The 57,671-nt window shown below is 67.1% G+C and carries 50 protein-coding genes (1 of these 50 running past the window's edge); 17 read left to right on the top strand and 33 right to left on the bottom strand.

Annotated features, from left to right (window positions below):
• From DK368_RS10015 to mepA, 3 genes are all read left to right on the top strand, one after another.
• A protein-coding gene (locus DK368_RS10015) for a hypothetical protein (protein WP_114393814.1) crosses the window boundary here: on the top strand, positions 1–88 show its end. It extends 1,478 nt beyond the left edge of the window; only the last 88 of its 1,566 coding nucleotides appear in the window; its start codon lies off the left edge, out of view; its stop codon occupies positions 86–88.
• Positions 89–149: 61 nt separating this feature from the next.
• Positions 150–959, top strand: a complete 810-nt coding sequence (locus DK368_RS21630; protein WP_162305964.1) for a hypothetical protein — start codon at positions 150–152, stop codon at positions 957–959.
• Positions 960–1,071: 112 nt separating this feature from the next.
• Positions 1,072–1,908, top strand: a complete 837-nt coding sequence (gene mepA, locus DK368_RS10010; RefSeq protein WP_162305963.1) for a penicillin-insensitive murein endopeptidase — start codon at positions 1,072–1,074, stop codon at positions 1,906–1,908.
• A gap of 33 nt (positions 1,909–1,941) precedes the next feature.
• Here mepA and DK368_RS10005 read toward each other — a convergent pair whose 3' ends face one another.
• Together DK368_RS10005 and DK368_RS10000 are read right to left on the bottom strand one after the other, a co-directional pair.
• Positions 1,942–3,336, bottom strand: coding sequence for an amidase family protein (locus DK368_RS10005; protein ID WP_162305962.1), 1,395 nt, complete (start codon positions 3,334–3,336; stop codon positions 1,942–1,944).
• Between the two features lie 128 nt (positions 3,337–3,464).
• On the bottom strand, positions 3,465–4,037 hold the full coding sequence (locus tag DK368_RS10000; protein WP_114393811.1) for a TetR/AcrR family transcriptional regulator: 573 nt from the start codon (positions 4,035–4,037) through the stop codon (positions 3,465–3,467).
• A 101-nt stretch (positions 4,038–4,138) separates the two neighbouring features.
• Between DK368_RS10000 and DK368_RS09995 the strand changes: the two genes are divergently transcribed.
• Together DK368_RS09995 and DK368_RS09990 are read left to right on the top strand one after the other, a co-directional pair.
• Positions 4,139–4,804 carry a glutathione S-transferase family protein gene (locus DK368_RS09995; RefSeq protein WP_114393810.1) on the top strand — a complete coding sequence of 222 codons (666 nt, stop codon included), beginning with the start codon at positions 4,139–4,141 and terminating at the stop codon, positions 4,802–4,804.
• Between the two features lie 384 nt (positions 4,805–5,188).
• Positions 5,189–5,584, top strand: coding sequence for a VOC family protein (locus DK368_RS09990; protein ID WP_114393809.1), 396 nt, complete (start codon positions 5,189–5,191; stop codon positions 5,582–5,584).
• 141 nt (positions 5,585–5,725) lie between these two features.
• Here DK368_RS09990 and DK368_RS22390 read toward each other — a convergent pair whose 3' ends face one another.
• The 12 genes from DK368_RS22390 to DK368_RS09930 all read right to left on the bottom strand — a co-directional run bounded on the left by DK368_RS22390 (position 5,726) and on the right by DK368_RS09930 (position 19,492).
• On the bottom strand, positions 5,726–9,403 hold the full coding sequence (locus DK368_RS22390; protein ID WP_114393808.1) for a PAS domain S-box protein: 3,678 nt from the start codon (positions 9,401–9,403) through the stop codon (positions 5,726–5,728).
• Between the two features lie 526 nt (positions 9,404–9,929).
• Positions 9,930–10,265 carry a hypothetical protein gene (locus tag DK368_RS09980; protein ID WP_114393807.1) on the bottom strand — a complete coding sequence of 112 codons (336 nt, stop codon included), beginning with the start codon at positions 10,263–10,265 and terminating at the stop codon, positions 9,930–9,932.
• On the bottom strand, positions 10,255–10,902 hold the full coding sequence (locus DK368_RS09975) for a sigma-70 family RNA polymerase sigma factor (protein ID WP_162305961.1): 648 nt from the start codon (positions 10,900–10,902) through the stop codon (positions 10,255–10,257). The genes DK368_RS09980 and DK368_RS09975 overlap by 11 nt, the downstream gene beginning before the upstream one ends.
• Positions 10,895–11,350 (bottom strand): flagellar export chaperone FliS, encoded by a 456-nt coding sequence (gene fliS / locus DK368_RS09970; protein WP_114393805.1) that lies wholly within the window; start codon positions 11,348–11,350, stop codon positions 10,895–10,897. The genes DK368_RS09975 and fliS overlap by 8 nt, the downstream gene beginning before the upstream one ends.
• A 51-nt stretch (positions 11,351–11,401) precedes the next feature.
• Entirely contained in the window at positions 11,402–13,063 is a 1,662-nt protein-coding gene (fliD, locus tag DK368_RS09965) for a flagellar filament capping protein FliD (RefSeq protein ID WP_114393804.1), read from the bottom strand.
• Between the two features lie 73 nt (positions 13,064–13,136).
• The gene (locus tag DK368_RS09960) at positions 13,137–13,976 is read right to left on the bottom strand and encodes a flagellin (protein WP_114393803.1); all 840 of its coding nucleotides are present in this window, start codon (positions 13,974–13,976) and stop codon (positions 13,137–13,139) included.
• 153 nt (positions 13,977–14,129) lie between these two features.
• The gene (locus DK368_RS09955) at positions 14,130–15,029 is read right to left on the bottom strand and encodes a flagellin (protein ID WP_162305960.1); all 900 of its coding nucleotides are present in this window, start codon (positions 15,027–15,029) and stop codon (positions 14,130–14,132) included.
• A gap of 10 nt (positions 15,030–15,039) precedes the next feature.
• Entirely contained in the window at positions 15,040–16,782 is a 1,743-nt protein-coding gene (flgK, locus tag DK368_RS09950) for a flagellar hook-associated protein FlgK (protein WP_114393801.1), read from the bottom strand.
• A gap of 17 nt (positions 16,783–16,799) precedes the next feature.
• Entirely contained in the window at positions 16,800–17,231 is a 432-nt protein-coding gene (locus DK368_RS09945; protein ID WP_114393800.1) for a hypothetical protein, read from the bottom strand.
• A 5-nt stretch (positions 17,232–17,236) separates the two neighbouring features.
• Complete coding sequence (locus tag DK368_RS09940; RefSeq protein ID WP_114393799.1) at positions 17,237–17,518, bottom strand: hypothetical protein; 282 nt, start codon at positions 17,516–17,518, stop codon at positions 17,237–17,239.
• 6 nt (positions 17,519–17,524) lie between these two features.
• Positions 17,525–18,802 (bottom strand): flagellar hook protein FlgE, encoded by a 1,278-nt coding sequence (gene flgE / locus DK368_RS09935; RefSeq protein ID WP_114393798.1) that lies wholly within the window; start codon positions 18,800–18,802, stop codon positions 17,525–17,527.
• 27 nt (positions 18,803–18,829) lie between these two features.
• Entirely contained in the window at positions 18,830–19,492 is a 663-nt protein-coding gene (locus tag DK368_RS09930; protein WP_114393797.1) for a flagellar hook assembly protein FlgD, read from the bottom strand.
• Between the two features lie 442 nt (positions 19,493–19,934).
• On the opposite strand from DK368_RS09930, the gene DK368_RS09925 reads away from it, so the two are divergent.
• From DK368_RS09925 to DK368_RS09910, 4 genes are all read left to right on the top strand, one after another.
• A complete protein-coding gene (locus DK368_RS09925) occupies positions 19,935–20,906 on the top strand; it encodes a hypothetical protein (protein ID WP_114393796.1) in 972 nt (323 codons plus the stop codon).
• A gap of 257 nt (positions 20,907–21,163) precedes the next feature.
• Positions 21,164–24,109 (top strand): TonB-dependent receptor domain-containing protein, encoded by a 2,946-nt coding sequence (locus DK368_RS09920; RefSeq protein WP_114393795.1) that lies wholly within the window; start codon positions 21,164–21,166, stop codon positions 24,107–24,109.
• Positions 24,110–24,337: 228 nt separating this feature from the next.
• Positions 24,338–24,790 carry a lasso peptide biosynthesis B2 protein gene (locus DK368_RS09915; RefSeq protein WP_114393794.1) on the top strand — a complete coding sequence of 151 codons (453 nt, stop codon included), beginning with the start codon at positions 24,338–24,340 and terminating at the stop codon, positions 24,788–24,790.
• 281 nt (positions 24,791–25,071) lie between these two features.
• Positions 25,072–25,251 carry a hypothetical protein gene (locus tag DK368_RS09910; RefSeq protein WP_114393793.1) on the top strand — a complete coding sequence of 60 codons (180 nt, stop codon included), beginning with the start codon at positions 25,072–25,074 and terminating at the stop codon, positions 25,249–25,251.
• A 146-nt stretch (positions 25,252–25,397) separates the two neighbouring features.
• Here DK368_RS09910 and DK368_RS09905 read toward each other — a convergent pair whose 3' ends face one another.
• Together DK368_RS09905 and pyk are read right to left on the bottom strand one after the other, a co-directional pair.
• Positions 25,398–26,480, bottom strand: a complete 1,083-nt coding sequence (locus tag DK368_RS09905) for a LacI family DNA-binding transcriptional regulator (RefSeq protein ID WP_114393792.1) — start codon at positions 26,478–26,480, stop codon at positions 25,398–25,400.
• Positions 26,481–26,634: 154 nt separating this feature from the next.
• Positions 26,635–28,122: a pyruvate kinase gene (gene pyk, locus DK368_RS09900; RefSeq protein ID WP_114393791.1), complete on the bottom strand. Its 1,488-nt coding sequence runs from the start codon at positions 28,120–28,122 to the stop codon at positions 26,635–26,637.
• A 327-nt stretch (positions 28,123–28,449) separates the two neighbouring features.
• Between pyk and DK368_RS09895 the strand changes: the two genes are divergently transcribed.
• The gene (locus DK368_RS09895; RefSeq protein ID WP_205028133.1) at positions 28,450–29,532 is read left to right on the top strand and encodes a LacI family DNA-binding transcriptional regulator; all 1,083 of its coding nucleotides are present in this window, start codon (positions 28,450–28,452) and stop codon (positions 29,530–29,532) included.
• Positions 29,533–29,594: 62 nt separating this feature from the next.
• On the opposite strand, the gene DK368_RS09890 is transcribed toward DK368_RS09895, so the two are convergent.
• The 7 genes from DK368_RS09890 to DK368_RS09860 all read right to left on the bottom strand — a co-directional run bounded on the left by DK368_RS09890 (position 29,595) and on the right by DK368_RS09860 (position 37,773).
• On the bottom strand, positions 29,595–29,975 hold the full coding sequence (locus DK368_RS09890; protein ID WP_114393789.1) for a hypothetical protein: 381 nt from the start codon (positions 29,973–29,975) through the stop codon (positions 29,595–29,597).
• A gap of 389 nt (positions 29,976–30,364) precedes the next feature.
• On the bottom strand, positions 30,365–31,888 hold the full coding sequence (gene garD, locus DK368_RS09885) for a galactarate dehydratase (protein ID WP_114393788.1): 1,524 nt from the start codon (positions 31,886–31,888) through the stop codon (positions 30,365–30,367).
• Positions 31,889–31,965: 77 nt separating this feature from the next.
• Positions 31,966–32,739, bottom strand: coding sequence for an aldolase/citrate lyase family protein (locus tag DK368_RS09880; protein WP_114393787.1), 774 nt, complete (start codon positions 32,737–32,739; stop codon positions 31,966–31,968).
• A 60-nt stretch (positions 32,740–32,799) separates the two neighbouring features.
• Positions 32,800–34,068, bottom strand: coding sequence for a glycerate kinase type-2 family protein (locus DK368_RS09875; protein ID WP_114393786.1), 1,269 nt, complete (start codon positions 34,066–34,068; stop codon positions 32,800–32,802).
• 26 nt (positions 34,069–34,094) lie between these two features.
• Positions 34,095–35,006: a 2-hydroxy-3-oxopropionate reductase gene (gene glxR / locus DK368_RS09870; protein ID WP_338045700.1), complete on the bottom strand. Its 912-nt coding sequence runs from the start codon at positions 35,004–35,006 to the stop codon at positions 34,095–34,097.
• 81 nt (positions 35,007–35,087) lie between these two features.
• A complete protein-coding gene (gene gudD / locus DK368_RS09865; protein ID WP_114393784.1) occupies positions 35,088–36,425 on the bottom strand; it encodes a glucarate dehydratase in 1,338 nt (445 codons plus the stop codon).
• Positions 36,426–36,498: 73 nt separating this feature from the next.
• On the bottom strand, positions 36,499–37,773 hold the full coding sequence (locus DK368_RS09860) for an MFS transporter (RefSeq protein WP_275668500.1): 1,275 nt from the start codon (positions 37,771–37,773) through the stop codon (positions 36,499–36,501).
• A 706-nt stretch (positions 37,774–38,479) separates the two neighbouring features.
• Between DK368_RS09860 and DK368_RS09855 the strand changes: the two genes are divergently transcribed.
• The 5 genes from DK368_RS09855 (at position 38,480) to gnd (ending at position 42,867) form a co-directional block, all read left to right on the top strand.
• On the top strand, positions 38,480–39,094 hold the full coding sequence (locus tag DK368_RS09855) for a ZrgA family zinc uptake protein (protein ID WP_162305959.1): 615 nt from the start codon (positions 38,480–38,482) through the stop codon (positions 39,092–39,094).
• 54 nt (positions 39,095–39,148) lie between these two features.
• Entirely contained in the window at positions 39,149–39,712 is a 564-nt protein-coding gene (locus DK368_RS09850) for a DUF3299 domain-containing protein (RefSeq protein WP_114393781.1), read from the top strand.
• A gap of 6 nt (positions 39,713–39,718) precedes the next feature.
• Positions 39,719–40,465: an ATP-binding cassette domain-containing protein gene (locus DK368_RS09845; protein ID WP_114393780.1), complete on the top strand. Its 747-nt coding sequence runs from the start codon at positions 39,719–39,721 to the stop codon at positions 40,463–40,465.
• Positions 40,462–41,724 carry an ABC transporter permease gene (locus tag DK368_RS09840; protein WP_114393779.1) on the top strand — a complete coding sequence of 421 codons (1,263 nt, stop codon included), beginning with the start codon at positions 40,462–40,464 and terminating at the stop codon, positions 41,722–41,724. The genes DK368_RS09845 and DK368_RS09840 overlap by 4 nt, the downstream gene beginning before the upstream one ends.
• 144 nt (positions 41,725–41,868) lie before the next feature.
• On the top strand, positions 41,869–42,867 hold the full coding sequence (gnd, locus tag DK368_RS09835) for a phosphogluconate dehydrogenase (NAD(+)-dependent, decarboxylating) (RefSeq protein ID WP_114393778.1): 999 nt from the start codon (positions 41,869–41,871) through the stop codon (positions 42,865–42,867).
• Positions 42,868–42,909: 42 nt separating this feature from the next.
• On the opposite strand, the gene DK368_RS09830 is transcribed toward gnd, so the two are convergent.
• The gene (locus DK368_RS09830; RefSeq protein ID WP_162305958.1) at positions 42,910–44,766 is read right to left on the bottom strand and encodes an alpha/beta hydrolase family protein; all 1,857 of its coding nucleotides are present in this window, start codon (positions 44,764–44,766) and stop codon (positions 42,910–42,912) included.
• A gap of 536 nt (positions 44,767–45,302) precedes the next feature.
• On the opposite strand from DK368_RS09830, the gene DK368_RS09825 reads away from it, so the two are divergent.
• The gene (locus DK368_RS09825; RefSeq protein ID WP_162305957.1) at positions 45,303–48,170 is read left to right on the top strand and encodes a TonB-dependent receptor plug domain-containing protein; all 2,868 of its coding nucleotides are present in this window, start codon (positions 45,303–45,305) and stop codon (positions 48,168–48,170) included.
• 71 nt (positions 48,171–48,241) lie between these two features.
• On the opposite strand, the gene DK368_RS09820 is transcribed toward DK368_RS09825, so the two are convergent.
• The gene (locus DK368_RS09820; RefSeq protein ID WP_114393775.1) at positions 48,242–49,267 is read right to left on the bottom strand and encodes a Gfo/Idh/MocA family protein; all 1,026 of its coding nucleotides are present in this window, start codon (positions 49,265–49,267) and stop codon (positions 48,242–48,244) included.
• Positions 49,268–49,281: 14 nt separating this feature from the next.
• The gene (locus DK368_RS09815) at positions 49,282–50,277 is read right to left on the bottom strand and encodes an MDR/zinc-dependent alcohol dehydrogenase-like family protein (protein WP_240002425.1); all 996 of its coding nucleotides are present in this window, start codon (positions 50,275–50,277) and stop codon (positions 49,282–49,284) included.
• A 222-nt stretch (positions 50,278–50,499) separates the two neighbouring features.
• Here DK368_RS09815 and DK368_RS09810 point away from each other — a divergent pair, with 222 nt between their 5' ends.
• Positions 50,500–51,447 carry an alpha/beta hydrolase gene (locus DK368_RS09810; protein WP_114393773.1) on the top strand — a complete coding sequence of 316 codons (948 nt, stop codon included), beginning with the start codon at positions 50,500–50,502 and terminating at the stop codon, positions 51,445–51,447.
• A gap of 24 nt (positions 51,448–51,471) precedes the next feature.
• On the opposite strand, the gene DK368_RS09805 is transcribed toward DK368_RS09810, so the two are convergent.
• The 7 genes from DK368_RS09805 to DK368_RS21625 all read right to left on the bottom strand — a co-directional run.
• A complete protein-coding gene (locus DK368_RS09805; RefSeq protein ID WP_114393772.1) occupies positions 51,472–52,767 on the bottom strand; it encodes a solute carrier family 23 protein in 1,296 nt (431 codons plus the stop codon).
• Between the two features lie 142 nt (positions 52,768–52,909).
• Complete coding sequence (locus tag DK368_RS09800) at positions 52,910–53,236, bottom strand: branched-chain amino acid transporter permease (protein WP_114393771.1); 327 nt, start codon at positions 53,234–53,236, stop codon at positions 52,910–52,912.
• Complete coding sequence (locus DK368_RS09795; RefSeq protein ID WP_162305956.1) at positions 53,233–53,910, bottom strand: AzlC family ABC transporter permease; 678 nt, start codon at positions 53,908–53,910, stop codon at positions 53,233–53,235. Before DK368_RS09795 ends, DK368_RS09800 begins: the two co-directional genes overlap by 4 nt.
• A 182-nt stretch (positions 53,911–54,092) precedes the next feature.
• Entirely contained in the window at positions 54,093–54,329 is a 237-nt protein-coding gene (locus tag DK368_RS09790; protein WP_114393769.1) for a hypothetical protein, read from the bottom strand.
• Positions 54,330–54,361: 32 nt separating this feature from the next.
• A complete protein-coding gene (locus DK368_RS09785; protein WP_114393768.1) occupies positions 54,362–54,787 on the bottom strand; it encodes a hypothetical protein in 426 nt (141 codons plus the stop codon).
• Between the two features lie 236 nt (positions 54,788–55,023).
• A complete protein-coding gene (locus tag DK368_RS09780; protein WP_114393767.1) occupies positions 55,024–56,763 on the bottom strand; it encodes a tetratricopeptide repeat protein in 1,740 nt (579 codons plus the stop codon).
• Positions 56,747–57,671, bottom strand: a 925-nt coding sequence (locus DK368_RS21625; protein ID WP_275668499.1) for an MBG domain-containing protein, incomplete at its 5' end; no start/stop codon positions are given. The genes DK368_RS21625 and DK368_RS09780, both read right to left, overlap by 17 nt.

Below are 57,671 nucleotides of genomic sequence, written 5' to 3'. Positions count from 1 at the left end.
GCGGGATGGTCCGCCGGGCGCCACACTGGTGGCCGCCATCGGTCCCTGGCGCCTGTGGCGGCTGCCCGACCGGCCATCCCGCCCATGACCCCGTCCTTCCGTCGCCACCTCCTCTGCCCCTTCCTTTGCCCGGCCCCGCTGGTGAGATGATGAACCTGTTCCTCCGCCCCCCGCTGCTGGCTCTGCTGCTGACCCTGTCCCCCCTGGCGGCCGGCCCGGTCTGCGCCGGAGCCTGGCCCCTGGCCGAAGGCACGGGGCAGATGATCCTGACCCTCGGCGCCTCCCGCTCCGACGCCGGCTTCGACGGGCGGGACAGCGGCCGCGGGCTGGAGTTCCGCAAATGGGAGCTGTCGCCCCTGCTGACCTGGGGCCTGGACGCCGAAACCAGCCTGTTCCTGAAGCCGACGCTGCAACGTCTGTCGGCCGATCGCAGCGGCGGCGGCACCGACCGCACCACTGGCCTGACCGATACGGAACTGGGCTTCACCCGGGCGGTCTGGCGCGGCACGGATTCGGTGCTGTCGTTCCAGCCCATGCTGCGCCTGCCGCTGTTCTATGACAGCGATGACAGTCCGGCGCTCGGCTCCGGCCATGCCGATGCCGAAATGCGGGTCCTGTACGGCCGCAACCTGACTCTGGCCGGGCTTCCCGGTTTCTTCGACGGGCAGCTGGCCTGGCGCCAGCGTACCGGCGCACCGGCCAACGAGGCCAATCTCGACCTGACCCTCGGGCTCCGGCCGCAGGCCGACCTCATGCTGCTGCTGCAATCCTTCAACACCGTCACCCTGGGCCATGCCGGCAACGGCTATGACCAGACCCGCCGCTATAAGCTCCAGCTCTCGGCGGTGCAGCAGCTCACCCCCACCGTCTCAGTGCAGATCGGCGCCAACAAGGCCGTCGGCGGCCGCAACGACGGCAACGAGCTGGGCGGGCTGCTGGCCCTCTGGGTCGGATTCTGATCCCGGCCCGCCCGCGGCACCCCAGCAAGGATCAGGATCGCCGGGGCTTGATCGCCCGGCCCGTCCGACGGAGACTGCGGGCACCCGGCATCGGGCCGGAAGGGAAAGCCGCATGTCCGTCCGCCACCTGTTTCCGGCCCTGGTCCTGGCCGCAAGCCTGCCCCTGCTGACGACGACGGGCGCCGCGGCCGCGGGGGCAGCGGATCTGCTGCCCTCGGGCGGGCCGCCGCATCCCATCGGCAGCTATGCCAATGGCTGCATCGGCGGCGCGGCCCCGCTGCCGCCCGACGGCCCCGGCTATCAGGCGGTGAACCTGTCGCGCCACCGCACCTTCGGCCATCCCGAGCTGGTGGCCTATGTCCAGGTGCTGGCGGCCCAGGTGGCGACGGAAAGGCTGGGCCTGCTGCTGGTGGGCGATCTGGCCGGCGCCCGCGGCGGTCGCCTGCCCGGCATGCATGCCAGCCATCAGACCGGCCTCGATGTGGATCTGTGGTTCGACCTGTCGCAACCGCGCCTGCCCGCCGCCGCGCGGGAACGGGACGACTTTCCCAGCATGGTCGACAGCACGACACGGCGGGTCGATCCGCGCCGCTTCGGCCCGGCCCAGATCGCCCTGCTGAAACTGGCCGCCACCGACACGCGGGTGGCCCGCATCTTCGTCAATCCCGCCATCAAGCTGGCCCTGTGCGAACAGGTGAACGGCGACCGGCGCTGGCTGCACAAGATCCGCCCCTGGTTCGGCCATGCCGCCCATTTCCATGTGCGGCTGGACTGCCCGCGCGACGCGGCAGACTGCGTGCGCCAGGACCCGGTGCCAGCGGGCGAAGGCTGCGATGCCGAGCTGATGAGCTGGTTCGAGCCGCCGAAGCCGCCGGCGACCCCGCCCCGTCCGGTGGAGCCGCCGCCCCCGCCCGCGGCCTGCCGCGCCATCCTGGGCCTGCCGGGCTGACACTGCCCTTCCGTCCGGGGACGGAAACCGGCGTCAGACGGCGACGGAGACGGGCGGCCAGCGCCCGGCCCAGGGCTGGGCCGCCTCCAGCTCGAAGGCCAGCCGCAGCAGGGTCTCCTCCGCCCCGCGGTCGCCGGCCAGCATGACTCCGATGGGCAGGCCGTCGGCATTCCAGTGCAGCGGCAGGGTGATGGCCGGCGTGCCGGAGACATTCTGCAGCGGGGTATAGCCCAGCCAGCCGAACATCCGCTCCATCAGCAGTTCACCCGGCACATCCGGTGCCATGAAGCCCAGCACCGGCGGCGGGCCGGCCAGGGTCGGCGTCAGCAGCACATCGACGTCGCGGTAGAAGGCGGCCAGCTGCCGGGGCAGTGTGCCGATCTGGTCATAGGCGCGCTCCAGCGCCGCTGGCGGCAGCGCCTCGGCAAAGCGGCCCAGGGCGTTGGTCCAGGGCTCCAGCACCTGATCCGGGTCGGCACCCGCCGCCCGCACCGCATCCACGCAATCGGCCCCGATATGGCACCACAGGGTGCGCTCCGCCGCATCCACGGCCGGTCCGTCCACGGGCCAGTCCCGCTCCACCACGCTGTGTCCCAGGGCGCGGCACAGCGTGGCGGTGTGCTCCACCGCCTCCACCAGATCAGGATGGGGCGGGATGCCGGCCAGGGTCGGCAGCACCAGAGCGATACGCAGGCGCCGGCGGTCGGGGCCGGTGACCGGCGGCGGCCGGTCGGGATGGGCGATGGCGAAGCCCCAGGCCACGTCGCGCACGCTGCGCGCCATCAGCCCGTCGCCCACCAGCAGATCCTCGATGACATGGCGGGCGCGCACCCGCACCGTGGCCCCCCGCCCCGGCTTCAGCCCAACCAGACCGCAGCAGGACGCCGGAATGCGGATGGAGCCGGCGCCGTCGCTGCCATGGGCCAGTGGCACCAGACCGGCGGCCAGCGCCGCCCCTGCCCCGCCGCTGGAACCGCCGGGGGAATGGGCGGGCGACCAGGGATTGCGCGTGGGGGCCGCGATGACCGGCTCGGTCACGCCCAGCAGGCCGAACTCCGGCATCGCGCTCTTGCCCAGGGGGATCAGCCCCTCCGCCTCCAGCCGCCGCACATAGGGGAAGGCGCGCTGCACCGGCGCCAGCGACCGGCTGGCCGACCCGCCGCGGCTGGGCATGCCGGGATAATCCAGGGAATCCTTCAGCAGACAGGGCACGCCGGCCAGCGGACGCGCCGGCAGCGGCCCCACGGCCTGGCCCCGTGCCATCTCGAAGGCCCGCCAGCTGACGGCGTTCAGCTGTGGGTCCAGCGCCTCGATGCGCAGGATGGCCGCCTCCACCAGTTCGGCCGGCGACAGCGCCCCGGTCCGCAGCAGCGCCGCCTGGGCGTGGGCGTCCAACCGGCCCAGGGCCAGGGCGTCCGTCTTCGTCATCGTGCCGGTCATTGCGCCTCATACTCCCTGTCTCTGGTTGGCCGGAGGCACCCGTGGGACCTGTCCCGCCGCACCCGGAACCCGCGGACAGGGAACACCGCCTTCTTCACAGACCGGGCCATGCGACGTCATCCGATTACCTGGTCGATGATCGCATCGCTGGCCGGGATCTGACCATCCAGCATCAGCATGGCCAGCCCATGGGCGCGCGACCACACCCGCAGAGCCAGAACCGACACATCGGGGTGATCCGGCGGCAGGCCGAGATGGGCGGCCGCATTGGCCCGCAGCAGGGCGCCGGGTTCGGTGTCCGGCGCCGCGGCATCGCCCGGCGCGGCAACCGCCAGACGGAACAGGGCGGGATTGGCCAGGGCGAAGCGGACATAGGCCCGACCCGTGGCAATGAAGCCGGCCAGGCCGCCACCGGCCGCCTCAGCGGCCTGCCGTTGCGCCTCGCCCAGCCGGACAAGGCCTTCCGCGGCCAGGGCCGCCAGCAGCGCCGCCTTGTCGGGGAAATGGCGGTAAACCGCCGTGGCGCTGACACCGGCTGCACGCGCCATCCCACGCAGGGACAATGCGTCCGCAGGTCCCGACGCCAGCAGCGACAGGCCCGCGTCGATCAGAGCCGTCCGCAGATCGCCGTGGTGATAGGATTGGCGAAGGCGCGCATTGATGTTGACATTGTTATCATCGCTGATCATGCTGACAGTGTAAACATCAGCCCCCAGCGCGGAAAGCGGCAAATCGTCCCGCGCGGGTCGACCGCAGGGGTGCAGCAGCCCTCACGTCACGGATTCCCGGCATGATCACCGTCCACCATCTCAACAATTCCCGCTCGCACCGCATCCTTTGGCTGCTGGAGGAGCTGGATCTGCCCTACGAGTTCGTGCAGCATCAGCGGGACCCGCACACCATGTTGGCGCCGGCGGCGCTGCGGCAGGTGCATCCGCTGGGCAAGGCCCCGGTGCTGACCGACGGGGAGCGGGTTGTCGCCGAATCCGGGGCCATCATCGACTATGTGATCGAGCGCTACGGCAACGGCCGGCTGGTCCCGGCGCCCGACACGGCGGAACGGCTGCGCTACCGCTACTGGCTGCATTATGCCGAGGGGTCGGCCATGCCGCCGCTGCTGCTGAAACTGCTTTTCACCACATTGCCGTCACGGGTGCCCTTCCCCATCCGCCCCATTGCCCGCGGCATAGCCCAGGCAACCCTGCGCCAGTTCGTCGATCCGCAGCTGTGCCTGCATGCGGATTTCTGGGAGGCGGAACTGGACCGGACCCCCTGGTTCGCCGGCGCCGCCTTCTCGGCAGCCGACATCCAGATGAGTTTTCCGCTGGAGGTCTTCCTGGCCCGCTCCGGCATGGCCGGCCGCTATCCCCGCATCGCCGCCCTGATACAGGCACTGCGCGCCCGCCCCGCCTATCGCCGCGCCAGCGACCGCGGCGGCGAGATGATCCCGCTGTGACGAACGGGGGGCGTGACCCAGACGATGCCCTGCCAGCCATGTCCTCAAGGCAACCGCCGGCGATCTCTCGCAGCGTCCGCCTGGTCGACCTGCGGAATGTCGTCGAGGGCGCGGAAAACGACAAATGACACCAGGCGCTTCACGACTCTGCTGCGGCCACATCGGCTGAGCGTGAAGGCAGTCGGCCAGTCACTTGGAATGAGCAATAGGTCCCCGACAGACTTTCGCCTAGATTGTCATCGCAGATGGAAGGAGCCATGAGGCGGAGGACAGATCGGAAAGGATCCGGGAGTCCAGATCAAAAACCGCACCCCCATAGGCCCAACCCATTGATTTTGCTCGGACCGGCAGCGGTTTTTCCTGCACTCTTGGAATGGAGCGGGTATGAGCGACTGGAAACCTTCTGCTTACCCCTCGATCAGTCCGTATCTCATATGTCATGAGCCCGAACGGGTCATCGATTTCATGATGGCTGTATTCGACGCGTCGCTGCTTCGTCGCTTCGATCGGCCGGACGGCTCTCTGATGCATGCCGAGATTCGTATCGACGACAGCATCGTGATGATCGGAGGTGGCGCGACGGCGTATCTGTCTGCAGAAGTTCATATTCATGTTTACGTTGCCGACGCCCAGGCGATCTATGATCGAGCCCTTGCTTCGGGCGCTGAGTCGGTCCAGCCACCCGTGCAAAAAGCCGCAGGCGATGATCTGAGAGGTGGGTTTCGTGATCCGGCTGGCCACCTCTGGTGGGTCGCGACACAGGGAGTTGATCCCCTGTGACCGGACAGTTCTCTGATCGGCGGTAGCATCGCAGCTGCGCCTTGCACCTGTAAACCGCCCCAGCGCGGCGTGGCTGACCGGCATGGACCGCCAAACCCGGCGCGATGCTATGGTGCGCACCATCGGCCTGAGCCGCCGCGCTCAGGCCAGGACCAGATTTTCCCGCGCCACGGTCAACAGGCAACGCAGGCCGGCAGGGTCCCAGACGAAGTGGGCCGGCCCCCCCAGCTGGCCGGCGGCGGCGGCCAGCATCTCCGACCCGAAGCCGCGCCGTGTCGGCGGTCCGTCCAGCGGCGGCCCCCCTTCCTCATGCCAGCGTATATCCAGCCCCTGGCGGTCATCGCGGCGCCAGGACAGGACCAGCCAGCCCGTCGGCCGCGACAGGGCGCCATATTTGGCGGCGTTGGTGGCCAGTTCGTGCAGGATCATGGCCATGGGCTGGACGGCATCGGGCGCCAGCATCACCGGCGGTCCCTCGATCCGGGTCCGCTCCCGGTCGGCGCCGGTGAACGGGTCCAGCTCATCGGCAACCAGGGAGGCCAGATCGGCGCCGGTCCAGCCGGCATTGGCCAGCAGCCGGTGCGCCCGCGCCAGGGCGGAGATGCGGCCCTCCACCGCTTCGACAAAGGCCGCCTGATCCTCGGCCCGGGTCGCTCGCACCACGGTGGCGACCACGGCCAGGGCGTTCTTGGCCCGGTGGTCCACCTCGCGCGCCAGCAGACGCTGCTTCTCCTCGGCGCGTTTGCGCTCGGCAATGTCCAGCAGAACGCCGGGAAAGCGCAGGGGAACCCCGTCGGCGTCCATCTCCACCCGGCCGTTGGCCTCGATCCAGCGGTAGCCGTCACCCTGCTGGCGCACCCGGTACTGATGGGCATAGGCGCCGCCGCGGCGGACCACGGCATCGATGGCGCGGACCAGCCCCGGCAGATCCTCCGGATGCACCGACGGCAGCACATCGGCGATGGCGACGCCGTCATGACAGGCGCGGGCATCCAGATCGAAGACACGGGCGAAGCGTTCGTCCGCCGTGAAGCGGTCGGCCCGCAGGTCCCAGATCCAGGTGCCCAGGATGGCCCCGGCCTCCAGCGCCAGGTCCAGCCGTTCGGAGGCTTCGCGCAGCGCCTGTTCGGTGGCATAGCGCTCGGTCACGTCCAGTTCCGCCACCACGCCGCCGACGATGGCGCCGGTCTCGTCACGCACCGGCGCCGCATTGTTGAGATAGAGCCGGCGCGGGCCGCCGCTGAAAGGCTGGTATTCCACCAGCTCGTCCTGGACCACCTCGCCCCGCAGCAGCGCACGCGCCATGGCCCATTCATGGGCCTGGATGCGCTTGCCCGTTCCCGGCCAGTAGGCTTCCCAGTCGGCATAGCCAGACCAGTCCCTGGTTTCCGGCGGCACCCCCCAGATAGCGCGGTTGGCGGCATTGTCGCGGAGGATGCGTCCCTGGGCATCGGCGATGATGACCCCCACCGGCAGGGCATCCAGCACGGCGGACAAGGTGGCCTCGCGGGCGCGCAGGTCGCGCTCCTGCGTCATGCGCACGGTCACGTCGCGGGCCGTGGCCAGCAGCAGCCGGGGCCTGCCGTCGGGTCCGGGGATGGGGGCGACCGCCACATCCCAGCTGACCGGGTTTTCCGCCGGCCCGGACCCGGTGGCAGCGAAGCGGCCGGTGGCCCCGGCGCGGGCGGCGGCCAGAGCCCCTTCGATATCCGGCCGTGACTCCGCAGGCCATGCCCCGATCCAATTGACGCCGCTCAACCTGTCCGCATCCATCAGCCCCAGGGCCCGACGGCTGTGGCTGTTGACGCTCACCAGCCGGCCGTCGAGGTCCAGGACCTCGATCCGGTCGGGGCTGTTCTCGATGACGCTGGCGGCGAAGGCCTCGCTTTCCGCCAGGATACGGGCCACGCGCAGCCGGTCGCGGACGGCGGCCACGTCATGGGCCACTGTGGCCAGAAGATCCAGGTCGGCCGGGGCGAAGCCGTCGCGGCTGAACGAGGCGAAGGACAGCACGGCCAGCAGGGTCCCGTCGGCCGCCATCAGGGGAAAGCCGGCGAAGGCACGGAAGCCCAGGACGCGGCAGGCCGCACGGCCGGCGGCGGCGGGATCGCCCGACGCGGCGAGGATCACCGGGTGCCCCCCCGCGGCCACAAGGCCGAAGGGCGGCGTATCGATGGCGAGCCGGTCCAGGTCCTCCGCCTGCCCTTCCAGCCCATAGGCATGGCTCAGGCGTAGCAGGCCCTCCGCCAACTCATGCACGATGACCACGTCCAGGCCCAGACCGGGCGGGGCCGACAGGATCAGCTGCCGCAGCGCCTTGTCCGGATCACCCGTCCCCAGCAGATCGCCAGCCAGTTCCGCCAGCAGCCGCAGACGCGCCGCCCGCGCCTCCAGATCGGCTTCGGCCTGCCGGCGCGCCGTGGTGTCGCGCATGATCCCGGTGAAGAAGCGGCGTCCCGCCGTGTCCCGCCACTCCGCAATGGACAGGTCGAGCGGAAACACCGAACCGTCGCGGCGGCGCCCCTCGACGCCGCGCCCGATGCCGATGATCTTCGGCACGCCGGTCCGGTAATAACTGGTCAGGTAGCCGTTATGCCGGACCCGTTCCCGCTCCGGCATCAGCATGGAGACGTTGCGGCCCAGCATCTCCGTCGCCGTATAGCCGAAGGTCTTCTCAGCCGCCGGGTTGCAGGAAACGACCGTGACGGCCTCGTCGATGACCACCATGGCGTCGACCGCGGTTTCGAAGATGGCGCGGTAACGGCTCTGGGCGTTGCGCAGATCATGGCGCTGTTGCGCCAGGGCCTCGGCCATGCCGTTGAGATCATGAACCAGAGGGGCCAGATCCACAGTATCGACGGCGGCCCGCACGGAGAGATCGCCGGTGCTCCAGCGCTGGGCGATATCAGCCAGGCGCTGCACCGGCTGCTGGACATAGCGGCGGCTGAGCCAGAGCGACCCAAGAACCGCCGCCAGCAGTGACAGGCTGAGGGCGGCCCCGAATTCGGCCAGGGCGCGGTCGATCGACCCCAACGCCATGTCACGGTCGATACCCACGGCCACGAAGAGGCTGTCCGGTCCCGGCGGCGCGAACGCGGTCAGCAGCGACCGCCCCTCTGCCGTCCGGACCGGACGCACCCCCCTTTCGGTCGCCGTGAACAGGGAGGCATAGGCGCTGGGAAGCGCGCCTTCCGCCCCCATGCCGCCCGATGCCGCCCGCGCCAGAACGGCGCCATCGCGGTCCGCCACCAGGATGGTGATGTCCGCTGCCAGCAGCCCCTGGGTCAAGGTCCCGGCCAGCCAGCCCACATCCACCGTGGCGATGATGGCGCCCCCTACCCCGTCTGCTCCGGTGGCGGAGGAGAATGGCAGGACCGGCCGCCCCGTGGCCCGGGAGACGATGGCGGCGCCCACGGTGAAGCTTGCCCCGTCCCGAACGGCCCGCACCACGGCACGGTCGGCAACACCGACACCCAAGGCCCGCCTGTCCGTGGCACAACGAATCCGCCCGTCCTGATCGCTGACATAGACCTCGAGATGCGCCGGATACTCGCCGCGCAGCCGATCCATCAAAGCCTGACAGGCGGCATCGTCCGGTTCCAGTACGGCCCGGGCCTGGCGCAGCGTGGCCAGGATGCTCCGCACCCCCTCCACCAGCCGCGCCTGGTTCTGCTCCACCTGCATCAGGCCGCCCTGCGCCCGCTGCTCCAACTGGCTGCGCCCGCCGGCCCGCAGACTGGCAGCATTATGCAGTTCCACCACAGCTGCCGGCAGCAGCGATGCCAGGACCAGGAGCATCAGACGGCGCGACAGCGTCATGGCGACCCCATCCCCTGCGCGGGTGCAGCGACAGGTGGCCCCCGTGTGATCCGCACACTCACATCGATAGAATAGATAGATTATGAATGATATCGCCGGAGAATGATTTTGTCGATGAATTCGACGGCGTTTCCTTGGAATAGCTCCGATATTGCCGCGTGGAATCCAGATCCAGCGCAGAGTCCCACATTATTCATGTTGCATGATCGAAATAAAGATCAGCTTAAGGTTGCGCCGTGCGACGCACAGCGACGCAAGCCGTCAGCGCCGACAGATTATACCCCGCTCTCGACATTTTCCTGCGACAGGAGCGGAAGATCCGGTCCGTATAAGGACCAGACAGCCAGCCCGCCTGATCCCGTTGGGGGGCGACGGGCTGCCGGCCCTTGACGGGATCGGGGGCGGCGCGGAGCAAAAGAAGACCAGTCCAGCGGGCGACATCGCGGGGCTGGCCGGCGGAGCTTTGGATACATTTCCCTCAAACGGATGCGTTCACATCCGGCGATGGCGGCGCGGCTGGGGAAATTCAGATGCGGGAGCGGACGGCGGTATGGCCGCCCATGCGGCCGGCCAAAGCCCCATCAGGGTCGGGAGGACCGGTCGGATCGGTTTCCCGTTCCCGCAGGCGCAGCATGCCGGACAGGATCCGTTCCTCCAGCCCGGCTGGCGGCTCGATCCCGTCCATGTCGGTTTCCAGCATCGCCTCCATACGGCGCATCAGGCGCAACCGCTGGCGGGCGGCATGGGAGCTGCGGAGAAGGGCCAGGACCGGCGTCAGCCGGTCCTTCGGCCATGCGCGCAGATCTGCCCCGTACTGGCAGAGGAGATCCTCGAATGCCACGTGCAGACCATCATCGATCATCAAACGCATCCTGGGCTCGAATGGCCGATCGGGCGAAAACGACACGAAGCTGCTGGCGGGCGCGCTTCAACAGCGCTTCCGCCGCACTCTGCGACAGCCCCATGACCGCAGCCACTTCGACACCGGTCATTCCCTCGTTGTAATATAGGGCAAGGGCTATCTGCTGGCTAGTAGGCAGCCGCCGCCGCGCTTTGGCCAGGGCGGCGTGCAACTGCCGGTCATGAATGGACTGGTCGGTCTGCGGACGCTCGTCCACCGGCTCCGCCGCATCGTCCAGCCGGTCCTCCAGCGGACGGCGCCGATAGTCGATGCAGCGGTTGATGGCGATTCGGTGCAGCCAGGTGGTGAAGCGGGCGGCCCCCGGCGACCAGTTGTGCCGGTGGCTCCACACCCGCAGGAACGTGTCCTGCACCACATCCTCGGCATCGGCGTCATGCGGCAGGATCCGGCGGGCCACGGCATAGATGCGCTTGAGGTAACGGCGGACGATCAGGCGGTAGGCCTGGACATTGCCATCCTGCACCGCCAGCATCAGCGCTTCGTCACTCTCCGCCTCCAGCATGGTCTCCTCATGGACGCGCAGGCCCGCGATCCGGGAGGAGGATGGCGGGCCACACAGGGCCGACAACTCAGCCATGGGCCGCATCCACCGCAGGGGGCGGGGATGCCGGTCTCGCCCCGGCATAAAGAGGTTCGGCCCGGGTATCGAGCCCGGCCGCCCGGCCCCAGCTCTGCCGCAACCGGGCCAGCCGGTCATGGCAGCGGTGCAGCCGTTCCCGCGGGTCCGGACCACCGGCGATCCGCCCCAGGGCCACAACCAGTCCGCCGCATTGCCGCCCCCAGCCCACGGCAGCGTCGGCGGGCATCTGGCCGGCGACGAACTGCGACAGACCACTGAGAATGGTGATGGCCGCCCGGATCTCGTCATGGAAACGGTCGTAGCGGCCGGCTTTCAGCAGCGGCTCGGCCGCCGCACAATGTTGAAGGGCACGGTCCAGCAGGGCGGCCACGCCCTTCACCGGCGGCAGGGTCTGAATGGCACTGCGATAGGCGCTCGCCGCACGCGCATAGGGATTGCTCGACATCCCATCCTCCTGTCGGAGTTCTTGTCTCGTTTTTCGGTGAAGAAGACACGGTCAATCATCGTCGGAACTGCCAGACGCGGCCTGCAATTGCTTCAGCAGCAGTTTCGCTGCCTGGGCCGATGCTTCCAGCCGCGCGTAATAGGACCGGAGATTTTCCCCGTATTCCTCCGCCTTGGTGCGGATGTCCGACGCCCGGCTTTCCAGGGTCGTGTTGTAGGACGTCAAGCTGGCGATCTGCTTTTGCAGCGACCCGTCCGACGTGTTCGACGCCCGATAGGCGGTCTGGTACAGCAATTCGGCGATTCCGCTGCTCATCTCGACGCTGACGGCGCCACCGCTGCCGGTATAGACGAAGGTAAGCCCTTCAAATTCCGTGCCAGTGGCGCCGATGATCCGGGTTCCGCTGACGGTGAATTTGCTGCTGTCGCCACCGACCGACACGGCGGTGACGGCGCCCGTCCCATCCACGGCGATATCCATGGTGAAGCTGGTGATCTGGAGCGACGCCGGGCGGCGGAGCAGTTGCAGGTGGGTGCTGCTGGAGCTGAAGTCGAACCCAAACAGCGATTTGACGGAATCCAGATCGGTACTGAGCGCGGCGTTCAGCGTATCCTCGTCCAGCAGCAGGGTGTTGTCGCTGTCGAAGGTGATCCCGAACGTGCTGAGAGAGACGGTGCCGTCCCGCTGGTTCAGGGCCGTGGACAGGGCGGTGGAGATCTGACGGACCAGACTGTCGGCGAACAGCACGGCATCCGACGAGGCTGTGCTGCTACTGGTGGTTGCCTGCTGCGTCAGGATGAAGTCGCGGACGCCGTTGTAGGCATCGACCAGGGCGGTGATGCCGTCCTTGATCCCGGCCAGATCCTCATCCACCTCCAGCGTCAGGGTCGTTCCCGGCTGCGCGGCATAGAGTTCCAGGGTGACGCCATCCAGCACATCGTCGATGGTGTTGGAGGCACGCGTGATTTCCAGCCCGTCGACAATGATGACGGCATCGCGGGCTTCGGCAAGCGTGTTGGCCATGGTGCCGTCACTGCCGATGACGCCCAGCGCTTGCAGGATGCCGCTGTCGTCATTGCCGATGGTGATATCCCGGCCCGTCGCCGTGGCCGTCAGGACCAGGCGGTAATCGCTGCCCGAGACTTTAAGGACGTTGGCGCTGACGCCGCTGGCGGCACTGCTGGCATTGATGGCGCTGGCGATGTCGTTCAGGGTGCTGGTGCTGCTGACGCTGATGCTCTGCTGAGTGCCGTCGGCCAGACCGATGGAAAAGCTGCCGGACAGGCCGAGCGCGGAGGTCCGGTCCGTCTGCGCGCTGCTCATGACCTTGTGGGCCGTGGCGATCTGCTCGATCTCCACCGTATGCGCGCCCACATCGGTCCCGTCATCGACCGTGACACCCAGATAGTCGCCGGGGGAAGATGCGCCGCTGAGATAGGCCGTGCGTCCCTCGAACAGATCCTCGCTGCCGCTGCTGTAGCCTTCTGGCACCCGGAGCACATTGGCGGCGTCCGTCAGCGTGTCCAGCAGCGACTGCAATTCCTGATAGGCCCCGATCTTGGCCGTGTTCTCGTCGATCTGCACATCGATGCTGTCGGCCGGCGCTTCCTTGGCGGCAACCACGCTTGCCACCAGCGCGTCATAATCCAGGCCGGTGACGCTGGAGACGCTGGATGTGGTCGTCGTGCTGCTGGATGTGGCTGAAACGGCCATGGCTCCCCCCGCGGCGGGTCAGAAGAGGATGGACGGGGCGGCGCAGGCGCCACCCCGTCCCTGCGCGCCGTGATCAGCGCAGCAGCTGCAGCAGGTTGGTCGGCATCTCGTTTGCCTTGCTGAGCGCGGCGATGGCGGCCTGGACCAGGACATCCTCGTTGGACAGCTTGGTCTGTTCCTCGGCCACATCCACATCCATGATGTCGGATTTGATGGCCGACTGGTTTTCGATCGAGGTGTCGATCATCTCCCCGTGATAATCGAAGCGCGAGATCAGCGCGCCCACATCGGCCCGGGCCTTGGACAGGGTGGAAATCGCCGTGTCCAGAGCGGCCACGGCTGTCGTCGCAGTGGCCGCGGTGGTCACATCACCGGTATCGACCGCCAGGCTGGTGGCATCCACCGCCGTGATCTTGACGTTGATCTTATCGGTGGTGCTGGAGCCGACGACAAAGTCGACACCGGCCGCGGCCGTCCAATCGGTGCCCGTGGTATTGGCCGTCAGCAGGCTGTCGTCGTTGAAGCGGGTGCCGGTGGCGATGCTGTCGATTTCCTCGATCAGCTGCTGGTACTCCGCGTCGATATAGGCCCGCTCATTGTCGCCGACGGTGCCCGACAGCGACTGGGTGGCCAGCGACTTCATGCGCTGCAGGATGTCGGAGATGCGGGCCATGCCGCCATCGGCCGCCTGCAGGATGGAGGAGCCGTTGGAGGCGTTGGTGGAGGCCTGCTGCAGGGCCGTGACATCGGACTGGATCTTGGTGCCGATGGCCAGACCCGAGGCGTCGTCCGAGGCCTTGGTGATGCGCGAGCCGGAGGCGATCTTCGAGACGGAGTCCGTCTGCGCCTGGGAATTGACGTTCAGGTAGCGCAGGGCCGAATTGGCAGCGGTGTTGGTAACGATCGAAGGCATGTTCTTTCTCCATTCAGAGAGCCATGAGGGATGGAGCCGTGGGAAAGGGATCGATGCCGGCCCGGAGAGCTACCTCCCCTCGACAGGTTCAACGGCGGTGTCTCCTTTTTCGGGCGCACTTTTTTGCAAAGGGCGGCGCGCCGGGAATTGACCTCAGAGGTAGTCGCCCAGGCTGAGCTTCTGGAAAGTGGCGATGGCCTGCATCGTGGCTTCCAGCGAGGTTTCCAGCGTCGACAGGCGCGTCTGCACCTCGGCCACATCGACCCCCTTGATGTCCTCGATCCAGCTCTCGGCGTAGAGCTGCAGATCGGTCTGCCGATCCAGCGTGTCCTGGATCTGGCTGGCGGCCGCGGACAAGGTCTCCAGACCGGTCGCGATCCCCGTGCCGGCGCTTTCCACCAGACCGCCCGCCTCCGTCAGCGTGGATTCATCCAGGGGGGACGCGCTGGCCACCAGATTGAGGGCCCGCATCAGCGCCTCAAGCGAGGGGTCGGCGGCGGTGATGCCGTAGGACACGGTCAGCGTATCGGAGACGCGCACCGAGGGCCGGGTCGCATCGCCCTGGTAATAGCTGGTGGTGGCGCTGCTGGGGCTGGACAGCGCGGGATAGCTGGCACTGTCGATCCTGACCGGCGCCGTGTTGGTGGCGCTGCCGGCGAACAGGTACTGGCCGGCGGAGCGCTGGTTCAGGGTGGCCGCCAGATCCTCCAGCATGCCCTGGGCCGTCTGCTGCAGCGTGCCGGCATCGCCGGTAACCGTGTTGAACGCGGTCAGGCTGGTGCGGAAGGAGGTGGCGAGATCGCTGACGCTCTGCAGGGCCGAATAGGTGGCGTTGATGCGCGACACCGCCGCCTCGCCATTGGCGATATAGGTGGCGCTGCGGCTCAGGTCCCCTTCCAGATCCAGCAGCGTGGCGGCCTGACCGTCGAGACCGGAGAAGCGGCTGGATTTCAGTTGGGAGGCCTGCTGGATCTGGGCCTCGGCCACGGTTCCCTCCAGCCGCGTCATGTGCTGGACCAGCGTGGTGTATTGGCCGAAGGTCGATACGCGCATGATGGTTCTCCTAGCTGACCATCTCGATGAGTTCGTCGTACATGCTCTGCAGCGCGGCCATGACCCGCGCCGCGGCCTGATAGGCGGTTTCCAGGGCCTGGGTCGCCGCCGTCTCCTCATCCAGGCTGACGCCGGATTGGCTGGCGAAGGCGCTGGTGAGATCGCTGAGGCTGCTGCTGGCCGTGTCGGCACGGCTGGACGCCGTGCTGGCGCTGCGGGACGCGGCGCTGATGATGTCTCCGGCATAGCCGGAGAAGCTGGTGCTGCGGGCGCCCAGGCCGCCGGCGCTGGCGAAACTGCTGGTCCCGCTGAACAGATCGGCCAGCGCGGTGGCCGTGCCGACATCGCCGGAACTGACGGCGCGCTGACCAGCCGTGGTGCCGGCCAGGGTGGCCGTGGCCAGCCGGGCCGGATCGTCGACGATATCGCGGCGCACGGCGATGTCGCTGGCATCGCTGCCGGTCAGAAGGTCGTTTAGACCGAAATAGGCGGAGACCCCCTCCCCCCCCGCCGCGCTGCTGCCCTGATCGATGGCGATTCCCTGGCCATTGGTGGCGGAAGCGATGCTGAGCTTGCCGCCGGCCGTGATGCCGGCGCTGAAATGACCATCGGCATTGATGGCATCCACCAAGTCCTGCACCGTGGAGACGGTCGCAAGATCGATGCTGAGACTGGCGGCCACCGTGTCGCCGCTGGTCGCCACCAGGGTGAAGCTGCCGCTGCCGGCCAGCGTGTCACCGCCGGTCACCGCCCGCGTGCCCGTCAGACTGTCCGCCGGGGGATAGCTGGTGCCGCTGTTGTGAACGGCATTGACCTGGTCGATGATGGTCGAGGCCAGGCTGTCGAGCCGGGTCTGCTCGTCAACCAGGATGTCATCACGCAGGTCCAGCAGCGACCGCAGCGAGCCGGAGCTGATGCTGCGGCTGATATCCTGGCCGTTGAGGGTGATGCCGCTGAGATCGCTGGGCGGCGTGGCACTGTAGACCGTGTCCGCATCCATGCTGGCCGCGGCGGTGAACCCAAGCGTATGGGCATTCGCCGTCACCAGCGCGCTGCCGCCAGTGGTGTAGACCTGCATGCGTCCGCTGGAATCGACGCTGTAATTGACGTCGATCAGACCGGCCAGGGACTTCAGCTGCACCTCGCGCTGGTCCTCCAGGTCGGCGGTCGGGCGCCCTGCCGCCGCAGCCTGGACGATGCTGTCGTTCAGATCGGCGATCGACTGGATCGCTGCGTTGGCCTGGGCCACCGTGTCCGCGATCTGCTGATCGGCCTGGGCCCGGTAGCCCTGCAGACTGGCCGATGCGTCCGTAAGACTTGCCGCCATGTCCACCAGGGCGGTCACAGTGGCCGCCTTGTCCTCGTCGGCACTGCCGCCGCTGGCCAGGGACTCCAGGCTGGCCGTCACCTCATTGATGACGCCGGCGATGCTGTCGCCGCCCCCGGTGCTGACGCTGCCATAGACGGTCTCGATCTTTGCCAGATAGTCGCTCAACGTCCCGGCGGCACCGGCGCTGCTGCTGGCCGCCACGATCTGGCGGGTGACGAACTGGTCGACGTCGCGGCTGATGCCGGTGACGTCCACGGCCGAACCGGCGCTGCCCTGACCGGCACTGACCGCCGCCTGCGTCGCGCTCTTGGCGGTGTAGCCCGCAGTATCCGCATTGGCGATGTTGGCGGCGGTGACACCCAGCGCCGTCTGGTTGGCGCGCAGCGCCGACTGGGTGATCAGGCTTGCCGTTCGCAGCGACATGATGCGCCTCCCCCCGGTCAGGCTGAGATCTGGACGCAGTGGCGGACCTGACGCTGCACCAGCGCCATACGTCCGCCGCGCAAGGGACGGTAGCCCTGCGGCTCCTGCGCCCGCTGCCGTGTCACCTGCATCAGCGCCGCCAGCCGGGTCCGCCGGGCCTTCATCTCCGCCGCCAGACGGGGCAAGGCGGCGCCCAGTTCCGCCAGGGCCGTCGCCACGGAAGGCGTCAACACGGCCGCGAGGTCCGCCCCACGGCCGGCCGCCTTGGCCTGCTGAAGCTGCACGGTCAGGCGCATGACCCCCGTGCGCAACTCTCGCAGGGCGGCATCCATGCGCTTCAGCCGCGCCGGCCCGGCATCGCTGCCATCGACCAGGGGCAGCAGCCCGGCCATCAGGGTCTGGAGTGCAGCCATTTCGGCGGCGATGCCGCCCGTATCCATGGGAAGCATGGCCGTCATCCCCTGTGCCGGGAGCCGCCGAAACGGCTGGTCATCTGGTAGATGGTCAGGGCTTGGCGCCGTTGGCGGTCGCCGGCCATATCAGTCCGCACCGCCGCCATTTCGGCCTCCAGGTCGGCGATATGGCGTTCCCAGTCGTCGCGCAGCGCCAGCAGGGCATCGCTGTCATGGCGGCCCGGACCGGACAACAGCGCCAGGGTGCGCTGACGCAGCCGCCGGTCTTCCCGGTCCAGCCGGTCCTCGCGCCGCGTCTTTTCGAGAGAGAAGGAGGAGGCCATGGCTGCTTACCTCTTCGCCTGGATCAGGGTGTCCATCATTTCCTGGGCCGCCGTGACCACCTTGGCCGCGGCCGAATAGGCCTGCTGCGCATAGATCATCCGCGTCAGTTCGGTGGAGGTGTCGGCGGTGGAGCTTTCCAGCGCTTCGGAGCGGATGCCGCCGGCGCCGTTGCTGCCCGCCTCCTTCAGCTGGTACTGGCCGGAATTGACGGTGGCGCTGTAGACGGTGCCGTTGATCAGCTGCAGCCCGTCCGGGTTGTTGAAGGTGACCACCGGGATCTTGTAGACGGCCCGCGACTGGCCATTGTCGAAGCTGGCCATGACGGTGCCGTCGGCCTCGATGCTGACGCTCTCCAGCGTGCCGGCCGACCATCCATCCTGGGTCTTGTTGCTGACGGTGATGCGGGGCTCGCCACTGACCGTGCTGGCCTGTTTCAGCCCGTCGGTCTTGCCGATGGTTCCCAGATCCAGCGTGATGGTGCTGTCCGCCGCCCCGGTGGTCCAGTCGGTGAAGTTCAGCGTGGCCGGGCTGGGCGAAACCGAGGCAAGGGTGCCGTCGGTATTGAAGGTCAGATCGATGCTGGCGTCATCGCTGTCCCCGGTGGTGATGCTGGTATCGGAGGCCGATACCGGGTCATCCGCTGTCACGGACCAGGCGTTCTCGCCGGTCTTGGTCCAGTTCAGCACCACCGTATGGCTGGCCCCCAGGCTGTCATAGATCTCGGCATCGGTGACGAAGCTGTCACCGATGGCCGCATCGGCCGGCAGGGTGGCCGTAAGACCCAGGCTGGTCGTGGCCTGGGGCATGCCGGAGATATCGGCGAGGTTGATCGGGTCCAGGCTCTGGGTGCTGCTGCGGTTCCGGGCCGAAACATCGCCATTCTCGTCCAGGGCCCAGCCATTGAGGTAGTAGCCGTCCTCATTGACCAGATAGCCGGACTCGTTGACGCTGAAGGTGCCGTTGCGGGTGTAGGCGATCTGGCTGCTGTCAACGGCAGCGCTGACGGCGAAAAAACCGTTGCCGTCAATGGCCAGCTCGGTGTTGACGCCCGTATCCTCGATATCGCCCAGGGCGCTGATGCCCTGGCTGGTGGAGGCGACGACGCCGCCGATGCCGGCCGAGGAGGAATTGCTGGTGCCCGACACCAGGGCCGTGAAGCTGGTCGAGCTGGCCTTGTAGCCAATGGTGCTGACATTGGCGAGATTGCTGGAGATCGAGGTGAAGGCCTTGGACTGGGCGGCCAGTCCGGAGGTGGCAATGCTGAGCGCGCTGGTGATGCTCATGGCTGGCTCCTGCAGGGCTGCCGGGGATCAGATCAGGGAGACGACGTCGTCCATGGCGACGTCCACGCCGCCCAGGCTCAGCAGCGCGGTCCCGCTGGAGCTGTCGACACCGGTGACCTTGCCGATCGCCCGCGGGTCGATGCTCTTGCTCACCCCGTCGGTGGTGGCGGTGACGGACAGGGTGAAGCTGCCGCTGGTGGCCGTGCTGCCATCCGTGCGGCTTCCGTCCCAGCTGAAGCTGTTGCTGCCGGCATCGGTCGACGCCGAACCGCTGTAGACGACGGCGCCGGAACTGTCGGTGATGGTGACGCTGACGCTGTCAGCATCGGCGGGCAGGTCATAGGCCCAGCTGGCGCTGCCGTTCTGCAGCGGCGCCGTATCGCTTTCCACCTCTACCGTCCGGCCGAGATAATTGTAGGCGGCATTGCCGCTGAGGAAGCCGGACAGGGAGGAATTCAGATCGGTCAGCAGGCTGTTGGTCTGCGTCTGCTGCTCCAGGCTCGACAGACTGACCAGCTGGCTGGTGAACGAGCTGGTATCCATGGGATCGGACGGGTCCTGGGTCTCCAGCTGCTTCAGCAGCAGCGTCATCATGGTGTCGAAGGTCCCCAGCACCGTGGAGCTGGTGGAACTGGTGCTGCTGGTCGTGGACAGGCTGGAACTGGTGCTGGTGATGCTGGATATGGACATGACCCGTCTCCCTGGCGTGCGGCAGCAGGCCGACAGGAGTGATGACCCTGGCCGAAAGCCGCCTTCACCACGGTTCAACGGGCCGCTCTGGAAAGTCGGGCGGTCTTTTTTGGTTATTTCTTGATTTTCTCAATTTCTTGACTTGCGTATACTGTTTTTGCCCATCGGCATTATTTGCCGTGCAATTTTTTCCTCTTTCACCGCCCATGCGGCAAAAATTGCCCAACCCGGAAGCGACCGCCCCCGAATCCTTGCGGGCAGGCCCAACCGAACCGGGGCAATGGCGTAGAGGGCATTTTTCACGCGCTGGACGCCCACAGCCGTCGCGGCGGTGGACGGATGGACCGGCATGGCAGGTCTGTCTCCCCCCACGCGACAGGGTGCCATTTCCCCGGCGGTGCCAGATCCGTCACCGGACTGTCATGCCACAGGAGATGGCTCCGTGCGCCTGTTCGATCTTGTTGCCCAGTCCCCCGCCGCCCTGGCCATCGCCTCCACCGGCGGACAACCGGACTTCATCCTGCCGAATGCCACCCGGATCGCGGATGCGTTGAAGCAGTGCCCCCTGCGCTACGTGCTGTCGCCGGCCGCCACCGACGCCTGCTGGAACACGGCCATCGGCGATGGCGACCTGCTGCATCGCTGCCTGGATCTGATCCGCGTGCCGGCGACGACCCTGTGGGTCGAGTGGGGCGAACCGGAACGCAAGGCCGTGTTCGCCCGCCATGGCTGGATGGCCGGGGATGGCGGCGCCGATATCAGCGGCCTGCTGATCCGCAGCGACGAGAGCGGCCGGCGCGGCACCATCCACAGCATCTGGGCCGATCGGCGCCGGCCCGAGCAGGGTGCCGATGTGTCTCCGTTCGACATCCATTTCGATCTCGACGAGGCACCGGCCGGCCATCCGCCAACGGACGGCTCCATCCTGGTCCGTATGCCCGACCGGCCCGACCTCAGTCCGTTGTTCGCCCAGGCCCGCTTTTGCATGAGTCCGGGCTGGCAGCATTACTACGCCCGACATGTGGCGGCCGGGGACCGGGCCACCGTCATCAGCCGCATGCTGTCGATGGTGGCCGGCGACTTCCTGCTGGTCCTGTCGCTGTCGCTGATGTTGCAGGCCCGGCATGGACCGGTGCTGAAGCCCAGTGATCTCGACCGCCTCAACCGCCGCCGCATCGCCGCAGGCCGCCCGCCCCTGCTGGAGCATGTGGAGGTGCATCTGCCGCTGCTGCCGGCCACGGCCTCCCGCCCTGCCGGCATCGGCAGCGCCCGAAGCACGCCGCGGCTGCATTTCGTCCGCGGTCATCTGGTCCGGCGCAACGACAACGTCTTCTGGCGGCATGGCCACCTCCGCGGGTCAGCCACCAGAGGGGCAGCGCGGCCAAGAACCGTCATCCTGGAAGGAACAGGATGATCAGGACGATGATCCTGTAGAATAAAAAATCAGCAATACACCAAAAGTGCTGGATCGACTTTGGTCGAAAAGGAGATTCACGCCCAAATTCAAGACTGTTGCATTTTAGAAACACAGCAGGAATGAGACATAATACTGCAATAATAATGCGCCAGACCTTGCCGATACGACCGTGAGAGCGGGAGGGACGGCACGAATCTCACAGAGACGCGCTGATCACCTGGAAAACAGGGACCTCTTCGCTGAAGGGAATTTGAATGAACATTCCTATGCATACCGGTCGTACCCTCCGTGCCGGCCTGCTGGCCGGCGTCGCCCTCGGCCTGCCCCTGCTGCCCGCCCAGGCGCAGGACAGCGGCCAGCTGGAGGAAATCGTCGTCACCGGCACACGCATCGCCCGCAAGGATTATGTCTCCGACAGCCCGCTTTCCACAGTCAGTGCGGAAAGCTTCCAGCAGACCGGTGCGCTGACAGCGGAGAACCTGCTGAACCAGCTGCCGCAGGTGGTTCCGGACGCCACCTCCACCTCCAACAATCCCTCGGCCGGCGGTCGGGCCAACATCAATCTCCGCGGCCTGGGCAGCAACCGCAACCTCGTGCTGGTCAATGGCCGGCGCATGATCGGCTCGGACTCCACCATGTCGGTGGACGTCAACACCATCCCTTCGGCGCTGGTCGACCGGGTGGAAGTCATTTCCGGGGGAGCTTCTGCCGTCTACGGCGCCGATGCCGTGGCCGGCGTGGTGAACTTCATCCTCAAGGAGGATTTCGAGGGGCTGGAAGCCAATGTCCAGTACGGCATTTCCGACCAGGGCGACGCCGAGGAGAAATCCGGTGACATCACCATCGGCGGCAATTTCGCCCAGGGACGTGGCAACGCCACCCTCAGCGTCGGCTATCTGAAGCGCAAGGAGCTGGGCAAGGGCGAGCGCGACTTCACCGCCCAGGCCACCTCCACCACCTCCTACCTGCCCTGGGGTTCGGTGGTGTTCGGGTCCAATGCCCCGACGCAGGCGGCGGTGGATTCCGTCTTCGGCCAGTACAGCGGCTATTCCACCGGTGCCGTATCACGCACCGACCGCTACAGCTTCAATCCGGACGGAACCCTGTTCAGCATCAGCCACAGCAGCAGCGCCCCGGCTCCCTTCAACGTGAAGGTCGACGAAAGCCAGCTGGCCACCTGCATCTATGATGGCAGCTGCAACAATGGCGATCAGCGCGTCAGCTATAATTTCGAGCCCGACAATGCCCTGATCCTGCCCATGGAACGGGTCAACATCGCCGGCACCACCCGTTACCAGATCAACGACCATGTGGAGGCTTACGCCTCCGGCTTCTTCACCAATTATAACTCCACCACGCAGCTGGCACCCAGCCCGGCCCCGACCGGCAGCCAGGGATATTTCTATGTTCCCGTGACCAATCCCTTCATTCCGGCCGATCTGGCCGCTTTGGCGGCCAGCCGGTCCGACCCGACGGCCGATATCCCGTTGCTGACCCGCTTCAATGCGGTCGGCCCCCGTGTTTCCGAGTATGAAAACAACGTCTTCCAGGTTCTGGGCGGCTTCCGCGGCGACATTCCCGGCGTCAGCGGCTGGAAATACGACATCTATGCCGCCAACGGCCGTGTCAGCACCACCGAGACCCAGTCCGGCAACGTCTCCTACAGCAAGGTCCAGGAACTGCTGACGGCCGCCGATGGCGGCGCCAGCCTCTGCGAGGGTGGCTATAACCCGTTCGGCCAGAACGAGCTTTCCCAGGCCTGCAAGGATTACGTCTCGGTCACGGCCAAGAACACCACCACCATCGAACAGGATGTGGTGGAGATGAATGTCACCGGCGGCCTGTTCGACCTTCCGGCCGGCACGGTCGGGCTGGCCCTGGGCGCCCAGTACCGCTCGGAAAGCTACGACTTCAAGGCGGACTCGGTGCTGGCCTCGGGCGATGTCTCCGGCTTCAATGCCCAGGACTCGCTCTATGGCGAGATCGAGAACAAGGATCTGTACGGCGAGTTGTATGTGCCGCTGCTGGCGGATCTGCCCTTCGCCAAGGCGGTCAGCGTCACGGCCGGCTACCGCTTCTCCGACCATTCCGCCGCCGGCACCTTCGGCAGCTACAAGGGCGAAGGCAGTTGGGCGGTCAACGACCTGTTCCGCCTGCGCGGCTCCTACCAGCGTGCCGTCCGCGCGCCCAGCATCGGCGAACTCTACTCGCCGCAGAACGAGGACAATCCGGAAGTGGCGGACCCCTGCAATGCGGGTTCGACCTATCGCACCGGCGCCAACGCCGACGCGGTCCGGGCGCTCTGCCTGTCCCAAGGCATCTCGCCGACCATGATCGACAGCTACGAGCAGTCGAACAGCCAGATTGGCGCCCTTGTCGGCGGCAACACCGAGCTCCAGGAGGAGACTGCCGATACCTACACGCTGGGCTTCGTCGCCACTTCACCCTTCCAGCATCCGCTGGTCAGCGACATCACCCTGTCGGTGGACTACTACGACATCACCCTGAAGGATGCGATCTCCACCATCTCGGCCGGTCTGGCCGTGGCGCGCTGCTTCAACGCCAACGGCGACAACCCGACCTTCTCCAACGACAACTACTATTGCCAGCTGTTCAAGCGGCAGTCGGTGGACGGGTCCATCGATGATGCGCTGGAGCTCTACCAGAACCTGTCGAAGATCAAGACCTCGGGCATCGACGTCCAGCTCGACTGGGGCTATGACCTGCCCAGCGACGCCGGCCGCCTGAACATCAACCTCGCCGGCACCTGGGTCGACCATTACAAGGTCCAGGCCCTTCCCGGCGATGCCTACATCGACTATGCCGGCTCCATCGGCGGGTCCATCGGCGATGCCATTCCGGAATGGAAGGGCACCATCACCACGACCTACATGTATGGTCCGGTGACGACGTCATTGCGGGCCCGCTACATCGGCCCGATGGAAAACAACGTTGTCCGCGAGGACACCGCCGGCACGCTGGTGGAAGGTGTCGATTACACCAATGTCCCGGCCACCTGGTACTTCGACCTCAGCGCCAGCTACGTGCTGTCGGAGAACCTGACCCTGCGCGGCGGCATCAACAACCTCTTCGACCAGGAACCGCGGCTGTACACGCCGTCGGTCCAGGCCAACACGGACCCGTCGGTGTACGACGTGGTCGGTCGCCGCTTCTTCATGGGCGCGACCGTGAAGTTCTGATCGCTTCCGATCAAAGCTTCTTCCCCATGACTGACGGGCGGTGGTGGCGACACCACCGCCCGCTTTTTTCCTGCCGGCGGCGCCATCATCACAGCGCAACTCCTGCGCACTGTGATGGCATCTGCCAAACTGCTATAGAGTTCGGGCGCAGAAGCGGACGAGGCGGACAGTGAACGGGACGGGACGGATGCAGGATCGGTGGCGGGGCATGTGGCGCGGGGCAGGCCGATGATCCGGATCCTGCTGCGTGTGGAAACCGCGCTGGCCCTGATCCTCGGCTGGATCATGGTCTTCCTCATCCCGATCCGCCGGACCTGCCGCCTGTTGGGGTGCGCCGCTGTGCAGGCTGAGGCGGTGCAGGCCGACGCTGCGACCACCGCGGCATCGGCCGCCCTTTCCGCCCGATTGGCGCGGGCCGAAGCCGTCGGGCGTCGGACCGCCTTCGTGGCTGGCCGCCTGCCCTGGCACAGCACCTGTCTGGTGCGGGCGGTGGCCTGCCAGCTGCTGCTGCTGCGCCGCGGCATCCATGGCGGTGCCATTCGCCTGGGCGTGCGCAAGACTGCCGATGGCGCGCTGGAGGCCCATGCCTGGCTGCTGCTCGATGGTGCCGTGCTGATCGGCGGCGAAGAGGCCACGGGCTTCGTTCCACTGGCCGACCTCCAGCATCCCCGTTCCGCCTGACCGGATCGAAGCCGCCTCCGCAGTGCAGCTTAAACAGTCAGGACCAGCACCATTTATGATAGCGCAATCATTTCCGCAGCGCTACGAACACCTTGTAATTTCAGTATTATATTCAGGACTCCCCGGATAACGCACGCAGAATAGCGCTATACTGCTTTGCAGCATTGACAGCGCCGTCATGCGATCCCTCCCGTTGTTTCCACCCGGAAATCGACGATCCTCGGGGCAAGGACAATGCCATATCGGGGGCGCACCGCCCCCCTTGCAACGGAGATCACATCATGCGGCAGGCAACCTCGTCATTCCATGCCTTCGCCCTGAAATTCCTGGTCGCGGCCACGGCTCTGGGGCTGGCCACCATCGCCGCCCTCAGCACCGGCACCAGCCGTTTCGATGATTCCGCGCGCCAGGAGTGGGTGCGCAACATCCCGGTGGCCGGCACCAACTTCTCGTTCCAGTAAACGATATCCGGTCGGCGGGGTCCTGCGGGCACGGTCACAGACACCGGCCCGCCCACGCCGAGAACCCATCGTCCCGACCGCCCATCGCCAAACCCGCCGTGGCAGCCGCCCGGCGGGTTTCGCGTGTCTGCACCGGTCGGGCGGGGTCACGCCGGGTGACGCGGCCCCTGGGTGCTGTCCCGCACGATCACCTGGCAGTCCAGGTTGTAATGGCTGGGCTGGAGGCTGGCGCCGGCCAGACGGGCCAGGATATGGGTGGCGGCCAGCCGGCCGATCTCCTGTTGCGGTGGCCGCACCGTGGTCAGGGGCGGCAGGCAGGAATTGCTGAAGGTCAGATCGCCGAAGCCGATGACGGTAAGATCCTCGGGCACACGGATGTTGCGCCGTTTGGCCTCGAACAGCACGCCCAGCGCCAGCGTATCGTTGGAGCAGACGATGCCGTCGATGTCCGGATGCGCCGTCAGCACCTCGTCGAACAGCCAGCAGCCCACCGGGGTGGAGGCCGCGTCCGGCGCCGTCAGCGCCACCGGCTGATGCAGCCCGCGCCGCTCCACCTCGTCCTCATAGCCGTCGGCCCGGCTACGCACCCGCATGTCGAGATGCACGGCGGCGCCGATATAGGCGATCTTGCGGCAGCCCTGGTCATAGAGATGGCTGGCCTGTTGCCGCCCGACCTCGAAATGGGAGAAGCCGACGCTGGTGTCCACCGCCTCGTTCTCCGGCGTGGGCATGTCCCACATCTCGATGATGGGAATGCCCGAGGAAGCCAGCATGGCTTTGGCCTGCGGCGTATGTTGCAGGCCGGTCACCACCATGGCCGCCGGCGACCATGCCAGGAAGGCCCGGATCAGCTTTTCCTCGGAGTCCGGGCTGAATTCACTGACACCCAGCAGCGTCTGGTAGTTGGAGGCGGAGAACAGCCGCTGCAGCGTGTTGTAGGTCTCGGCATAGAAGGAATTGACAATCGACGGCAGGATCACGGCCACCGTGCGGCTCTTGGCGGCGGCCAGACTGCCGGCCATAAGGTTGGGAACGTAGCCCATCTCATCGATGACGGTCTTGACCCGCTCGGCCAGATGCGGCGACACGGCCTCGGGCCGCCGGAAATAAAGCGACACGGTGCTGGCCGAAACGCCGGCTGCCTTGGCCACATCGGCCATGGTCAACCGCTGGGTTGCCCGGCGCGCCCGCTTCCGCGGCGCCAGATCCTTCACATCAGAAGCGCTCATGCCCGTCCTCGTTCGTCATGCGCCTCACATAGCATGAAATCCTGTTACCGCAATTGTATGCAAAGGCGCAGGGTAGGCGCGCCCTGCGCATCGGGGCTGCGCATCCGGGATGCGCAGGGCCTTGGGGAAGGGGCAGCCCCCTTCCCCCGGATCGTCACACGCAACGCTCCTCTGCCGGGGGACAGCTGCGGTTGCCAACGGCGGGACGCTCGACCCAGCCGATGCGCAGGATGTTGGTGTTGCCGGCGATGCCGAAAGGAACGCCGGCGGTGATCACCACCCGTTGCCCCTCATCCGCCAGTCCCTGGGTATAGGCCAGGGTCACGGCCTTCTGCACCATCTCGGCGAAGGTCTCCACATCCTCGGTATGCACGGCATGGACGCCATAGGCCAGTTGCAGCCAGCGGGCCGTCTCGATGCGCGAGGTCAGGCAGAGGATGGGCACATCCGGCCGTTCGCGGGCGGCACGCAGGGTGGTCAGGCCCGAGGTGGTGTAGGTGACGATGGCTGCGGCCCGGATGGTGCGCGCCACCTGGCTGGCGGCGGCGGTGATGGCGTCGGAGGTGGTTTCCTGCGGACCGGGATGCTGGGCATCCATGATGGTGCGGTACATCGGGTCCTGCTCCACGCGGCAGGCGATGCGATCCATCATCGACACCGCCTCCACCGGATAGGCGCCGGAGGCGGATTCCGCGGACAGCATCACGGCATCGGCCCCGTCGAACACGGCGGTGGCCACGTCGGACGCCTCGGCCCGGGTGGGCGCCGGGGCGGTGATCATGCTCTCCAGCATCTGCGTGGCGACGATCACGGGCTTTCCCGCCAGCCGCGCCTCGCGCACGATGCGCTTCTGGATGGAGGGCACATCCTCCGGCGGCATCTCCACGCCGAGGTCACCGCGGGCCACCATGACGCCGTCGGACAGCTCGATGATCTCATGGAGATGCTCGATAGCCTGCGGCTTTTCCAGCTTCGACAGCAGCACCGCCCGGCCGGCGATCAGCCGCCTTGCCTCGGCCACGTCCTCGGGCCGCTGGACGAAGGACAGGGCCACCCAGTCCACGCCCTGGCTGAGCGCAAAGGTCAGATCGCGGCGGTCCTTCTCCGTCAGCGGCGACAGCGGCAGCACCACGGTGGGCACATTGACGCCCTTGCGGTCCGACAGGCGGGTGCCGCTGACCACCACGGTCTCGGCATGGTCGGCGCCACAGTGTTCCACCCGCAGCCGCACCTTGCCGTCATCCAGCAGCAGTTCGGCCCCAGGGGTCAGGGCGGCAAAGATCTCCGGATGGGGCATGCCGACACGCGTGGCGTCGCCGGGCTCGCTCGACAGGTCCAGACGGAAACGCTGGCCGGCGGTCAGATCGACCGGGCCGGCGGCGAAGGTCCCCAGCCGCAGCTTCGGCCCCTGGAGATCGGCCAGGATGGCGATGGGGCGGCCGGTCTCCTTCTCCACCTGCCGCACGGCGCGCACACGGGCACCGTGATCCTCGTGGCTGCCATGGCTGAAGTTGAGGCGGACCACATCCAGGCCGGCGTTGACCAAGGCACGGATCTGCTCCAGGGACGAGCTGGACGGGCCCAGCGTGCCGATGATCTTGGTTTTGCGTCGCCGCGGGGGGAACTTCACAGTGATGGCCATGGCCGGCTACTCCAGAAGGCGGGGATGAGGTGTGGCCAGGAGAAGGCTCTCGGCCGGGGGCGGATCGGCCCGTCCCGTCCCGGCAGCCCCGATCTTCCACAGGCGGGGCAGAACGGCCGGTGATCGGTCAGGCGCGACCGGATGATCGTGCAGCACCGGAGGGGTGCCTTGAATGGGTCGAATGATAACGCTATCATCGATCGGAACAAGGCGCCAATTTGCCGCGGACGGGGGCGAGATAGGGCTTGAATGGTAAAGCCGGACCGTAGTCTGTTGGAACAGGCTATAGTTGGCGCTTTCTGTCCCCCTGCATGTAGGCCGTTCGTCTTGTCCAGAACCAAGTCCCCCCCTGCCAAGCAGAAATCCGCGGCCGACGGCCAGAGCACCAAGGGACCTGAAGGCGGCCGGACGTCCCGGCGTTCGTCCGGCAGCGTCACGCTGGAGGATGTGGCCAAGCTGGCCGGCGTGTCACCCATCACGGTGTCGCGCGTGCTGAACCGGCCGGAGCTGGTGACTCAGGAGACACTGGACTATGTCCGCTCGGTCATCGCCCGCACAGGCTATGTGCCGAACCTGCTGGCCGGCGGTCTGGCCTCGCGCAAGAGCCGGCTTGTGGCCGCCATCGTGCCCACCATTGCCAACTCCATGTTCGCCGAAGGCATCGAAACGCTGACGGAGCGGTTAAGGGCAGCGGGGTACCAGGTGCTGCTGGGCCTGTCGGGTTTTCCGACGGCCAGTGAGGAGCAATTGATCGGCGCCGTACTGAGCCGGCGCCCGGATGCCGTGTTCCTGACCGGTATCACCCACTCCACCCAGACGCGCCAGCGCCTGCTGGCCGCCAAGATCCCCGTGGTCGAGACCTGGGACCTGACGCCGACTCCCATCGACATGGTCGTGGGCTTCTCCCATGAAAAGGTGGGCCGCACCGTGGCCGAGTATCTCTGGGCCAAGGGCTATCGCCGTTTCGGCATGGTCTGTGCCGACGACACCCGCGCCCTGCTGCGCCGCCGCACCTTTATCGAAGCGCTGGCCCCCTACGGCATCACCGATGTGCCGACGGCCATCGCCGGCACCCCGACATCGCTGAAACGTGGCCGCGACGGGCTGATCGAACTGCTGTCGATGACCGAGCGGCCGGACGCGATCGTCTGCAGTTCCGACGTTCTGGCCCACGGCGTGCTGACGGAGGCCCGCGCCCGCGGCCTGTCCGTCCCGCGGGACATGGCGGTCATGGGCTTCGGCGATCTGGAATATGCGCCCTACACCATCCCGGCCCTGTCCACCGTGCGCATCGACCGCCGCGGCATCGGCCAGCGCGCCGCCGAGGCCATGCTGGCCCGCTTCAATGGCGAGCCGGTGCAACAGGTCGTGGATGTGGGCTTCGAGATCGTCGAGCGCGAAAGCACCTGATCAAACAGCCCGAGTGTCTGCCTCGGGCCATGCCCGGCGGGGCGGCGGAGCCCCAGGCGCCCTCAGGAATGGCCGGCAACGTCGCGGTCGTCCAGCACCAGGCCGGCAACGATCTTCAAGGCCGCATGCACGGCCTCGTAGGCGGTTTCAATGCGACGGAGCTGGGCGTCGATCTCTGCCTCGCTCCGGCTGGCGGCGGCCTTGGTCTGCTGCACCACCTCTTTGAACAGGCCTACGGCCTCATGCCCGAAGCTCTGCATGTCGATGCAGGTCTTCAACCCGTCGGGATTGACCAGCGCCCCCAGCAGGATATCGGCGCGCAGGCAATCGGCCGCCATCTCCAGACGGGACAGGCGGGCATCCAGCGTGTCGACCACGATGTCCGCCGGGCGGACGGATGCGGCATAAGCCAACGGGGCCGGGGTGACGGACGACATATCCATGGCGCGATCCCTTTCCAAAGCCATCATGCCGGACAATCCGACTCGGTCGGGAAATCCCGCTGCGGTCGGATGGCCAAGCCCGCCGGAAACGGGGTCCGGCCCCAGGCTGTTTCGGAATTTATGTTAGCGCTAACATCATCAAATCGGAATGGACCATCGACGGCTGGTGCATTATGTCGCGCCAGCGGTCTTGCGATGCCTGTCCCGGCCACAGGATCCGGATCGTCCTCGGCATAGCTCCGGACATAAGCAAGGGGCCGGCGGCGGCCGGCCCCTTGCCTGCGCCTGCGTCGGTGGAAACGCAGACATACACCCAAGGGTGCGGGGCGGTGACCCGGCCCTTGGGAAGACCGGGCGGCGGACCGATCTGTGCCCGCCGCCCGGCCGGATCACGTCACCGGCGCCGGATTGAACAGGGCCAGCGCATTGTGCAGGCCCCAATGATCAGCCCAGGTCTTCTTGCGGCCGCTGGCCACGTCCAGCATCAGGTGGAACAGCTCCCAGCCGATCTGCTCGATGGTGGCCTGGCCGGTGGCGATACGGCCGGCATCCACATCGATCAGGTCATGCCAGCGCTCGGCCAGGGCCGTGCGGGTGGCGACCTTGATCACCGGCACCATGGACAGGCCATAGGGCGTGCCGCGGCCGGTGGTGAAGATCTCCAGATTGATGCCGGAGGCCAGTTGCAGCGTGCCGCAGACGAAGTCGCTGGCCGGGGTGGCGGCGAACAGCAGCCCTTTCTGCGTGGCCCGCTCGCCCGGGGACAGCACGCCGACGATGGGGCTGGTGCCGGACTTGGCGATGGAGCCCAACGCCTTTTCCACCACATTGGCCAGACCGCCCTTCTTGTTGCCGGGCGACGGGTTGGCGGCGCGGTCGGTCTGGCCGCCGGCCAGATAGCGGTCGTACCAGTCCATCTCGCGCACCAGGGCGCGCCCCACCTCCTCGTCGACGGCGCGGGGGGTCAGCAGATGGATGGCGTCGCGCACCTCGGTGACTTCCGAGAACATCACCGTGGCCCCGGCCCGCACCAGCAGGTCGGCGGCAAAGCCCAGGGCCGGATTGGCGGTCACGCCGGAGAAGGCGTCGCTGCCACCGCACTGCAACCCCACGACCAGGTCGGAAGCCGGGCAGGTCTCGCGCTGGCGCTTGTTCAGTTCGACCAGACGCTTCTCCGCCATCTCCAGGATGGCGGACACCATGTCGCCGAACCCGTGGTGACGCTCATCCTGCAGGGTGACGATGGCGGACTCGGCCCCCGGCGGCAGCAGTCGCTCGGGCTGCAGCTTCTCGCAGCCCAGGCCGACCACCATGACCTCGCCGCCCAGGTTCGGATTGCGCGCCAGGTTCTGCACAGTGCGGATGGGCACCACGGCGGCCGGAGCGTTGATGGCGACGCCGCAGCCATAGACATGCTCCAGCGCAATGACGTCGTCCACATTGGGGAAGCGCGGCAGCAGTTCCTTGCGGATGCGGTCCACGGCATGCTCCAGCACGCCGGCCACGCATTGCACGCTCATGCTGATGCCCAGCAGATTCTTGGTGCCGACGCTGCCGTCACGGTTGCGGAAGCCCTCGAAGGTGTAGCCCTCCAGCGGCGGCAGGGGCGGCGGCACGGCGGTCGCCAGCGGCAGGCTGTCCAGATCCGGGGCCGTGGGCAGGCGCACCAGCGATTCCTCGATCCAGCTGCCCTGGGAAATGTCGCGCACGGCATAGCCGATGACCTGGCCGTAACGGATGATCGCCGCACCTTCGGCGAGATCGCACAGTGCCACCTTGTGGCCCTGGGGCACGAACTCCCGCAGCGTCAGGCCGCAGGCGAAGGTCGTCCCCGGCGGAAGCCCCAGCGCATTGACGACGATGGCGACGTTGTCGTCCTCATGGACGCGGATATAGAGCGGCATCTCGGACATGGTCCTGCCTCCACGACGGGATTTGTCGGCTGTGGGTGTACGGGGAAACGGGCGGCGGCACCCCGCCGCCCGCTTTTTCAGCCCCTGGTCTTGAACTTGGCGGCCAGCTGCTCGGCCGTGCGGGCGAGGATGCCCAGGTCGGAGCCGACGGCCACGAACTTGCAGCCCAGCTCGATATAATGGCGGGCCAGGGTCTCATCCGGCGTCAGAATGCCCGCCGGCTTGCCGGCCGCGGTGATGCGGCAGATGGCGTCATCGATGGCCGTCAGTACCGCGGGATGCTTGGGATTGCCCACATGGCCCAGGGCCGCCGATAGGTCGCCCGGGCCGATGAAGATGCCGGTGACACCCTCGACCGCGGCGATGGCCTCGATGTTGTCCAGGCCCTTGCGGGTCTCGACCTGGACCAGCACCGCAATCTCCTCCGCGCAGCGCAGCGGGTAGTTCTTGATACGCCCGAAGCCCGAGGCGCGCGGGGCGGCGGAATAGCCGCGCACGCCATGCGGCGGGTAGCGGGTGTAGGACACGGCCGCCGCCGCCTCTTCCGCCGTCTCCACATAGGGGATCAGGAAGGACTGCACGCCGATATCCAGATAGCGCTTCAGCGTGACCATGTCGTTCCAGGGAACGCGCACCACCGGGCTGACATCGCCGCCGGCGGCGGCGGCCTGCAGCTGGCTGTAGACCATGGGCAGCTCGTTGGGGGCGTGCTCGGTGTCGAGCACCAGCCAGTCGAATCCGGCCCCGGCCAGGATCTCGACGGTCACATGGCTGGACAGGATCGACCACAGACCGATCTGCACCTGACCGGCGCTGATGGCGGCTTTGAAGTGGTTCTTGGGAAGGTCCATGGCATCCTCGCACGGAAGTATCGGCCGCTCAGGGGCCGGGATGGGAAGGCACCGGCCCGTTCAGGACCCGGTGACCAGGATGGCGCGGAAGTCGTTGACGTTGGTCAGGGTCGGACCCGTGACCAGACTGTCTCCCAACGCCTCGAAGAAACCGTGCCCGTCATTGTCGGCCAGCCGGTCCTTGGGCCGCATGCCCGCGGTCCAGGCCCGCTCCAGCGTATCGGGCGCCAGGAAGGCACCGGCGATCTCCTCCAGACCGTCGACACCGTCGGTGTCACCGGCCACGGCATGGACACCGGGCTCCCCGTTCAGGGCCACGGCCAGAGACAGCAGGAATTCCACATTGCGGCCGCCGCGGCCCTGGCCGCGCACGGTCACCGTGGTCTCGCCGCCGGACAGCAGCACGCACGGGGCGGCCACGGGCTGGCCGCGGCGCGCCACCTGCAGCGTCAGGCCGGCCATGACCTTGCCGACCTCCCGCGCCTCGCCCTCGATGGCATCACCCAGGATGTAGGGCGTCACGCCTTCGGCGGCGGCCACGGCGGCCGCAGCTTCCAGGGCCATCTGCGGCGTGGCGATCAGCCGGGTCTCGCAGCCGGCCAGGCGGGGATCGTCGGGCTTCACGCTCTCGCCGCGGCCGCTCTCCAGCACCGCGCGCACCACCGCCGGCACCTCGATGCCATAGCGGCGGATGATGGCCAGCGCGTCCTCGCAGGTCGTGGGATCGCCGACCGTAGGGCCGGAGGCGATGTCCATGGGGTTGTCGCCGGGCACGTCGGAAATCAGCAGCGTCAGCACCCGGGCCGGGTGGCAGGCGGCGGCCAGCCGCCCGCCCTTGATGGCCGACAGGTGCCGCCGCACGCAATTCATCTCGGAAATGGTGGCGCCGGACTTCAGCAGGGCGCGGTTGACCGCCTGCTTGTCCTCCAGGCTGATGCCGTCCAGCGGCAGCGGCAGCAGGGAGGAACCGCCGCCGGAGATCAGGCACAGCACCAGATCATCGGCAGTCAGCCCCTGCACCAGCGCCTGGATGCGCCGGGCCGCTTCCAGCCCGGCGGCATCGGGCACCGGGTGGGCCGCCTCGACCACCTCGATCCGCTCGCACGGAACGCGGTAGCCGTAGCGGGTCACCACCCGGCCGGACAGGGCGCCCGGCCAATGGTCCTCGACCGCCTTGGCCATCGCCCCCGACGCCTTGCCGGCCCCGATCACCACCAGCCGGCCCTTGGGCGGTGGCGGCAGATTGACGGGCACGCAGCGGGCGGGCTGGGCCGCCGCGACGGCGGCGTCGAACATGCGCCGCAGCAGGTCCCGGGGAGCGATGGTCATGACAGGTCTCCTTCAGCGACGCCGGCTCACGCCTTCTGGCCGATCTCGAAATTGGCCATGATTTCCAGCGCGCGCACCATGCCGGAATGGTCCCACTGCTTGCCGCCATGGGCCGCACAGGCGTTGAACAGCTCCTGGCAGGTGGCGGTGTTCGGCAGGCTGAGACCCAGCAGCCGGGCCGTGGACAGGGCCAGGTTCAGATCCTTCTGGTGCAGCTCGATGCGGAAGCCCGGATCGAAGGTGCGCTTCACCATGCGCTCGCCATGCACCTCCAGGATGCGGGAGTTGGCGAAGCCGCCCATCAGGGCCTGACGGACCTTGGCCGGATCGGCACCGGCCTTGGCGGCCAGCAGCAGGGCTTCGCCCACCGCCTCGATGGTCAGGGCGACGATGATCTGGTTGGCCACCTTGGTGGTCTGGCCGTCGCCGTTGCCGCCGACCAGGGTGATGTTCTTGCCCATCAGCTCGAACAGCGGCTTCACCGTGGCGAAGGCTGCCTCGGACCCGCCGACCATGATGGTCAGCGACGCCGCCTTGGCCCCCACCTCGCCGCCCGACACCGGAGCGTCCAGATACTCGCAGCCCAGTTCGTTGACGCGCTTGGCAAAGCCCTTGGTCGCCACCGGCGAGATCGAGCTCATATCGACGACGATCTTGCCCGCGGACAGGCCCTCGGCCACGCCGCCCTTGGTGAACAGCACCTTCTCCACGTCCGGGGTGTCCGGCACCATGATGAAGATGATCTCGGCCTTCTCGGCCACCTCCTTGCCCGTGGCGCACACGGTGGCACCGCCGGCCACCAGGGCCTCCGGCACCGGGCCGACCGTGTTCACGAACAGGGTATGTCCACCGGCCTGCAGATGCTGGGCCATCGGCGACCCCATGATGCCCAGTCCGATAAATCCAACCTTGCTCATTGATGTTTCCTTTCCAGGGATAAGCGGGAAATGGAGACCGGACCGAAGGGACCGGCGTGACCGCGCCGGGGGCGGGAGTGCCCCCCGCGCGGTCCTTAAGGATCAGCGCACCAGGCAGGGGCGCTTGTTGTCGAACGTCCAGCCGGGAACCAGGAACTGCATGGCGATGCCGTCATCGCGGGCGCCCAGGCCGTGCTCCTTGTAGAGCGCATGGGCCTTCTCCAGCTCGGCCATGTCGATCTCGATGCCCAGGCCGGGCTTCTCCGGCACGGCGACCAGGCCGCCCTTGATCTGCAGCGGTTCCTTGGTCAGGCGCTGGCCGTCCTGCCAGATCCAGTGGGTGTCGATGGCCGTGATCTTGCCCGGGGCGGCGGCCGCCACATGGGTGAACATGGCCAGCGAGATGTCGAAGTGGTTGTTGGAGTGCGACCCCCAGGTCAGGCCCCACTCATGGCACATCTGCGCCACCCGGACCGACCCCTGCATGGTCCAGAAGTGCGGATCGGCCAGCGGGATGCTGACGGACTGCAGCTGGATGGCGTGGCCCATCTGGCGCCAGTCGGTGGCGATCATGTTGGTCGCGGTTGGCAGGCCGGTGGCGCGGCGGAATTCCGCCATCACTTCGCGGCCGGAATAACCGCGCTCGGCACCGCAGGGATCCTCGGCATAGGCCAGGACATCCTGCTTGCCCTTGCACAGGCGGATGGCTTCCTCCAGCGACCAGGCGCCATTGGGGTCCAGGGTGATGCGGGCCTGCGGGAAGCGCTTGGCCAGCGCCGTCACCGCCTCGATCTCCTGCTCGCCGGGCAGCACGCCGCCCTTCAGCTTGAAATCGTTGAAGCCATAGCGATCATGGGCGGCTTCGGCCAGACGAACGACGGACTCCGGCGTCAGGGCGACCTCGTTCCGCAGGCGGAACCACTCGTCCTTGGCACCGGCCTCGCTGCGGTACGGCAGATCGGTCCTGGTGCGGTCGCCGATGTAGAACAGATAGCCCAGCATCTCCACGGCATCACGCTGCTGGCCCTCGCCCAGCAGGGCCGCCACCGGCACCTCCAGGAACTGACCCAGCAGGTCCAGCAGGGCGGCTTCCAGGGCGGTCACGGCATGGATGGCGATGCGCAGATCGAAGGTCTGGAGGCCGCGGCCACCGGAGTCACGGTCGGCGAAGGCCTTGCGCGCCGTGTTCAGGATGTTGTTGTAGGCGCCGATGCTCTGGCCGACCACCAGCGGGCGGGCGTCCTCCAGGGTCTGGCGGATCTTCTCGCCGCCGGGGACCTCGCCGACACCCACATGGCCGGCGCTGTCCTTCATCACCACCACGTTGCGGGTGAAGAAGGGGGCATGGGCGCCGCTGAGGTTCAGCAGCATGCTGTCGCGGCCGGCCACCGGCACGACACGCATCTCGGTGATCTTCGGGGCGGAGGTCTGGATGCTCATGGTCTGTCTCCCGTCGCAGGGTCGCCGGGCGACCCTGCGGGTTAGGACATGGGAAAGAAGGGAGGGTCGGAGGTCAGATCTTCTTCAGCTCGACGCGCTTGATCTCACCGACGATCAGCAGATAGCTGAGGATGGCGACCAGGGCGTTGGCGGCGACGAAGATCAGGGCACCGTTGAAGGAACCGGACCCCTGGACCAGGTAACCGATGATGATCGGGGTGGTGATGCCGGCGGTGTTGCCGAAGGTGTTGAACAGGGCACCGCTGAGGCCACCGATCTCCTTCGGCGACGTATCGGCCACCACGGCCCAGCCCAGGGCACCGACGCCCTTGCCGAAGAAGGCCAGGGCCATGACCGCCACCACCAGCCATTCGATATCAACGTAGTTGCAGGCGATCATGCTGGTCGACATCAGCATGCCCAGCACGATCGGGGTCTTGCGGGCCACGCTCAGGCTGTAGCCCTTGCGGATCAGCCAGTCGGAGATGACACCACCCAGCACGCCGCCGACAAAACCGCAGATGGCGGGGATGGAGGCGATGATGCCGGCCTTCAGGATCGACATGCCGCGACCCTGCACCAGATAGACCGGGAACCAGGTCAGGAAGAAGTAGGTCAGGGTGGTGATGCAGTACTGGCCGATATAGACGCCCAGCAGCATGCGGTTGGAGAGAAGCTGCTTCAGGTAGCCCAGCTTCGGGCCTTCACTGGCTTTGGCGCCCTTTTTGGCCTGATCCATGTCGACAAGACCACCGCCCTGCTCGATATGGTCGAACTCGGCCTTGTTGATCAGCGGATGTTCCTTCGGGCTGTACAGCACCCGCATCCACACGAAGGCCAGGGCGATGCCGAGCACACCCATGACCACGAACATGTATTCCCAGCCATAGGTGTGCGTGATCCAGGCCATCAGCGGCGAGAAGATCACCGTGGCGAAATACTGGGCCGAGTTGAAGATCGCCGCAGCCGTCCCACGCTCCGCCGTCGGGAACCAGGAGGCGACGACGCGGGAATTGGCGGGGAAGGACGGCGCCTCGGTCAGACCGACCAGGAAGCGCAGCAGGAACAGGGCCATGATGGCCGTCCCGGCGCCGAGGAAACCGACGAAGCCCTGGCACATGGTGAAGAACGACCAGGTGATGAGGCTGAAGAAGTAGATCTTCTTCGACCCGAAGCGGTCGAGCAGCCACCCCCCGGGGATCTGGGCCAGCACATAGGCCCAGCCGAAAGCCGAGAAGACGTATCCCATGGACACGGCATCCAGGCCCAGTTCCTTCGATGCGGCCGGACCGGCGATCGACAGGGTGGCACGGTCCGCATAGTTCACGGCCGTGAGAATGAACAGCATCAACACAATCAAGTAGCGGACGTGAGTCGGCTTGGCCGCTGGCGCCATACTTGCTGTCTCGGGGGCACGCGTTGCGAGGGACATGGTGACTGCTCCCTTGATGACACCAGCCCCGCCGAAGGCAAGCCGTTTCCGGTGGGCATGGTGATTTTCATCGTTTTATGCACTGGCCGGCGGGTCTTGGGGCCCCGCCATGCTAGCGCTGTCACGAATACTGATAGCGCTATCATGTCCTGTCAAAGGGGATTTCTGTCAGCGCACAGCCGCCCCGCGAGGCACAGAATGGATCCCCGCGCTGAAAATGATCGATTCCTGTTTATTTTTATGCGGTTAGAGAAGAAGTGTGGCGGAAGGACGCATGGCGGCGGATGAGGGGGAAGGATAGCCCTTCCGTATCACCCATCATCTGCCCCATCCGCTGCCCTACGCTTCAGCGCATGCGCATATAATTGATTATGCTTGAAAATGCCCACATCTGCTCTCGCGACTCTGTACCAGAGGGACGCGGGAGGGCACAGCACCGCAGGCGGAGACGTATGATGTCCGCGGCGTGGCCATCTCCGATAAATGATAGCGATATCATCCGACAGCGGAACCATTCACCCGACACAGCACCGCCGGGGCTGGGCAGGGCCGACTTTTGCCATGACAGGCACGCAGATGAATGTTACTTTATAACGTAATTCTGTCATTGCGAGGTGAGCCGATGCGGCCATCCCTGTTTGCCGCCCTGTCCGCCCCCCTGGTCGTTTCCGGCCTGCTGGCGCTTCCCGCCGCCGCCCATGAGGGAGAGCATCGCCAGGCCGGCGCCCATGTCCATGGCGTCGCCGATCTGGCCCTAGCCCTGGATGGCCAGACCCTGACCGTGGAGTTTGAAAGCCCGCTGGACAGCATCCTCGGCTTCGAGCACCCGCCGGAAACCAAAGTCCAGACGGAGCAGCTTGAGGCCGCCCTGGCCCAGTTGCGCGATCCCGGCGCACTGATCCAGATCCCGGCCAAAGCCGGTTGCACTGTCACGACGACACCGGACATCGATCTGCCGCCGGGCTTCACCGGACCGCCGGACAAGACCGCCGCAGCCCCCGACCATGACGAAGCCCATGATCATGATGACGGCGATCATGAGCATCATCATGACCACGCCAATATCCATCTCAGCCACAGCCTGACCTGCAAGGAGCCGGCGGCTCTTACCGATGTCACCGTCACTGCTTTCCGCACCTTCACGCGGCTGCGCACGGTGAAGGTCGCTTTCCTCTCCGACCGAACACAGAAAGCCGATAGTCTGACGCCCGAGCGGCCGACCCTCAGCTGGCGTTGAGCCGGCCGCGCCGCCCTTGCGGACCACGGATGCGGAAGACGGAGCGTAAGAGAGATGACGCAATTTCTGGCCCGGACCGGGCTTCTGGCCGTCCTGGCCGTGTCGGCCCTGCAACTGCCGCCGCTGCAACAGGCGGCCCAGGCAGCGGACAGCGCGGTCCGTACCCTGGCCTGGGAGGATCTGATGCCCCCCGGCGAGGAGGAGCGGCTGCAGCAGGCCTACGACAATTACATGGCCAGTCTGGGCGGCAAGGGCATGGTGATGGAGGGCAGCCCCGGCGACAGCATGGAACAGATTGGCACCTTCAACGTGGTGCAGGATCTGGATGGCAAGCAGATCCGTATTCCCGGCTTCCCCGTGCCGCTGGACATGGGGGGCGGCGGCACCACCAAGGAGTTCCTGCTGGTGCCCTATTTCGGCGCCTGCATCCATTCCCCGCCGCCGCCACCAAACCAGGTGCTGTACATCCGTTCGGACAAGCCGGTGTCGCTGCCGACCAACATGGACCCGGTCTGGGTCCAGGGCAAACTGACGACCCAGCGCATGGACAGCGACATCGGCTCGGCCGCCTATACCCTGGCCCTTGAGGGGCTGGAGCCCTATTACCGGAAGAAGTGACGGATCATGACCGATCGCGTCCTGGATCTGGCGGAGCTGCGCTTCGCCTGGAAGGGCGGCCCCGTGCTGCTCGATATCCCGGCCCTTAGCCTCGACCGCGGGGAGCGCCTGTTCCTGCGCGGTCCCAGCGGCAGCGGCAAAAGCACCCTGCTCGGGCTGGTCTGCGGCGTGCTGCCGCCCCAGGCCGGGCGCATCACCGTGCTGGGCCGGGACCTGGCCACGCTGTCCGGCGCCGGGCGCGATGCCCTGCGCGCGGCCGAGATGGGCGTGGTGTTCCAGATGTTCAATCTGCTGCCCTATCTGTCGGTCTTGGCCAATGTCACCCTGCCCTGCCGTTTCTCCGCCGAGCGCCGGCGCCGGGCGGTGGCGGCCGGCGGCAGCCCGGAGGCGGAGGCGCGGCGGCTGCTGCAGCGGCTGGGCCTGCACGATCCAAGGCTGGCCGAAGCGCCGGTGCGGGCCTTGAGCGTCGGCCAGCAGCAACGTGTGGCCATGGCCCGCGCCCTGATCGGCGATCCGGCCCTGATCGTCGCTGACGAACCCACCTCGGCCCTGGACAGCGACGCCCGCGATGCCTTTCTCGATCTGCTGCTGGGCGAGGTCGGGCGCAGCGGCGCCAGCCTGCTGTTCGTCAGCCATGATCTGGGGCTGGCCGGGCATTTTGACCGCAGCGCCGATATCCGGGCGCTGAACCGTGCCGCCGCCCCGGCCACGGGGCTACCAGCCGGCATGCCGGTGGCGGGAGAGACACCATGACCCTGTTGCCCCTTGCCCTGCGCAGCCTGTGGAACCGCCGCGCCACCGCCCTGCTGACCCTGCTGTCGGTGGGGCTCAGCGTTGCCCTGCTGGTGGGGGTGGAAAGCCTGCGCCAGGGGGCGCGGGCCAGCTTCGAGCGCACCATCACCGGCACCGACCTCATCGTCGGTGCCCGCAGCGGCCAGCTGAACCTGCTGCTCTATGCCGTGTTCCGGGTGGGCGACGCCACCAACAACATCACCTGGCCCAGCTACCAGGCTGTGGCCGGCCGGCCCGACGTGGCCTGGACCGTGCCGCTGTCGCTGGGCGACAGCCATCGCGGCTTCCGCGTGCTGGGCACCACCACCGACTATTTCACCCATTACCGCTATGGCGACGGCAAGTCCCTGACCCTGGCCGAAGGCAAGCCCTTCGCCGACCTGTTCGACGCCGTCATCGGCGCAGAGGTCGCCCGCACCCTGGGCTATACGGTGGGACAGGAGATCGTTCTGTCCCACGGCATCGGCAGTGTCAGCTTCGCCGAGCATTCCGACCGCCCATTCCGTGTGTCCGGCATCCTGGCCCCCACCGGCACGCCGGTGGACCGCACGGTGCATGTCAGCCTGCCCGCCATCGAAGCCATCCATGTGGGCTGGGAGACGGGCACCCGGCTGTCCACCAGCACCAGCCCGTCCGTGGACGATCTGCGGCATATGGAGCTGCAACCCAAGCAGATCACCGCCTTCCTGGTGGGGCTGAAGACGCGGGCAGCGGCCCTGCGGGTGCAGCGCGCCGTCAACACCTATGCCGAGGAGCCGTTGCTGGCCATCATCCCGGGGGTGGCGCTGAGCCAGCTCTGGTCGGTGCTGGGCGTGGCCGAACAGGCGCTGACAGCGGTGGCCGTGTTCGTGGTCGGGGTCGGGCTGCTGGGCATCCTCATCAGCATGTTGACCAGCCTCAACGAGCGGCGGCGGGAAATGGCGGTGCTGCGCGCCATCGGCGCCCGACCCTGGCATGTGTTCGCCCTGCTGGTCAGCGAATCCACCCTGCTGGCCCTGGTCGGCAGCACCCTGGGCGTGACAGCCCTGCATCTGGGCCTGTTGGCCGGCGGTTCGGCGCTGGAAGCGCTGGCGGGTCTGGCCCTGCTGACACCCGGCCCCGGCCTGTTCGATCTGGCCGTGATCGGCGGCGTGACCCTGGCTGCCGCCCTGATCGGCGCCGTGCCGGCCTGGCGGGCCTACCGGGTGGCCGTGGCCGACGGTCTGTCGGTCCAGGTCTGATCCGGCGCCTGATCTGGCGACCGATCCGGGGGTGTGACCCTTGGCGCCGCTGGGGCGACGGCGATGCCCGTGCTAGCCTGCCGGGATCTGTGGCGGCGGGGTCTGTCCCGCCGCCCTGTCCGAACGCCGTAGGGAGAAGCCGGCATGCAGATCGGAATCGTCGGGCTGGGCCGCATGGGGGGCAACATCGCCCGCCGCCTGCTGCGGGCAGGCCATGACTGTGTCGTGTTCGACCGCACCCCGCAGACCGTGGCCGCCCTGGCGGCCGAAGGGGCCGTCGGCGCATCCGACCTGGAGGATCTGGCGGCGCGGCTGGCGCCGCCGCGCACCGTGTGGCTGATGCTGCCCGCCGGCGCGGTGACGGAACAGGCCATGCTGACCCTGGCCGGGCTGCTGAGCCCGGGCGATACCATCATCGATGGCGGCAACACCCTCTATAAGGACGATCTGCGCCGCGCCGCACTGCTGGCGGCCCAGGGCCTGCACCTCGTCGATGTCGGCACCTCCGGCGGCGTCTGGGGCCTGGAGCGGGGCTATTGCCTGATGATCGGCGGCGACCGCGCCATCGTGGACCGCCTCGACCCCATCTTCGCCGCCCTGGCCCCCGGCCTGGGCGACATCCCCCGCACAGCGGAGCGGGAGGGACGCGACCCCAGGGTGGAGCAGGGCTACATCCATGCCGGCCCGGTCGGTGCCGGCCATTTCGCCAAGATGGTGCATAACGGCATCGAATACGGGCTGATGCAGGCCTATGCCGAGGGCTTCGAACTGTTGCGCCAGGGAGGCCCGCTGCTGCAGGCAGGCGCCGGCGGCGAGAGTCCGCCCTTCGCTTTTGACGTGGCCGACCTGGCCGAGGTCTGGCGCCGCGGCAGCGTCATCTCCTCCTGGCTGCTGGATCTGACCGCCGCCGCGCTGGCCCGCGACGGCGACCTGTCCGGCCACAGCGGCTATGTCCAGGATTCCGGCGAGGGCCGCTGGACCGTCAATGCCGCCGTGGACGCCGCCGTTCCCGCACCCGTCCTCACCGCCGCCCTCTACGCCCGCTTCCGCTCGCGCCAGGACCATGGCTTTGCCGACAAGGTGCTGTCGGCCATGCGCGAGGGCTTCGGCGGCCATAAGGAGCCGGCGAAGCCCGGGGCATGAACGGGAACAAGGCGGCTCAACGGCGGGAGCCGCCTTGCCGGATCAGGATTTTGCGAACCCGCAATCCTTGGCCAAGAAGGCTTCGATGGCGGTGAGGGTCTTCTCCTGCCAAGCCGGCCACCAGGGCAGGCTATGAGGCATGTCTTCGACTTCGAAATAGGTGACAGCCTTCCCGCGGGAACGCAGGGCGGCGACCAGTTCCCGCGCATGGACGATCGGCACGGTCTGGTCGCGATCCCCGTGATAGATCAGGATCGGGATATTGGCCTTGTCCACATTCGACATGGCGTCCGTCCCCTTCACCGTCCATCCCTGCAACTGGCGCTGGATGCGGTTCTCACCCCAGGAATTCTGGATGCGCGACAGGTTGGAGACACCGGCACCGGCGATGGCGCAGCGATAGGGGCTGTTGGGACGGGTGGCCGCCGTCATGGCTGCGAACCCGCCATAGGAATAGCCGAAGATGGCCATCCGTTTTGAATCGGCGATCCCCTGCGCGACCAGCCACTGGGCACCATCATCCTTGTCGTCCTGCATCTTCAGGCCCCATTGCTCGTCACCGGCCTTCCAAAGCTTGTCGCCCCAGCCCTGCGATCCGCGGTACTGGGGTTGCAGGACGGCATAACCGCGGCTCGCCAGGAACTGAGTCCAACCCGCCGGGTCCCAGTCCGCATTATCCCGCGCCCAGGGGCCGCCATGGGGCATGATCACAGCCGGTACCGGTGTTGATGTCCCAGGCCTGAACCCTTTCGGCAGAGTCAGCAGGGCGGGAATCTCCAGCCCGTCGCGGGCCTTGTAATAAACCAGCTTTGTCGGTTCCAGATCCGCCGGATTGATCTCCGGCCTGCTGTCGCCGAGCTTGATCAATTCCTGATCGTTCTTCAGGAGATAATATGAAGGCGGATGCCGTGAAGAGGAAACCTCGATCAGCTTGAACGACAGATCACGCCGCAGATTGAGGATGTTGATATTGTCGTTGGGAAATTGGGATTTCAGCCCATCCTGAATGGATTTCCAATATGGATCGATCCAGTAGACTTCTTCGCTGGCCCCGTCATAGGTGAAGCCTGCAATGGATTTCGGTATCCCCTTGCCGCCCTCGCGAGCAAGACGAACGCCCGTGGCTTCGAATTTCGGATGCTGGAACAGAACCTCGACAAATGCCTTCTTTTTGACGTCATAGCCCTTGATGGCTGCCAGATCGCTGCCGCTATTGTCCTTGATCAGCAGGATATCCGGCAGCTCAGGATCGAAGCCGATAATATCGACATTTCTGCGCGACTTCACGGGATAGGACAGCGCCGGCTGGTCCTCCCAATTGCCGGAAGCGGGATCGAAGATCTCATAATGGACGACCCAATCGCCCCCCTCGAAGCGGGCTGAAGACTTGGCACGAAGGCGCCCTTCCCGATCCGTGATCCCGATATAGCTCTCATCCTCGCCGGCGCGGGCGAAACGCTCACCGGCGCCCGTGCGGACATTGACCTTGTAGACATCGGCTGTCCCGCGCAGTGGATCAGAATAGCGCAACAGCACATGATCAGGCTCGGCCGGGAGCGGGTCCATGACCTCGACCCGCAGGAACTTGCCGGCAAACTGCTCCAGCACGCCCTTTGTCCCCTGGCGGCGCATGGGCTCGATCCAGTCCTTGCCGTCCAACCCGACGAAGCGGGCCAAATACGTGAAGCTCCTCCCCTCCATGCCGGATCCTGTCGTCAAAGGCTGATTGGCCACGACAAGAAGACGATCATTGGCAACCCAACTTACGGAAATGAAGCGGACATTGGCGCGCTGTGCCGTCGCATCCATACCAAAGACAACAGGCGCCTTATCAAGATTGTCAGTCGACCATACTGATATTGACAGCGCGCCGTCAGACGATGACGTAATAGCCGCCACATGCTTTCCATCTGGAGACACGGATGGAGACTGAATAAGCGGCTCTTTAGATAAGATGGACACTGGTATTTGCCCAGCAATTGCATTTATAGGAACACCAGTACTGAACAGGACAGCTGACACCAAAAGAGTGCGGCATATGCCCGATATGGAGATATTCATATTCAATTCGCTCTCCCCCGACTTTCCCTGGCAACAATCCTGGGACACATGAGCCTCATGCTTCCCGCCGATGAGGTGATGCACGGACGCAACAGTTTTTTGGTGTTTTCCACCCTCATGCGCGCAACATTGTTTACAATGATTGCCACTTTAGGATCTCATCGCAACACCCATTCGGGTAAGAACGAAAAAATTATGGAACGGGGTTGACGATGGCACATAGGATCGGCCGGGGACGGCTGAAAGGATCTACTATTCTTGCAACTTTTGCCCTTATATCTTCCACGGTCTCCCTTTCAGCATTGGCGCAGCAGCCGACGCAAGATCAGGGTGAACAGACAGAGGAGACTCAGAAGAATGAGCTCCAGGAGGTCGTGGTAACCGGGTCGAGGCTGAAGAGAACCGACTTCAACACAACCTCTCCGATTCAGGTCATCACCAAAGAGACCTCGACGCAGGCGGGTCTGGTTTCTGCGGCGGATATCCTGCAGAGCTCAACAATCGCCGGCGGCTCGCAGCAGATCAATGGCCTGTTCTCGGGCTTCGTCACCGATGGCGGCCCCGGCATCAAGTCCGTGTCGCTGCGCGGCCTGGGGGCAAACCGCACCCTGGTGCTGCTGAACGGGCGCCGTCTGGCGCCCGCGGGGGCGGGCGGCACCGTCGGCGCGGGCGTGGATCTCAACGTCCTGCCGGACAACATTGTGCAGCGGTATGAGATCCTGAAGGACGGCGCCTCGTCGGTGTACGGGTCCGATGCCGTGGCCGGCGTGGTGAACGCCATCATCCGCACCGATCTCAATGGCCTGGAGACCGGCGCCACCGTGGAGATGCCCACGGAAGGCCATGGGGAGACTTACTCGGCGGATTTCGCCTATGGTCAGACCGACGACAAGGGCAGTTTCATGCTGGCCGGCCAGATCCAGGACCAGCAGGCCATCCGGATCAAGGACCGCGACTGGGCCAAGTGCGGACCGCAATTCTATACCGATCCCAACACCGGCGCCCGCGTCGACCGCATCGACCCGGCCACCGGCAATTTCAAATGCTATGGTGGCGGGACCATCTATGGCGTGGTGCAGACTCCCATCGCGATACCGGACCGCACGACCCGTCCCGACCTGCCCTATGCGCTGAACGGGTATGTCTACATCCAGCCGGACGCGACGGCCACCGGTGGACTGATCCCCGGCTACAAGAGCCTGCCCTATGCCAGCAATCCGTCCCTGCCGGTGTCGGGAAGTGTGCTGCGGCCCAATGGGCCGGATTACCGTCCCTACCTGCCGCAGCAGGAATTGGACAGCTACATCCAGTCTCCGAACCGCACCTATACTTTCACCGCCTTCGGCAATCGTGACCTTGATCTGCTGGGCGGGATAGAAGCCTATGGTGAATTCCTGTTCAACCGGCGCGAGTCGGATCAGAAATTCGCGGGCCAGTTCTTCCCGACCATCGGCCCAGACAATCCTCTGAACCCGCTGCTGGCCTTGCCGGATGACATCCTGGCCGATGAGGACGCCTATGCCGTTCCCATCGCCCCCCTGCTCTACCATGACAAGCAGGAGGTCAACTATTATCGCGCCGTCGGCGGCCTGCGTGGTGACTTCAAGGAAACGTTCCTGGCCGGCTGGAACTGGGATGTCTTCTATCAGTTCGGCCGCTCGGATGCGACCTACAAGGGCAACCGGCTCCTGGCCGACCGCGTGGCAAATGCGCTCGATATCACGCTTGACGGTGCCGGCAAGCCCATCTGCGCCGACGCCGCGGCACGGGCGGCGGGCTGCGTGGCGTTGAATGTCTTCGATCCGAAGCTGCTGATCAACGGCATCTTCACGCCGGAGCAGAGTGCCTATGTGTGGACTGAGGAGAAAGGGAAGACAACCTACACCTCGCACCTCGTCAACGGCTCGATCAATGGCGATCTGTTCCAGCTGCCGGCCGGCCCGGTCGCCGCAGCGGCGGGATTTGAGCTGCGCTGGGACGAGATCGACGACAAGCCGGGTGCCAACAGCCGTGCCCGCAATGTGTATGGCTTTTCCACCTCCGACGCGACCAAGGGATCGGAAAGCGTCCGGGAAGTCTTCGGCGAGCTGGAAGTGCCGGTCCTGGCCAAGCTGCCGCTGATCGAGGAGCTGACGCTGAACGGGTCCGCCCGCTACACCTCGTATAAAAAGACGGGATACGACGATACCACCTACAAGGCCGGCGCCAACTGGACGGTCAGCCCTTGGCTGCGCGTCCGCTCCTCCTATGGCACCTCGTTCCGGGCGCCGGCCCTGTACGAACTTTTCCTGGGCGGCCAGACCGGTTTCACCAGCGCCGCCGACCCCTGCCGCAGCTACGGCGAGAAGGACCCGGAAAGCAATATCTACAAGAACTGCGCCGCTGACGGGCTTCCCACCGACTGGCAGAACTTCCCCTCGACGCCGCAAGTCATCACCTATGGCAACAATGACGGACGCCTGACGGCGGAGACTTCCAACAATTTCTCCATGGGTGTGGTTCTGACTCCGGAATTCGCCGACCTCAACATCGCGGTCGACTTCTTCCGGATCAAGGTCAAGGGTGAAGTCGGCCGTATCGGCGCGCAGAGCCTTCTCAACCTCTGCTATGGCAGCGCCGATTTCCGCAAGCCCGGCGGGTATTGCGATTTCATCACGCCCCGCACCGCCTACAATCCGTCGACGGGTCAGGGCGGCGCCATCGAGCAGATCAACGATAGCTATTTCAACATCAACAACCAGTTCACGCAGGGCTTCGACATCACCGTGCGGTATAGTCACGAGTTCGATTTCGGCACCGTCACAGTCGACAATCGGACGACGGTGACGACGGACGACTATATCAATCTGTTCGGAGGTGAGACTGATAACTTCAATGGGACCTGGAGTGATCCACGCTGGGTTTCAGAGATGGATCTCCAGTTCAAGAAGGATGATTGGAGCTTCTTCTGGCGGACGAATTTCTATTCCATGCAGAAAAACTATCGCTTCCAGACCGGTCGCAACACCAACCCGAAGACGAGCCTGCTGGATCTGAAGATCGAGGAACGGTTCTATCACCGCTTCTCCGTTCAGTATGAGCAGGACACCTGGAGCGTGACGGCCGGTGTGTCCAACATCTTCAACGAAGATCCGGATGCGGCAAGCTGGGATGCGAGCCGTATCGGCAGCGCCGGCTTCGTCAGCCAGATCGATGCCCAGGGCCGCACGGTGTTCATGACCCTGCGGAAGTCCTTCGACTAAGACCCTCCGTACAGACGGGGGGGCTCAATCGGGGCGGCGGGATGATTCCCGCCGCCCTTCTTCAAGTTACCTCACCGTCCGTACAGACGGTCGAGCACGGCGGCCACGTCCACCAGCCGTTCCGTGGCCGGGTCGAAGCGCTGGCCTTCGGCGAGGCGCCGGGCCCAGTCGGCAGCGGCACGCCCACCCCAATCGTCGGGCGGCTGGGCCAGCGCCTCCCGCGCCGTGCCGCGGAAACGCTCGGCCACGAAATCGTAGAAGGAACCGTTGACGTTGCGCAGCGCCGCCCCGCCCTCGGTGCCATAGAAGGCGGCGGTGATGACGGCGTCGCAGCCGGCCTGCAGGCGCCAGGAACAGGCGAGGTTGACCGCCGCCCCCGTCTCCAGACCCAACGTGGCCGTGGCGTACTCCTCCACCCGGTCGGGACGGCCGCCCAGCGGTTCACCGCCGGCGAACAGGCGCGCCTGCACCTCCGGCACCGCCGGGAAGTCCAGCGCCCACAGGGCCAGATCCACCAGATGCACGCCCAGATCCATGACACAGCCGCCACCCGAGCGGGCCGGGTCGTAGAACCAGTCCTTGTCCGGACCATAGGCGTTGTGGAAGACCAGATTCACGGCATAGATCCGCCCCAGCTCACCGGTGCGGATCAGCTCGGCGATGCGGCGCATGCCGGTGGTGAACCGGTAGGACAGATCCACGGCCAGCAGCCGGTCGCTGGTCCGGGCCGCCTCCACCACCGACCGCACCTCCGCCGCCGTGCGGCCCAGCGGCTTCTGGCAGAAGACGGCCACGCCCCGCTCCAGGGCACGGATCGACTGTTCGGCATGGAGCGCGCTGGGTGTGGCGATCACCACCCCGTCCAGGCCCCTGTCCAGCATGGCGTCCAGGCCGCTGACCAGGGCCGCTTCCGGAGCCAGTTGGCCGGCTTCCGCCGCCATCTCGTCCGAGGGGTCGGCGATGGCCACCACCTCCACCGCCCCGGCCTCCAGGATGGCCCGCATGCGGTGGCGGCCGATCCAGCCCACCCCCAGGAACCCAAGGCGCGGGCGGGTGCCGGCCGCGCGGGCGGATCGGCCCTTCGGCAGCGTCTCCATCGCAATCTCCCGGCTCACAGGGTCACCAGCGCCTTGAGGAAGCCGTCCGGCCGGTCGCGCGTATCGTTCAGTGCCTCGTCAAGCCGATCCAGCGGATAGCGGTGGGTGTAAAGCGCCCCGGGGTCCAGCCGGCCGGCGGCCACGGCGGCCACGGCGACGCGGATGCCGTGGATATAGGCTTTGGGGTCGCGCTCATGGGCATTGATGACGTCGATGCCGCGCCAGTTCCACAGCCACATGTTCACCTGGCGCGGCCCGTCCTGATGATAGCCGGCCACGATCAGCCGGCCGCGTTCCCGCGTCAGTTCCGCCGCCAGATCCAGCGGCCATTGCTTGCCCACCGCCTCGATCACCCGGTCGCAGAAGGCCCCGCCGGTCAGATCCTTGACCCGGGCGATGATGCCGTGATGGTCGTCCAGGACGATGGTCTCGGCCGCCCCCATGGACCGGGCCACATCCAGGGAACAGGCCCGGCGGGAAATGGCGATGACCCGTGCCCCGGCGTCGCTGGCCAGCCTGGTCAGAAGGGCGCCCAGGAAGCCGATGCCGATGATGGCCACGGTCTGGCCGGCCTGGATGTCGCTGCGCTGGAAGATGTTCATGGCGCAGCCCAGCGGCTCGCCGGGGAAGGGCTGGTCCGCCAGGGCCGGCGGCAGCGGCACCACCGCGTCGGCCTCGGCCAGGTCATACTCGGCATAGGCCCTGTAGGACAGCGCCGCCACCCGGTCCCCCACGGACAGGCCGCCGACCCCCTCGCCCAGCGCGTCGATCACGCCCCAGCCCTCATGGCCCAGGGCCCCCGGCTCGGTCGGAAACGTCATCCAGTCCGGCCCCTCCCAGGGGGTGAGGTTGGAAGCGCAGACGCCGCAGCCTTCCAGCTTCACCCGCACCTGCCCCGGCCCCGGCCGGGGCAGCGGCACCGCCCGGACCTCGATCCGCCCCGGCCCCGTGACCACGGCCGCCCGCATGGTCTCCGCCGCATTGCCCTCCTGTTCTCTGTCCCGATCCACGCTGAACGCTCCACACCTGCCGACATACGTTCTTGAAGACGGTCCGGCATGCCCGCTTGTTCACGCGCCCGGGATCGGTAACGCCACCGGGCGCCCGCCGGCTCGGCTTTCGGGGCAGTTGCGACAGGACGCCCCTCTCGGCCCGACAGGATTGCAAATCACTCGCACTTGCGGCAGGTAGGCAGTGGTGGCCGCCGCGGCCTGATCGGGGAGAGATGACTCATGTTCCGTTTCGCCAGCAGCCGCCGTGCGGCCTTGCACCTCCTGGCCCTGTCGGGGCTGCTGCTGTCCGCCCCGGCCCTGGCCCAACCCGATCTCAGCAGCCCGGCCCCGCCCACCATCGCCGACACCGGCTCCGCCTTCTACAGCTTCAAGACCCTGCGCCTGGACTCGGCGGACGGCGAGCGGCATTACCGCATCCAGATCGGGGTGCCGAACCGGCCGGCCCCGGCCGCCGGCTATCCCGTGCTCTACCTGCTGGATGGCAACGCCGCCCTGGGCGGCATCACCGAGACCGATCTGCAGGCCATGGACCGGGCCGGCCCGCCGGTGCTGGTGGCGCTCGGCTATGAGACGCCGCTGCGGTTCGACGTGGTGGCCCGCAGCTACGACTACACCCCGCCGGTGCCGGGCGAGCAGCCGACCATGGCCGATGCGGCCCGGGGCCGCAAAGGCGGCGGCGCCGACCAGTTCCTCGACCTGATCGAGATGCAGGTGAAGCCCTGGGTGGCGCAGCAGGCCGTCATCGACCCGCGGCGCCAGGCCCTGTGGGGCCATTCCTTCGGCGGCGTGTTGGTGCTGCACACCCTGTTCACCCGGCCGGGCAGCTTCCAGACCTACATCGCCGCCAGCCCGTCGCTGTGGTGGCATGATGGCGCCCTGCTGGCGGAGGAGGCCCGGTTCGCCGGCCTTCCCGCCGGAACCAAGGTCCGGCTGTTGGTCACCCGCGGCGACAGCGAGGGCAAGGGCCGCGGCGACCGGACCACCCCCGGCCGGCCGGCGCCGGCCGGCCGCGCCGAAGCGCCGGCCGATGGCCCGCGCCTGCTGGCGGAACGGCTGGGCCGCCTGCCCGGCCTGTCCGCCCGCTATCAGGAATTCCCCGGCCTGGACCATGGGCCGGCCCTGACCGCCTCGCTGCGTCCGGCCCTGGAGGCGGCTGTCGCGCCCTGATCGGCAGACGATCGGGGCACGGGTTCAGATCGGCGGGTCTTCCGCCTCCGCCGGGGCGCCGCCCAGCAGGTGATAGAGCAGGATGGCACCGAAGGTGGCGGTGCCGATGCCGCCCAGGGTGAAGCCGCCCAGATGCAGGGTCAGGTCCCCCGCCCCCGCCGTCAACGCCACGGCCACGGTGATCAGGTTGCGGGCCTTGGCGAAATCCACCTTGTTCAGCACCCAGATGCGGCCGCCGGTGGCGGCGATCAGCCCGAACACCACCAGCGCCAGCCCGCCGATGACCGGGGCCGGCAGCGTCAGGATCAGTGCCCCGAACTTCGGCGAGAAGCCCAGCAGCAGCGCCACCAGCGCCGCCACCACGAACACCAGGGTGGAATAGATGCGCGTCACCGCCATCACGCCCATATTCTCGGCATAGGTGGTGACGCCGGTACCGCCGCCGCTGGCCGACAGCATGGTGGCCAGCCCGTCGGCGATGAAGGCGCGGCCGATCAGCGGGTCGAAATTGCGGCCGGTCATGGCCGCCAGCGCCTTCACATGTCCCAGATTCTCCGCCACCAGGATGATGGCGACCGGTGCGATCAGGCCGATGGCCGCCGGCTGGAACACCGGTGCCACGAAGGTCGGCAGGCCGAACCAGGGCGCCGCGGCCACACCGGAAAAGTCGATGGCCTTGGACAGGCCGAAGCCGTTGGCCCCCGCCAGATACAGCCCATAGCCGACCACGGCGCCGATGAGGATCGGCAGACGCCGCGGCCAGCCGCGGCCGCGCACCGCCACCAGGGCCACGGCGGCGATGGTGACCAGCCCGACGATGCTGTCGAAGCCGCCGCCCGACACATCCTTGACGGCGATGGGCGCCAGGTTCAGCCCGATGGCCGCCACGATGGCGCCGGTCACCACCGGCGGCATCAGCCGCTCCACCCAGCCGGTCCCGGCGGCATGCACCACCAGCCCGATGATGGTGTACAGGGCACCGGCGGCGATGATGCCGCCCAGGGCCACGGGAATGGACGGATTCGGCCCGCTGCCGCCATAGCCGGTGGCGCCGATGACTACGGCGATGAAGACGAAGCTGGAGCCGAGATAGCTGGGCAGCCGGCCCCCGGTCAGCACGAAGAAGATCAGCGTGCCGATGCCGGAAAAGAAGATGGCGGTGTTGGGATCGAAGCCCATCAGGATCGGGGCCAGGGCCGTGGCGCCGAACATGGCGACCACATGCTGAATGCCCATCACCAGGGTCTGCCACCAGGGCAGGCGCTGGTCGGGCGCCACCTCACCCGACGTGGTCGGGCTCCAGCGCGGGAAATAGCTCATGGCGGGATCTTCGCAGGAACAGCGGATGGAAAGCACCGCCACCATACAGAGGCGCGGCCCGCGGTTGAAGAGGCCTGGCGGGGCGCGCTGTCGCGGCCCGGCCTTGCCCCCTCAATCCCCGTGGTCCGCTCCCGGCCAAGCCTCAGCCGGGCCAGAAGGCCTGCACCCCCATGCAGACCAGCGTGCCGCTGCCGACAGACACCAGCAGGCTGCGGAACAGCAGATGTGCGGCCACGGTGGTCAAGGCCCCGGCCGCCTGGGCCAGTTGCACCGGTCGGGCGGCATCGACGCTGCCACCGCCCAGATAGACGATCAGCACGGCCATCACCGCCGGCGGGAACAGCTCGACAAAGACCTGTCGCCAGGCCGGACTGCCCAGACGCCCGCCCAGCAGGAAGGGCAGAAAGCGGCAGATCACGGTGCCAAGCAGCATCAGTGCCGTGGTCAGCAACAGCATGCCGGTCGTCACGGCCCCACCTCCCGCATCGGACCCGTCCCCATGCCGCGCCCGAAAGCGGCCACGGCCGCCAGCGCCACGGCCAGGATCGGCAGCAGCGTGTTGCCGCTGCCGAGCAGCAGCACCCCGATGGCGGCGATGCTGCCGGCCAGCGCCGCGGCCACGGCCTTGCGCCGGCTGCGCACCTGCTCCAGCAGCAGCACCAGGAACAGGGCGGTCAGGGCGAAATCCAATCCCTTCAGACCGGGGGGCAGCACATGCCCCGCCGCCGCACCCAGCGTACACCCCAGCACCCAATAGCCATGGTTCAGCAGGGCCACCCGCCACAACAGCCCGTCCTCCGCATCCTCCCCGCCACGCACCGGACGATGGGCGGACAGCACGGCATAGGTCTCATCGGTCAGGGCGAAGGCGAAATAGGCCTTGGCCGCGCTCCAGCCGTGGAAACGGTCCAGGAAGGCCAGCCCATAGACGAGATGGCGGGCGTTCAGCACCAGCGCGGCCAGGGCAACCTCCATCGGCCCCTGCCCAGCCGCGATCATGCCGGCCGCCAGGAACTGGGCGGCACCCGCATAGACCAGCAGCGCCAGCAAGGGGGCGGCCCAGCCCGGCAATCCCTGCTGCACCCACAACAGCCCGAATCCGACACCGATCGGCACATAGCCCGCCAGGATCGGCAGGCTCAACAGCCCGGCCTGACGCCAGGGAGATGCCCGCCCGGTGCCCGCGGGTCCCAAGGATGTTTGCTGCTCCAGCATCATGTCCGCCCCACCCATCCGGCCGGGGGACCATAAAAGCCTGCCTGCCCCACGCCAACCCGCGGCAAACGCCGGTCAGCGTTCCCGGATCGGCGGGGCGTCCCGGCGGCTCAGTCCTCGTTGATGGCGCGCAGAAAGTCGGCGAAGGTCAGCTCCTCCACCGCCTCGCCGCGCTCAATGCGGGTAAGATAACGGTTGTCGATGGTGAAGCCGCGATCGGCGCGGCTCCAAATTTCCGCCGACCGCACCTGTCCCTCGGCATCAGACGCCACCCGCAGCAGCCGTCGTCCGACCCGGTAATAGCGGTACCGCCGGGCGGCGACGTCATCGGCCGGAATCTGGGGCATGGGTGTGACCCTCCGATGGGCGCGCGACAGGATCAGACGGAAAAATCGGCGATCTGGCCGGGTTTGCCTTTCCTGGCCTGCTGTTCCATTTCCTGCTGCATGGTCTTGGCGAAGCTCTCTTCCAGGGCCGCACGCTTCTCCGGTGACAGGGCCTGGAACTCCTCCTCGCTCAGGCCCAGCTTCTTCAGCATGGCCTCATGCACCCGCTCCTCGGGTGTCATCTTCATGTATTTCAGAAAGTCGTCGACCGCCTTGCTGGAGGTGGTCGCGCCCTTGCCGGTCTCCTCCGTCCCACCGCTCCACGCCGGCGCCGCCAGATCCGCGGCCGTGCTGGCCGAAGACGACCAGCGGCGGTTGGTATCCGCCGCCTCGGTCCCGGCGGCGTCTGCCGTGGTGCGTTCGGCGGTGGTGCGCTCGGCCGTCAGCGGCCGGCTGAAGCTGCCGCTGGTCAGCGGCATTCCGTGAACAGTAATCATGGCCCACCCCCACTGGCTGTGTTCCACCCATGACCAGCAAGAACGGGGCCAGAGGATCGGCCAGGACAGCACCTGGCTTTCCCGCATGGGGGTGGGCGCCATGGACCAGACCCGGCAAATCCTGCCGGGTCGAATCTGCCCCTGCGCGTTTCGAAGCAGGCAGCGCCATGGCCGGCCCGACCGTGGGGACGGGTATGCGGGACAGCCGACCGCGGCGCCTAGGCCGTCAGCCCGGCATGCTCATCACGCAAGGCGTTGATGACGCTGGCCCAGTCCCCCAGCGCCGGCTGGCGATGGATACGGTGGTTGGGATACCAGGGAGAGGTGGTGGTGCCGATCTCCCAGCGCCAATCAACGGAATGGGCCAGCAGCAGCGAAACCGGCTTGCCCATGGAACCAGCCAGATGCGCCACACCGGTGTCCACCGCCACCACATGATCCAGGTTGGCGATCACGGCGGCGGTATCGATGAAATCCTGCAGGGCCGCGCTCATATCGTGCAAGCGGCCCCGGAACGCCAAGGCATCACCGGCCCGGTTGCCCACCTGCAGTGAAATCCACTGGGCATCGGGGATGGCATCCAGCACCGAGCCCAACAGGGCCAGCGGCAGCGAGCGGCGCGCATCCTCGGAATGCTGCGGCCGCCCGGCCCAGACCACGCCGATGCGCCGCTTGCCCGGCAGGGCCGGCGGCAACAGCGTGGCGCCCCGCGCCACTTCCGCCTCCGGCAGCTTCAGCCAGCCCGGCAGCAGCGGCAGGTCGGGCACACGCAGCGACAGGAAGTGCGGCAGGCTCAACAGCGGGATATGGTAATCGAAGCTCTCCTCGACACCGAACCGGTGCGGATTGTCGGGCCGGGCGATCACGCGCAGGCCCGGCCGGTCCAGCACCGCGGAGAGCATGCGCACCAGCGGCACGGACACCTCCAGCACCACCTCCGCCGGGCCATGGCGGTCGGCCAGGATCTGCGCCAGCGGCGTGAATTGCAGGATGTCGCCGAAGCCCTGCTCCCCCCAGACATAGATGCGCTTGCCGACCAGATCCTCGCCGCGCCATTGCGGGGCGCCCAGCATGCGGCGCGGCTCGGGGAACTGGTCCCAGACCCAGCGCCATTCGTAATCGGCCCAACCCTGCGCATAATCGCCCCGGGCCAGACAGGCCAGAGAATGGTTCCAGCGGGCCAGCGCATTGCCGGGCGCCAGCTTCAGCGCCACGGTCAGCGACGCGGCGGTGGCATCGATGAAGCCCGCCGTGCGCAGTGCCTTGTCCAAGGTCTGCAGCACCTCTTCCAGCCGTTCAAGCCGCCCCTCGGGCGTGCCCTCGGGCAGCACGGCGAGGGCCGCCGTCAGCTCCGGCAGCCGGTCGCCGATATCGCTCAACAGGCGGCCAGACAGCTCCCGCGCTTCCGGCAGCAGGCGTCCGAACAGGATCACCCCGATCATCAGGGGCACCACCGCTTCGCGTGCGCGGCCAATCCACGCCAGACCCGTGCCCATATTGACCCAGGCTGAATAGCACAGTGGCGACAGATGCAGGATACGGCGGTAGAGCGGGATCGCGTCCTCATGCTTGCCCTGGGTCTGCAGCATCACCGCCAGATTGATCATGGCGGCGACGGCGCGCGGCAGGTCGCCCATGCGCTCGAACACCGTGCCCAGCGAGCAGTAATAGAGCGGCTCCGCCGGCTCCAGCTTCACGGCATGGTCGAACAGACCGGCAGCCCGGCCATTATCGCCCTGAAAGGCGGCGATCACGCCCAGCTGGTGCAGGGCCGGCGCCGTCAGCTCCGGCCGTTCCGCCAGTTGCAGGAAGACCTGACGCGCCTGATCCAGCTGACCGGTCGATTGCAGGTGCAGACCCTGGGCAAAGGCGGGAACGCGGCGGCCGATCTCCATCAGCACCGCCCCGCTCCGCTCGACGATGGGGATGGACAGATCGGTGTTATTGCTGACGCTCATCGTTCTGCGTGCCCTTGATAGGATCGGTGGTCATCTGGATCTGGCTGTAGACCGTATTATCGGTACCGCTGACAAGAATGGGAAGCGCATCACCGCTGACCCCTTTCCCCTCGCCGGTCGCGGCCGATGCGGTGTCGACGGTCGTCGTCCCCCCACCGCCGGCATCGGCCGGGGCTCCTCCGGACGCCGTGCCGCCGCCAGACGAAGTGGCACCGGTCCCGACCGGTGCCGTGCCGCCCCCCGTCGGGGCGGCCGGAGGCGCGGCGGTCACGGGCGGAACGGCAGCCGTCACCACGATCCGCTGCACGGCGGCCGTGGTCAGGGTCGGAGCCGCGGTTACCGTCAGCGTGCCATCCTGATAGCGGATGATGTAATTGCCGAGCCCCGTGCCCGTGGCATCGCGTGCCACGATGGCATAAGTCCCTGGCGCGGCGCCGGCCGTCACCCCCAAGCTGCTCAGCACCACGCCGGACACGGTATCGCCATTGACCAGGCCGAAGGCGCTGTAAGCCGTCAGCACCACGTTGGTGCCCGCCATCTTGCTGAGATCACCGGCCGTGATGGTCAGCGCCGCCGGATTGACCGTCAGCGTGCCGTCGACATAGGTGATGCTGTAGTTCGACAGGCCCGAGCCCGTGGCCGCGCTGCCGACGATGCTGTAGCTGCCGACGCCGGCCGCCGTGCCCGACCCGCTGCTGACCAGCGACAGGCCGCTGATGCTGTCGCCATTGACCAGACCGCTGGCGCTGTAGCCGCTGAGGCTGGCGCTGGCGCCGTAGGTCTTGCTGGCATTGCCCACGCTGATGGTCAGCGCCGCCGGATTGACCGTCAGCGTGCCGTCCACATAGGTGATGCTGTAGTTCGACAGGCCCGAGCCCGTGGCCGCGCTGCCGACGATGCTGTAGCTG

This window comes from Oleisolibacter albus (assembly GCF_003336875.1).
In the GTDB taxonomy this organism is placed as follows: Bacteria; Pseudomonadota; Alphaproteobacteria; order Azospirillales; family Azospirillaceae; genus Niveispirillum; species Niveispirillum album.
The sequence above is the reverse complement of the archived record's forward strand: the minus strand, read 5'-3'. Positions and strand labels throughout refer to the sequence as shown.

Excerpts from the sequence above, each read along its gene's own strand:
- DK368_RS09990 (WP_114393809.1), top strand. The coding sequence starts at position 5,189 with ATGAGCGACTGGAAACCTTCTGCTTACCCCTCGATCAGTCCGTATCTC.
- DK368_RS09920 (WP_114393795.1), top strand. The coding sequence starts at position 21,164 with ATGAACATTCCTATGCATACCGGTCGTACCCTCCGTGCCGGCCTGCTG.
- gnd (WP_114393778.1), top strand. The coding sequence starts at position 41,869 with ATGCAGATCGGAATCGTCGGGCTGGGCCGCATGGGGGGCAACATCGCC.
- fliD (WP_114393804.1), bottom strand. The coding sequence starts at position 13,063 with ATGGCCGTTTCAGCCACATCCAGCAGCACGACGACCACATCCAGCGTC.
- DK368_RS09930 (WP_114393797.1), bottom strand. The coding sequence starts at position 19,492 with ATGTCCATATCCAGCATCACCAGCACCAGTTCCAGCCTGTCCACGACC.
- DK368_RS21630 (WP_162305964.1), top strand. The coding sequence starts at position 150 with ATGAACCTGTTCCTCCGCCCCCCGCTGCTGGCTCTGCTGCTGACCCTG.
- DK368_RS09915 (WP_114393794.1), top strand. The coding sequence starts at position 24,338 with ATGATCCGGATCCTGCTGCGTGTGGAAACCGCGCTGGCCCTGATCCTC.
- flgK (WP_114393801.1), bottom strand. The coding sequence starts at position 16,782 with ATGTCGCTGCGAACGGCAAGCCTGATCACCCAGTCGGCGCTGCGCGCC.
- DK368_RS09905 (WP_114393792.1), bottom strand. The coding sequence starts at position 26,480 with ATGAGCGCTTCTGATGTGAAGGATCTGGCGCCGCGGAAGCGGGCGCGC.
- DK368_RS09845 (WP_114393780.1), top strand. The coding sequence starts at position 39,719 with ATGACCGATCGCGTCCTGGATCTGGCGGAGCTGCGCTTCGCCTGGAAG.
- DK368_RS09785 (WP_114393768.1), bottom strand. The coding sequence starts at position 54,787 with ATGCCGCTGACCAGCGGCAGCTTCAGCCGGCCGCTGACGGCCGAGCGC.
- DK368_RS09790 (WP_114393769.1), bottom strand. The coding sequence starts at position 54,329 with ATGCCCCAGATTCCGGCCGATGACGTCGCCGCCCGGCGGTACCGCTAT.
- DK368_RS09955 (WP_162305960.1), bottom strand. The coding sequence starts at position 15,029 with ATGCGCGTATCGACCTTCGGCCAATACACCACGCTGGTCCAGCACATG.
- flgE (WP_114393798.1), bottom strand. The coding sequence starts at position 18,802 with ATGAGCATCACCAGCGCGCTCAGCATTGCCACCTCCGGACTGGCCGCC.
- mepA (WP_162305963.1), top strand. The coding sequence starts at position 1,072 with ATGTCCGTCCGCCACCTGTTTCCGGCCCTGGTCCTGGCCGCAAGCCTG.
- DK368_RS09810 (WP_114393773.1), top strand. The coding sequence starts at position 50,500 with ATGTTCCGTTTCGCCAGCAGCCGCCGTGCGGCCTTGCACCTCCTGGCC.
- DK368_RS09855 (WP_162305959.1), top strand. The coding sequence starts at position 38,480 with ATGCGGCCATCCCTGTTTGCCGCCCTGTCCGCCCCCCTGGTCGTTTCC.
- DK368_RS09820 (WP_114393775.1), bottom strand. The coding sequence starts at position 49,267 with ATGGAGACGCTGCCGAAGGGCCGATCCGCCCGCGCGGCCGGCACCCGC.
- DK368_RS09780 (WP_114393767.1), bottom strand. The coding sequence starts at position 56,763 with ATGAGCGTCAGCAATAACACCGATCTGTCCATCCCCATCGTCGAGCGG.
- DK368_RS09910 (WP_114393793.1), top strand. The coding sequence starts at position 25,072 with ATGCGGCAGGCAACCTCGTCATTCCATGCCTTCGCCCTGAAATTCCTG.
- DK368_RS09945 (WP_114393800.1), bottom strand. The coding sequence starts at position 17,231 with ATGCTTCCCATGGATACGGGCGGCATCGCCGCCGAAATGGCTGCACTC.
- DK368_RS09850 (WP_114393781.1), top strand. The coding sequence starts at position 39,149 with ATGACGCAATTTCTGGCCCGGACCGGGCTTCTGGCCGTCCTGGCCGTG.
- DK368_RS09980 (WP_114393807.1), bottom strand. The coding sequence starts at position 10,265 with ATGATCGATGATGGTCTGCACGTGGCATTCGAGGATCTCCTCTGCCAG.
- DK368_RS09840 (WP_114393779.1), top strand. The coding sequence starts at position 40,462 with ATGACCCTGTTGCCCCTTGCCCTGCGCAGCCTGTGGAACCGCCGCGCC.
- DK368_RS09860 (WP_275668500.1), bottom strand. The coding sequence starts at position 37,773 with ATGCTGTTCATTCTCACGGCCGTGAACTATGCGGACCGTGCCACCCTG.
- DK368_RS10005 (WP_162305962.1), bottom strand. The coding sequence starts at position 3,336 with ATGACGAAGACGGACGCCCTGGCCCTGGGCCGGTTGGACGCCCACGCC.
- DK368_RS22390 (WP_114393808.1), bottom strand. The coding sequence starts at position 9,403 with ATGACGCTGTCGCGCCGTCTGATGCTCCTGGTCCTGGCATCGCTGCTG.
- DK368_RS09975 (WP_162305961.1), bottom strand. The coding sequence starts at position 10,902 with ATGGCTGAGTTGTCGGCCCTGTGTGGCCCGCCATCCTCCTCCCGGATC.
- DK368_RS10000 (WP_114393811.1), bottom strand. The coding sequence starts at position 4,037 with ATGATCAGCGATGATAACAATGTCAACATCAATGCGCGCCTTCGCCAA.
- fliS (WP_114393805.1), bottom strand. The coding sequence starts at position 11,350 with ATGTCGAGCAATCCCTATGCGCGTGCGGCGAGCGCCTATCGCAGTGCC.
- garD (WP_114393788.1), bottom strand. The coding sequence starts at position 31,888 with ATGTCCGAGATGCCGCTCTATATCCGCGTCCATGAGGACGACAACGTC.
- DK368_RS09960 (WP_114393803.1), bottom strand. The coding sequence starts at position 13,976 with ATGCCTTCGATCGTTACCAACACCGCTGCCAATTCGGCCCTGCGCTAC.
- pyk (WP_114393791.1), bottom strand. The coding sequence starts at position 28,122 with ATGGCCATCACTGTGAAGTTCCCCCCGCGGCGACGCAAAACCAAGATC.
- DK368_RS09940 (WP_114393799.1), bottom strand. The coding sequence starts at position 17,518 with ATGGCCTCCTCCTTCTCTCTCGAAAAGACGCGGCGCGAGGACCGGCTG.
- DK368_RS09880 (WP_114393787.1), bottom strand. The coding sequence starts at position 32,739 with ATGGACCTTCCCAAGAACCACTTCAAAGCCGCCATCAGCGCCGGTCAG.
- DK368_RS09995 (WP_114393810.1), top strand. The coding sequence starts at position 4,139 with ATGATCACCGTCCACCATCTCAACAATTCCCGCTCGCACCGCATCCTT.
- DK368_RS09805 (WP_114393772.1), bottom strand. The coding sequence starts at position 52,767 with ATGAGCTATTTCCCGCGCTGGAGCCCGACCACGTCGGGTGAGGTGGCG.
- gudD (WP_114393784.1), bottom strand. The coding sequence starts at position 36,425 with ATGAGCATCCAGACCTCCGCCCCGAAGATCACCGAGATGCGTGTCGTG.
- DK368_RS09875 (WP_114393786.1), bottom strand. The coding sequence starts at position 34,068 with ATGACCATCGCTCCCCGGGACCTGCTGCGGCGCATGTTCGACGCCGCC.
- DK368_RS09890 (WP_114393789.1), bottom strand. The coding sequence starts at position 29,975 with ATGGATATGTCGTCCGTCACCCCGGCCCCGTTGGCTTATGCCGCATCC.